At 44.8% G+C, this 57,671-nt stretch carries 55 protein-coding genes and 1 pseudogene (2 of these 56 cut by a window edge); 9 read left to right on the plus strand and 47 right to left on the minus strand.

Going from position 1 to position 57,671, the window contains the following annotated elements; genetic code table 11:
* The 4 genes from BM210_RS13945 to BM210_RS13960 form a co-directional block, all read right to left on the minus strand.
* Positions 1–345: the 5' end (the start) of a Gfo/Idh/MocA family protein gene (locus BM210_RS13945; protein ID WP_218184928.1), read on the minus strand. It extends 627 nt beyond the left edge of the window; only the first 345 of its 972 coding nucleotides appear in the window; the start codon lies at positions 343–345; the stop codon falls past the left edge of the window.
* Positions 346–360: 15 nt separating this feature from the next.
* Positions 361–1,152 (minus strand): sugar phosphate isomerase/epimerase family protein, encoded by a 792-nt coding sequence (locus BM210_RS13950; protein WP_091169082.1) that lies wholly within the window; start codon positions 1,150–1,152, stop codon positions 361–363.
* Positions 1,153–1,407: 255 nt separating this feature from the next.
* Positions 1,408–2,457, minus strand: a complete 1,050-nt coding sequence (locus tag BM210_RS13955) for an aldo/keto reductase (protein WP_091169083.1) — start codon at positions 2,455–2,457, stop codon at positions 1,408–1,410.
* 38 nt (positions 2,458–2,495) lie between these two features.
* Entirely contained in the window at positions 2,496–2,924 is a 429-nt protein-coding gene (locus tag BM210_RS13960; RefSeq protein ID WP_091169086.1) for an RbsD/FucU family protein, read from the minus strand.
* Between the two features lie 204 nt (positions 2,925–3,128).
* On the opposite strand from BM210_RS13960, the gene BM210_RS13965 reads away from it, so the two are divergent.
* A complete protein-coding gene (locus BM210_RS13965; RefSeq protein WP_091169088.1) occupies positions 3,129–4,328 on the plus strand; it encodes an ROK family protein in 1,200 nt (399 codons plus the stop codon).
* Between the two features lie 167 nt (positions 4,329–4,495).
* Here BM210_RS13965 and BM210_RS13970 read toward each other — a convergent pair whose 3' ends face one another.
* From BM210_RS13970 to BM210_RS14030, 13 genes are all read right to left on the minus strand, one after another.
* Positions 4,496–5,377 carry a carbohydrate ABC transporter permease gene (locus BM210_RS13970; protein ID WP_091169090.1) on the minus strand — a complete coding sequence of 294 codons (882 nt, stop codon included), beginning with the start codon at positions 5,375–5,377 and terminating at the stop codon, positions 4,496–4,498.
* A gap of 15 nt (positions 5,378–5,392) precedes the next feature.
* The gene (locus tag BM210_RS13975; protein ID WP_177237805.1) at positions 5,393–6,352 is read right to left on the minus strand and encodes an ABC transporter permease; all 960 of its coding nucleotides are present in this window, start codon (positions 6,350–6,352) and stop codon (positions 5,393–5,395) included.
* A gap of 97 nt (positions 6,353–6,449) precedes the next feature.
* Positions 6,450–7,991, minus strand: a complete 1,542-nt coding sequence (locus tag BM210_RS13980; RefSeq protein WP_091169091.1) for an extracellular solute-binding protein — start codon at positions 7,989–7,991, stop codon at positions 6,450–6,452.
* A gap of 195 nt (positions 7,992–8,186) precedes the next feature.
* The gene (locus BM210_RS13985) at positions 8,187–10,469 is read right to left on the minus strand and encodes an AraC family transcriptional regulator (protein ID WP_091169092.1); all 2,283 of its coding nucleotides are present in this window, start codon (positions 10,467–10,469) and stop codon (positions 8,187–8,189) included.
* Positions 10,470–10,817: 348 nt separating this feature from the next.
* Positions 10,818–12,065, minus strand: a complete 1,248-nt coding sequence (locus BM210_RS13990; RefSeq protein ID WP_177237806.1) for a DUF445 domain-containing protein — start codon at positions 12,063–12,065, stop codon at positions 10,818–10,820.
* A gap of 93 nt (positions 12,066–12,158) precedes the next feature.
* On the minus strand, positions 12,159–13,124 hold the full coding sequence (locus BM210_RS13995; protein ID WP_177237807.1) for a bile acid:sodium symporter family protein: 966 nt from the start codon (positions 13,122–13,124) through the stop codon (positions 12,159–12,161).
* Positions 13,125–13,257: 133 nt separating this feature from the next.
* Entirely contained in the window at positions 13,258–14,637 is a 1,380-nt protein-coding gene (locus BM210_RS14000; protein ID WP_091169097.1) for a UTP--glucose-1-phosphate uridylyltransferase, read from the minus strand.
* Between the two features lie 77 nt (positions 14,638–14,714).
* Positions 14,715–15,317, minus strand: coding sequence for a response regulator transcription factor (locus BM210_RS14005; RefSeq protein WP_091169099.1), 603 nt, complete (start codon positions 15,315–15,317; stop codon positions 14,715–14,717).
* Positions 15,314–16,465, minus strand: coding sequence for a sensor histidine kinase (locus tag BM210_RS14010; RefSeq protein ID WP_091169102.1), 1,152 nt, complete (start codon positions 16,463–16,465; stop codon positions 15,314–15,316). The genes BM210_RS14005 and BM210_RS14010 overlap by 4 nt, the downstream gene beginning before the upstream one ends.
* Positions 16,462–17,202: an ABC transporter permease gene (locus BM210_RS14015; RefSeq protein WP_091169103.1), complete on the minus strand. Its 741-nt coding sequence runs from the start codon at positions 17,200–17,202 to the stop codon at positions 16,462–16,464. The genes BM210_RS14010 and BM210_RS14015 overlap by 4 nt, the downstream gene beginning before the upstream one ends.
* Positions 17,203–17,254: 52 nt before the next feature.
* Positions 17,255–18,139: an ABC transporter ATP-binding protein gene (locus BM210_RS14020; RefSeq protein WP_091169106.1), complete on the minus strand. Its 885-nt coding sequence runs from the start codon at positions 18,137–18,139 to the stop codon at positions 17,255–17,257.
* Between the two features lie 187 nt (positions 18,140–18,326).
* Complete coding sequence (locus tag BM210_RS14025) at positions 18,327–19,151, minus strand: PPK2 family polyphosphate kinase (RefSeq protein WP_091169107.1); 825 nt, start codon at positions 19,149–19,151, stop codon at positions 18,327–18,329.
* Positions 19,152–19,205: 54 nt separating this feature from the next.
* Positions 19,206–20,051: an amidohydrolase family protein gene (locus tag BM210_RS14030; protein WP_091169110.1), complete on the minus strand. Its 846-nt coding sequence runs from the start codon at positions 20,049–20,051 to the stop codon at positions 19,206–19,208.
* A 296-nt stretch (positions 20,052–20,347) separates the two neighbouring features.
* On the opposite strand from BM210_RS14030, the gene BM210_RS35685 reads away from it, so the two are divergent.
* Together BM210_RS35685 and hrpB are read left to right on the plus strand one after the other, a co-directional pair.
* Entirely contained in the window at positions 20,348–20,575 is a 228-nt protein-coding gene (locus tag BM210_RS35685; protein ID WP_091169112.1) for a 3-dehydroquinate dehydratase, read from the plus strand.
* Between the two features lie 171 nt (positions 20,576–20,746).
* Complete coding sequence (gene hrpB / locus BM210_RS14040; protein WP_091169113.1) at positions 20,747–23,272, plus strand: ATP-dependent helicase HrpB; 2,526 nt, start codon at positions 20,747–20,749, stop codon at positions 23,270–23,272.
* Positions 23,273–23,386: 114 nt separating this feature from the next.
* On the opposite strand, the gene BM210_RS14045 is transcribed toward hrpB, so the two are convergent.
* The 3 genes from BM210_RS14045 to corA all read right to left on the minus strand — a co-directional run bounded on the left by BM210_RS14045 (position 23,387) and on the right by corA (position 25,922).
* Positions 23,387–23,902 (minus strand): acyl-CoA thioesterase, encoded by a 516-nt coding sequence (locus tag BM210_RS14045; protein WP_091169116.1) that lies wholly within the window; start codon positions 23,900–23,902, stop codon positions 23,387–23,389.
* A 134-nt stretch (positions 23,903–24,036) separates the two neighbouring features.
* On the minus strand, positions 24,037–24,855 hold the full coding sequence (locus BM210_RS14050; RefSeq protein ID WP_091169117.1) for a shikimate 5-dehydrogenase: 819 nt from the start codon (positions 24,853–24,855) through the stop codon (positions 24,037–24,039).
* 137 nt (positions 24,856–24,992) lie between these two features.
* Positions 24,993–25,922: a magnesium/cobalt transporter CorA gene (gene corA / locus BM210_RS14055; protein ID WP_091169121.1), complete on the minus strand. Its 930-nt coding sequence runs from the start codon at positions 25,920–25,922 to the stop codon at positions 24,993–24,995.
* A 161-nt stretch (positions 25,923–26,083) separates the two neighbouring features.
* Between corA and BM210_RS36250 the strand changes: the two genes are divergently transcribed.
* From BM210_RS36250 to BM210_RS14075, 4 genes are all read left to right on the plus strand, one after another.
* Entirely contained in the window at positions 26,084–26,290 is a 207-nt protein-coding gene (locus BM210_RS36250; protein WP_091169123.1) for a DUF6199 family natural product biosynthesis protein, read from the plus strand.
* Positions 26,291–26,340: 50 nt separating this feature from the next.
* The gene (locus BM210_RS14065; protein ID WP_091169126.1) at positions 26,341–26,784 is read left to right on the plus strand and encodes a hypothetical protein; all 444 of its coding nucleotides are present in this window, start codon (positions 26,341–26,343) and stop codon (positions 26,782–26,784) included.
* A gap of 85 nt (positions 26,785–26,869) precedes the next feature.
* Positions 26,870–27,802, plus strand: coding sequence for a sigma-70 family RNA polymerase sigma factor (locus BM210_RS14070; RefSeq protein WP_256223597.1), 933 nt, complete (start codon positions 26,870–26,872; stop codon positions 27,800–27,802).
* 81 nt (positions 27,803–27,883) lie between these two features.
* Positions 27,884–28,327, plus strand: a complete 444-nt coding sequence (locus tag BM210_RS14075; protein WP_091169131.1) for a VOC family protein — start codon at positions 27,884–27,886, stop codon at positions 28,325–28,327.
* Between the two features lie 99 nt (positions 28,328–28,426).
* Here BM210_RS14075 and bioC read toward each other — a convergent pair whose 3' ends face one another.
* From bioC to BM210_RS14150, 15 genes are all read right to left on the minus strand, one after another.
* The gene (gene bioC / locus BM210_RS14080) at positions 28,427–29,296 is read right to left on the minus strand and encodes a malonyl-ACP O-methyltransferase BioC (RefSeq protein WP_091169134.1); all 870 of its coding nucleotides are present in this window, start codon (positions 29,294–29,296) and stop codon (positions 28,427–28,429) included.
* Positions 29,259–30,074, minus strand: a complete 816-nt coding sequence (locus tag BM210_RS14085; RefSeq protein ID WP_091169136.1) for an alpha/beta fold hydrolase — start codon at positions 30,072–30,074, stop codon at positions 29,259–29,261. The genes bioC and BM210_RS14085 overlap by 38 nt, the downstream gene beginning before the upstream one ends.
* On the minus strand, positions 30,071–31,249 hold the full coding sequence (gene bioF / locus BM210_RS14090) for an 8-amino-7-oxononanoate synthase (protein ID WP_177237824.1): 1,179 nt from the start codon (positions 31,247–31,249) through the stop codon (positions 30,071–30,073). Before bioF ends, BM210_RS14085 begins: the two co-directional genes overlap by 4 nt.
* Before the next feature lie 13 nt (positions 31,250–31,262).
* Complete coding sequence (bioB, locus tag BM210_RS14095; RefSeq protein WP_143101047.1) at positions 31,263–32,261, minus strand: biotin synthase BioB; 999 nt, start codon at positions 32,259–32,261, stop codon at positions 31,263–31,265.
* Between the two features lie 5 nt (positions 32,262–32,266).
* A complete protein-coding gene (gene bioD, locus BM210_RS14100) occupies positions 32,267–33,013 on the minus strand; it encodes a dethiobiotin synthase (protein WP_091169142.1) in 747 nt (248 codons plus the stop codon).
* Positions 33,001–34,386: an adenosylmethionine--8-amino-7-oxononanoate transaminase gene (gene bioA, locus BM210_RS14105; RefSeq protein WP_091169145.1), complete on the minus strand. Its 1,386-nt coding sequence runs from the start codon at positions 34,384–34,386 to the stop codon at positions 33,001–33,003. The genes bioD and bioA overlap by 13 nt, the downstream gene beginning before the upstream one ends.
* Positions 34,387–34,697: 311 nt before the next feature.
* Positions 34,698–35,339 (minus strand): DUF2306 domain-containing protein, encoded by a 642-nt coding sequence (locus BM210_RS14110; RefSeq protein ID WP_091169146.1) that lies wholly within the window; start codon positions 35,337–35,339, stop codon positions 34,698–34,700.
* A gap of 330 nt (positions 35,340–35,669) precedes the next feature.
* Positions 35,670–36,110: a DUF2935 domain-containing protein gene (locus BM210_RS14115; RefSeq protein WP_091169152.1), complete on the minus strand. Its 441-nt coding sequence runs from the start codon at positions 36,108–36,110 to the stop codon at positions 35,670–35,672.
* 159 nt (positions 36,111–36,269) lie between these two features.
* Positions 36,270–37,187: an N-acetylmuramic acid 6-phosphate etherase gene (gene murQ / locus BM210_RS14120; protein WP_091169154.1), complete on the minus strand. Its 918-nt coding sequence runs from the start codon at positions 37,185–37,187 to the stop codon at positions 36,270–36,272.
* On the minus strand, positions 37,180–37,983 hold the full coding sequence (locus BM210_RS14125) for an N-acetylglucosamine kinase (protein ID WP_091169157.1): 804 nt from the start codon (positions 37,981–37,983) through the stop codon (positions 37,180–37,182). Before BM210_RS14125 ends, murQ begins: the two co-directional genes overlap by 8 nt.
* Positions 37,970–38,794 (minus strand): carbohydrate ABC transporter permease, encoded by an 825-nt coding sequence (locus tag BM210_RS14130; protein ID WP_091169159.1) that lies wholly within the window; start codon positions 38,792–38,794, stop codon positions 37,970–37,972. Before BM210_RS14130 ends, BM210_RS14125 begins: the two co-directional genes overlap by 14 nt.
* Before the next feature lie 55 nt (positions 38,795–38,849).
* On the minus strand, positions 38,850–39,803 hold the full coding sequence (locus BM210_RS14135) for a carbohydrate ABC transporter permease (protein WP_091169161.1): 954 nt from the start codon (positions 39,801–39,803) through the stop codon (positions 38,850–38,852).
* Positions 39,804–39,840: 37 nt separating this feature from the next.
* A complete protein-coding gene (locus BM210_RS14140; RefSeq protein WP_091169164.1) occupies positions 39,841–41,154 on the minus strand; it encodes an ABC transporter substrate-binding protein in 1,314 nt (437 codons plus the stop codon).
* Positions 41,155–41,258: 104 nt separating this feature from the next.
* The gene (locus tag BM210_RS14145; RefSeq protein WP_091169165.1) at positions 41,259–41,879 is read right to left on the minus strand and encodes a serine hydrolase domain-containing protein; all 621 of its coding nucleotides are present in this window, start codon (positions 41,877–41,879) and stop codon (positions 41,259–41,261) included.
* Positions 41,880–41,918: 39 nt separating this feature from the next.
* Positions 41,919–42,779: a MurR/RpiR family transcriptional regulator gene (locus tag BM210_RS14150; protein WP_091169168.1), complete on the minus strand. Its 861-nt coding sequence runs from the start codon at positions 42,777–42,779 to the stop codon at positions 41,919–41,921.
* Positions 42,780–43,030: 251 nt separating this feature from the next.
* On the opposite strand from BM210_RS14150, the gene BM210_RS14155 reads away from it, so the two are divergent.
* Complete coding sequence (locus BM210_RS14155) at positions 43,031–43,771, plus strand: hypothetical protein (RefSeq protein WP_091169171.1); 741 nt, start codon at positions 43,031–43,033, stop codon at positions 43,769–43,771.
* Positions 43,772–43,988: 217 nt separating this feature from the next.
* Here the strand turns inward: BM210_RS14155 and nagZ are convergent, their stop codons facing one another.
* The 6 genes and pseudogenes from nagZ to BM210_RS14185 all read right to left on the minus strand — a co-directional run bounded on the left by nagZ (position 43,989) and on the right by BM210_RS14185 (position 50,526).
* Entirely contained in the window at positions 43,989–45,302 is a 1,314-nt protein-coding gene (gene nagZ, locus BM210_RS14160) for a beta-N-acetylhexosaminidase (RefSeq protein ID WP_218184929.1), read from the minus strand.
* A gap of 184 nt (positions 45,303–45,486) precedes the next feature.
* Positions 45,487–45,911: pseudogene (locus BM210_RS14165) on the minus strand (MFS transporter); the annotation flags it as partial.
* 171 nt (positions 45,912–46,082) lie between these two features.
* On the minus strand, positions 46,083–46,907 hold the full coding sequence (gene speD, locus BM210_RS14170) for an adenosylmethionine decarboxylase (protein ID WP_091169173.1): 825 nt from the start codon (positions 46,905–46,907) through the stop codon (positions 46,083–46,085).
* A 117-nt stretch (positions 46,908–47,024) separates the two neighbouring features.
* A complete protein-coding gene (locus BM210_RS14175; RefSeq protein ID WP_091169175.1) occupies positions 47,025–48,653 on the minus strand; it encodes an FMN-binding glutamate synthase family protein in 1,629 nt (542 codons plus the stop codon).
* 141 nt (positions 48,654–48,794) lie between these two features.
* Complete coding sequence (locus BM210_RS14180; protein WP_091169177.1) at positions 48,795–49,940, minus strand: metallophosphoesterase; 1,146 nt, start codon at positions 49,938–49,940, stop codon at positions 48,795–48,797.
* 112 nt (positions 49,941–50,052) lie between these two features.
* Entirely contained in the window at positions 50,053–50,526 is a 474-nt protein-coding gene (locus BM210_RS14185) for a nucleoside deaminase (RefSeq protein ID WP_091169179.1), read from the minus strand.
* Positions 50,527–50,703: 177 nt separating this feature from the next.
* Between BM210_RS14185 and BM210_RS14190 the strand changes: the two genes are divergently transcribed.
* Positions 50,704–51,084, plus strand: coding sequence for a hypothetical protein (locus BM210_RS14190; protein WP_091169181.1), 381 nt, complete (start codon positions 50,704–50,706; stop codon positions 51,082–51,084).
* A gap of 126 nt (positions 51,085–51,210) precedes the next feature.
* Here the strand turns inward: BM210_RS14190 and BM210_RS14195 are convergent, their stop codons facing one another.
* The 6 genes from BM210_RS14195 to BM210_RS14220 all read right to left on the minus strand — a co-directional run.
* Positions 51,211–53,010 carry an L-fucose isomerase gene (locus tag BM210_RS14195; protein ID WP_091169184.1) on the minus strand — a complete coding sequence of 600 codons (1,800 nt, stop codon included), beginning with the start codon at positions 53,008–53,010 and terminating at the stop codon, positions 51,211–51,213.
* A gap of 14 nt (positions 53,011–53,024) precedes the next feature.
* The gene (locus BM210_RS14200) at positions 53,025–54,032 is read right to left on the minus strand and encodes a LacI family DNA-binding transcriptional regulator (protein WP_091169187.1); all 1,008 of its coding nucleotides are present in this window, start codon (positions 54,030–54,032) and stop codon (positions 53,025–53,027) included.
* Between the two features lie 240 nt (positions 54,033–54,272).
* Positions 54,273–54,944: an ABC transporter permease gene (locus BM210_RS14205; RefSeq protein WP_177237809.1), complete on the minus strand. Its 672-nt coding sequence runs from the start codon at positions 54,942–54,944 to the stop codon at positions 54,273–54,275.
* A gap of 17 nt (positions 54,945–54,961) precedes the next feature.
* Positions 54,962–55,885, minus strand: coding sequence for a glycine betaine ABC transporter substrate-binding protein (locus BM210_RS14210; protein WP_091169188.1), 924 nt, complete (start codon positions 55,883–55,885; stop codon positions 54,962–54,964).
* Positions 55,886–55,925: 40 nt separating this feature from the next.
* The gene (locus tag BM210_RS14215) at positions 55,926–56,606 is read right to left on the minus strand and encodes an ABC transporter permease (protein WP_091169191.1); all 681 of its coding nucleotides are present in this window, start codon (positions 56,604–56,606) and stop codon (positions 55,926–55,928) included.
* Positions 56,593–57,671, minus strand: partial view of an ABC transporter ATP-binding protein gene (locus BM210_RS14220; protein WP_091169193.1) — the 3' portion only. It continues 79 nt past the right edge of the window; only the last 1,079 of its 1,158 coding nucleotides appear in the window; its start codon lies off the right edge, out of view; its stop codon occupies positions 56,593–56,595. Before BM210_RS14220 ends, BM210_RS14215 begins: the two co-directional genes overlap by 14 nt.

Raw genomic sequence — 57,671 nt, forward strand, 5'->3', positions numbered from 1 at the left:
TGCCGTATATGCTAAAGCTCTGGCCTGATGAATCGTTATGCCGAGCGGTTTCTCAATATACAAATTCAACCCCTGTCTCAGACACCACATCCATACATCGTACATGATGTGCGGCTGCCCAACCGCATACACAGCATCCGGCTTGGCTTCTTCAATCATCGCTTTATAATCGGTATAACGATTCTCAATCCCATACATATCCGCAGTTTTCTGAAGTGATTCCGGGTAGACATCACAAATGCCAACAATTTCGACTTCTTCGCGGAATGAAGACAGAGAAGGATAATGGACACTGTTAGCCATTCTGCCTGCACCAATAAATACAACTCTTAGCTTCGAGTTCAACTATGCTTCCTCCCCTCAGGCAAATAGTGACTTCGCATAGGCGATATCCTCTTTGATTAAACGATCTACATCAGCTTCATTCGAATATTCGGCGCTTAGGCAGATCACTCCATTGTAATTGCGCTTTTGGAGATAGGCTGCTGCACGGGGCCAGGAAGCGAGTCCCTGACGACCCGATGTGAAATATCTTTTCCATTCTGCTGATTCGGCTTCCGGTCCGCTCAACAGCTTATAATAAGCATTCTTGAAATTGACCATACACAAATGCGACCACACGATATCGAGTCCAAACTCCGGCTGCTGTCCAGCTAGTGCATCATGTGCAGTATCCCAAATTGCCCCTACCTGCTTTGCATCATAAGCTTCCAACAGATGAAGCAGACCCATGGAATCAACAACATTATTGCCGTAATGCTGCTGGCAGCCTATTTTCACTCCATATTTTTCACAAAGCGGCAGCAGCCTATCGATTTGCTCGCGCGCCATACGCTCCGAAGCCATATAACCATGTTCATGTTTGATGACCGGCATGATGCGAATCATCGAAATCCCAGCCTCTGCGCAGCCAGCAAATACACTTTCACTCGGTTCGCTAGCTACACTGAATATTTTCAAGCCGTGATCAGCTAATTGTTGGACCAGTTGAGGCAATTGATCTGCGTTAGCGGGTTCCAATTGGTAACCGTCACGCAGAGGAAATTCAATGCCGTCGAATCCGAGATCGCTTACAAAGCTCCCCAGTTCCCAAACCGATTTATCTTTCCAAGGCTTCGTAAATACAGAAAATGAGACCGATTCTGTTGTCATATAGGGCACTCCCTTTACTTAATAGGTTAATTATGAGTTTATTAACGATTTTTGATAACGCTTTCAGATCATATGCGTTTATTTTAGCTTATAAAACTCAATTACGTCAATAATTAAATTATGTTTTAATCATCTTTGGAATTCGCTGTAATCATTTGTTGAATAACAGCATAATAAGCATGTTTTTTTCAGAAAATGCTCTTTTATTAGAGGTTTTATATTAGGGTTTATTTTATTATGTCTATTTTTTAACTTTCAATAAATTCTGCTATTCAGACGACTCTCATAGTAATCAGGATTACTGCCCAACCTCTGGAGTACCGGCTCCGTGATCTCATTTAAACGCTGAATCATTGCGGTTGACAGCTCATAAGACGCACCCTGAATATTCAATTCCAGCTGCTTGACATTGCGGGAGCCCACTATCGTTGTGCATATCGCCTCATTGGAGACGGCCCAGGCTAGTGCCAGCGTTAAGATATCGGTGTTATGCGTATTTGCCAGCAGACGAATTTCCCGAAGCGCCTGATTGATTTCTGCTTCTGCTCCTTCCTCGCCATGTCTTGTCCCTTCCCCTCTGCTATGGTGGAAATGACGTGATCTGGCTTGCATGGGCCTAAGCTCATCAAGGCTGGTTATTTTATCTGTCAATAAGCCCTGAAGCAGAGGCATATAACCTATAACGCCAATCTCATGCTGGATACAGTATGGCAGCACGCTTTCCTCAATGGCCCGAGACAGCAGATTATAGGCCATTTCATTAGCCACCACTTTTACACCTGCATCCTGCACCTCCTTCATCTGCTGTACACCATGATTACTGATGCCAATATGCCGGATTTTACCTTCCTTTTGCAAGCATTGAAGGGCTTCAAATACTTCCTGCAGCTGCGGCGGATTCGCGATCAGAGCAGCATCCTGAGTGAAATGCTTAACCGACAGCGGGCTGATCGGCCAATGGAGCATGTACAGGTCGATATAATCGGTTTGCAGCCGCTTCAGGCTAGCCTCACAATGAGCTCTGAGGACTGCCGGCTGCGTATTCGAGGTGCTAACCTTACTGCCGATAATTGCCTGAGAACGCCTGCCTTTAAGCGAAATCCCGAGTGCCAGCTCACTTGCTCCATCATTGTAAACCTCAGCCGTATCGAAATAGTTCACGCCCATATCCAGCGCCTTGTGTACGACCTCATCGACATCTTTTTGACTTTGCTCTCCCCAATAACTGCCGCCTCCGTATTGCCAGCAGCCCATACCGAGCACACTGATTTCGATCCCCGAAGCGCCTAAGGCTCGTTTTTTCACGATTCTCCTCCTCCGTTATCGTGCGGCAGGCTTGATGCCTAGTTCCTCACAACACCTTTTTTCAAAATCAGGTTGCCTTTGAAGGACTTATCACCTGTCGCAACAATAGCAAAAGCTTTCAATGCGCGCTCATAAAAGGAAAAACGTTCCTCATAACCAAAATCCGTGAATCGGCTTTCATAAGGACAGATCAGACTGCGGTACACTTCCCAAACCTCGGGTTTCGGGTCAATTGGCTGCAGTGACATCACGACCGCCGGATGCTCTACAGCATGATCCAAAGGAAATAACGGAATGATCGCCTGAAGTAAATCTGGAATCGAATGTCCGTCACTTCGTACTAAGCGCAATGCATGCGAAGCAGCAGGAAAGTTACCATCCGCCAAAATAATCTCATCGCCATGCCCCATTTCCATCAGGATCTTCAAAAGCTCAGGTGATAATATGGATGGAATTCCTCTTAGCATCATTCAACCCCCCATTGCAATGGCTTGCCAAGCACCTCATTAAGAATCATTTCCAGATCATTCTAACATCGCTTTAAACTTATGTAAATATTTAAATTAACCCAATCTTTTTCATTGAGATTGATATCATTTATGCTATAATGAGAACCATCATGATTCTTGTTTTTGATGTTTTACTGACAGAATATAAGATAGGGTGCTGTTATGAGCAACAATGAAATTAGAGATCAAAAGGGCAGTAAACTGACTATTTTACAAACACTGCGCATACAAGGCAGCATGTCGAGAATTGAGCTTACCCGCATTACAGGTTTGAGCCGAGCAACCATTTCCATTTCGATAGCTGAATTGATAGAGAACGATCTGGTGTGCGAAACCGACAATCGTTTATCTACCAAAGGGAGACCCGCTACCGCGTTGGAGCTGGTACCGAATTCCAGAGTGATTATCGGAGCCGATCTGGATAACAAGACCTGGACGCTTGGTGCCTTCGATCTGCTCGGCAATGTCATCAAGTCCATGAAAATTCCCGTATATACATTCGAGCCAGAAGAAACCTTTAAAGCCTTGGCAATAGAAATTTCAAGCTTCGTCAAAGGTTTGGACAAGAGCCCGATACCTTTGCTCGGTTTAGGTGTACCCGGTTTGGTCGATGCCAATCACCGCATGATCCGGAGCGCTGCTGATCTGGAATGGAATCAAGTCGATGTCGCAGGCATCATGGAAAAAGAAATCGGCTGGCCAACGGTCGTCGTGAACCGACACAGAGCCAGGGGGTTAACGGAATGCCGCTACGGATCAGGGCTTTCCTACAACAATATGATCTATATCGGGGTTGGCATGGGTATCGCAGCAGGCTTATATATTAACCGCCAGCTGCTATCTGGCTCGCTCGGAGGCGCCGGTGAAATCGGTCATACTACCATTGAGCCCTCAGGGCCGCTCTGTCCTTGCGGCAATCACGGCTGTCTTCAGGTGCTGGCTGCAGGCCCTGCGATTGAGCAGGAATTTCGCAAGCTAGTCCGTTCTTCCGAGCATGAGCTCGTGTACCCTTACCAAAATATAGATCTTCAGTTCCTGAAAATGCATGATGTATGCGCGGCAGCGGAGGATGATGATAAGCTCGCCGTTCAGGTTATAAGCAATGCCGCTTCCTATCTGGGAATTGCCATGGCCAATCTGCTTAATACGTTTAATCCGGAAGCTATTATCTTAGGCGGCACGATTCCTAATGCCAGCACATTATTTGTAGAAACGGCCACTAAAGTCATGCGCCAACGGGCGATGCGTCCACTGTCCGCTGACACGATAGTCAAAACCTCCGTATTCAAGGATATCGGTGGTGCACTTGGTGCAGCTAACTTCGCTTTTGATAAAAACATATCGATTTCGATTTTTAATTAATCACAAGAGACTGTCCCAAAGCCCCCACTTTGTATGTATGTAGACAAAAAATAACCTTCAGTTCCACTTAACTAGTGGTTTTGAAGGTTATTTTTTCACATATTTTGGGATATAATCATTACTCTTTTGGGGCAGCTCCACTTGTTATGAAAAAACTACGGCTTCAATCATCCTTTTAAAGCCCCAACCATAACACCTTTCACAAAATATTTCTGAAGGAAAGGATAAAGCGCTAAAATAGGGATCGTTGACACCATAATTGTAGCGTATTTAATCGTTTCTGCGACATTTTGACTTTCATTGAGTGCTACATTCTGACCCATCATCATTTCCATGTTATTGTCAATGAGAATGTTACGCAGAATCAATTGCAGCGGAAACAATTCCTTATTGCGCAAAAATATATTTGCTTGGAACCAACTGTTCCAATGTTGAACCCCATAGAACAGAATCATAACGGCAACGACAGGCACCGCTAGAGGTAAATATACCCTGAATAAAATGGTCATGTGACCTGCTCCATCCATAACTGCCGATTCTTCCATATCTCGGGGTATGCCCATAAAATATGTTCTCATCAAGATGAGGTTGAAGGTATTGATTGCACTGGGCAAAATTAATGCCCATATGGTGTCGTGCAGCCCCAGTCCCCGAACAGTTAAGTAAAAAGGGATAAGGCCCCCATTAAAAAACATGGTAAAAACAATAAAAAACATAATCCCATTTTTCCACATGATATTTTCTCTGGACAAGAAATAAGCTCCGAGCGAGGTCAATATCAAATTGATCGTTACGCCCACAACAAGTATAAACAGAGTGTTTTTATAGCCTATCATAATATTCGGGTTTTTGAAGACGGCCTCATAAGCGGAAACTGTAAAGCCTTGCGGCCAGAACATCAAGCCCTTATGAGCAATAAACAGGTTTCCGTTGCTGAACGAAGCCGCGATAATATAGATAAAGGGATATAGCGTGACTATGATCAATAGCAGCATGATGATGACATTGACGATATCAAAGATTTTCTCTGCAAACGTGGATTTATTCATGATTAATCCCTTCCCTTACCATAAGCTGCTGCCGCTGGTTCTTCTGCTGAGATAATTAGCAAAAATTAACAGAACAAAATTGATTACCGAATTGAAGAGCCCAACTGCTGTACTCAAGCTGTAATTGAACTCAATAATCCCCTTGCGATATACATAGGAGGAAATCACATCTGCGGTTTCATACGTTGCAGGATTATACAATAAAATAATTTTTTCAAATCCGACGTCCATCATATGCCCCAATTTTAGAATAAGTAAAATAAGGATTACAGGCCGAATGCCCGGTAAGGTGATATGCCAAATTTGCCTCCATTTATTGGCTCCATCGATTTTGGCAGCTTCATATTGCTGCTGATCAATGCCGGTGATAGCTGCAAGATAAATGATCGTGCCCCAACCTACACTTTGCCAAATCTCGCTCGTTATATAAATCGTTCGGAAAGAATCAGCTTTCTGTAAAAAAGCGATCCGTTCTCCTCCGAGTGCTGCGATTACGTCGTTGATTAATCCATCTGACAAAGTAAAGTCGCGAATAATGCCCGCAACCACAACCATAGTAATAAAATGTGGCATGTAGGTGATCGATTGCGTAATTCTTTTAAACACTTGATTTTTCAACTCATTAAATAAAAGGGCCAATATGATCGGAGCAGGAAAACCGATAATCAAGCTATAGAAGCTGATCAGTATCGTGTTTTTCAAGACTCTCGTGAAATAGATGCTATTAAAAAACTCTCTGAATTTAGCAAAACCAACCCACGGGCTGTCGATAATTCCTTTGGCTGGTACATATTCCTTAAATGCAATGATTGCTCCGTACATAGGCGCATATGAAAACACAATGTAGTAGATAACCACAGGAAGCACTAGAAAATATACCGCTTTATTACGGATAAAGTCTTTTCGTGCTCTGACCAAGAATGCTGTTTTTTTGTTGACAGCACTCGCTGGCGCCTGAATGGAAGATGAATTCATAGAGTAAATCTCCTTGTATCCGTTTTTTAAAGCTAATTTACACCGCAAGAGGCCTGCAAGGACAGGGAGATTTAAGATCAAATCTCCCTTTAGCAGCTTATCTCTTTTTGTAGCGGTCGTATGCAGCTTGCTTCAACTTAATCGCTTTCTCAATGCCCATCTTTTTCAATGTATTCACGTTATCATCAAAGGTATCGATCGATATCGTTCCTAAAATATATTTGATTTCCGTTTCCAACACGTAAGCGTTGATATCGGCCATAATTTGTGCTATTTCATTTGATTCCTCTGTGGTATGAGTGATTGGCGGAATAGCATATTTTTCATGGTCTGTATCTCTCCATTTGCCAATGGCTTCAATCCACTTTGGACCCCTTGACGATTCGGCATCTCTTTGAATTTGCGGGAAATTCGTATTTTTACCATAGACTTGTCTCGCCTGATCCACAGTCAATTTATCTGGATTCTTTAAAATTAGATCCGTATATTTCACTTTTCCATTTTCCATCGTATAACTGACGCCTTCAGTACCGTAGGTTACGAGTGTTGATCCTTCTTTAGAGTAAAAATAATCTAACCATTTGGCAGCAGCCTCCACATTCTTGCTCTTAGCCGAAATCGCACCGGAATTTCCACCCGGATAGGCATTCTCAAGATGGCCGAACTTGGACTTTACCCCTTTTTGAAGGGCAGGGTACGCAATGCCCATGTAATTAGCTTGGGGCAGGCTTTCCCGAGTTGAGTTATGGTACTGGTCGTTGCGGCTTCCTAATTGAATAGCGGCTCCACTGCTCCCTGTCGTCATCTTCCGATCCACGGTATTCGAGTCTATTGAAGCAAAATCCTTATCGAGTAGGCCATCTACGTACCATTTGCGCATTAATATCATAAAATCCTTGTACTTTGGCTGCATATTACCGAACACCACTTGCTCATTCTCCAGATAAAAGCCGTTCATAACCCCGAAAGCACCGGAAAATGCTCCTGTTGAGAAAAAGCGAGATGCCAAAAAGGTTAAGGGAGCTGCTGCATTTTTCTTTTCTTTAAACGCCTTCAGAACCGTGTACCATTCATCAATCGTTGCAGGCACAGGCAATTGCAATTCATCCAGCCAGTCTTTTCTGATGATCGGACCTACATATGTTTTATCAAACTCGGATCGAATAAACGGAAATGCATAATAAGCTCCATCATCCGTCCGTATATCTTTAGCGATTTGCGGATTTTCCTGCAGCACCTTCTTGAAATTAGGAGCATATTTATCGATGACATCATTAAGCTTCAATATGTACCCCTGATCAATAGCCCTCTTGGGTCCTCCCGGAAAATTAAGCCAATTGTTCATCCATACGTCCGGTAAATCATTCGAGGCCAGAATCAGATTAAACTCCTGGGTATTCATTCCGGCCCCACCCATATTTTTGGTCTTGATTCCTGTTTTTTTCTCAAGCTCTTCAAAAAAATGATGAGGGGGAGTTAATTCTTGAGCCGCCTTGTCCTCTCCCATTCTTGTTAAGGTGACATCAACCAGTTTCGCATTATTAGAAGCAGCAGGGGCAGAATTAGGAGCATTTTGAGCCGTACATCCTACAGTAGCAAGAAGAGCAAGAATGACAATAAATCGGTTGCGGTTTTTCATGTGACCTCCTGTATTGATGTTAGTTTGGGATCCCACCTTCACTATAGTAAGGACAACTGCATATATCAATCAGCATTAAAAAAAGAGTTGTCAAAAACCAAAAAAAGGCAGTCGACGATTTGAAATGGATTGTTCGATTGTTAAAAAACCCCATGGTTTACCATGAGGCTTATGAAATAGCTATACTAACAGACCTTATTGCCCATTAAATTGATACTTTCCTGGTGTAATGCCCTGGTATTTTTTAAACACCTTGATAAAGGTACTGCTGCTTGTGAAGCCCGTATTTCGCGCGGTATCTTCAATACTATCCCCTTTAAGGAGCAGCCGCTTGGCATGTTCAATTCTTGTTTGACAAATAAATTCATGTAATCCCTGGCCTTTCTGTTCCTTGAAGAGCCTCGACAAGTATTGTGGGGTCATTGAGAAGTGCTCGCCGAGCAAAGACACACTAAGATTCGGGTCATGATAATTCTCTTGAACAAATTCAGTCACATGCTCATTTTTTACAAGATTCGAAATACTTTTGTTTTTACTTTCAATGTGTTCACAGACATAATTAAATATTTCAAGCATTTGATATTCAATTTCAAATTTCGTATTGCATTTAAGCAGTCGACGAAAAGGTCGCAATTCTTCCCAAACCGAACCGTCACGCTGATCCTGGATCAGCTTCATCATCGTGCTCACCAGATCAATCATGATACATTTCAGCATTTCTATAGAAGTATTTCCTTGGTTAAAGCTGCTCTGGATCACACCCGTTACAAGCTCACGTGCCTCTATAAAGTCACAGCTTTTAAGCAGATTGATCAATATGAGCTCTTGGTTGACTGTGTAATAATAGTCTTTATTGGTGTGCTTCAGATCACCGTACCAGACCACCTTTTCATCCCCCAACAGCATTAAATATTCGAGCGCCTCCAAGGCTTGCATAAAGGCTTGGTGAATACCTCCCAGTCCACTTTGCAATTCACTTATCGTTGACGCAAATTGAAACTTGTACCTTTGTTCAATAAATTCCCTAGCTTCTTTCAGTTCTGCCTCTAAGTTATCCTTCCAATCATCGAAGCCTGCGGGATGTATATTCAATACAGCTGCAAGCGTTCCGTCCATATCTGTGAAATGGAGTGTATGCCGAGAACCAATCAGCTCGGTAACCACATTGGAAATAATAAACTGCAGCAATTGAAACTCATTGGAAGCCCCCTTGTCACTTTCTAGATGGAAGAGCATAACCAGAAAATAATCGGAAGACCAATATATTTGATAGGCTTTGGAAGCCTCTTCAAGAGATTGCTCCTTCTCAATATGGCCTTTCATCAATCGGGATAAAAAATAGTTCCGCAGCAGCTTAATATGCTGAACCTGTTTATGATTACTGTCGTCTCTTTCCTGAATTGTTTTTATAAAATGCCGACGTATCAATTCAAATTCGTCTTGCTCTTTCTCTGCAGGAGCAAAAACTTTCCCTGTTACAAATCTGACTAGCTCCTGTATCGGATTATAGTTTTTTCTGGCGAATACCAGGATCAGCACACCGCCAATGATAAAACATATGAACAAACCAAGCAGATTCAAATTTCGTAAGTGCTCTGCTCTTTCCCAGAAAACTTCCGCCGGAATCATACTCACATATTTCCAATCAACCACACTGGACGAAGCGTGCGAAATCATAACCTTATGTCCTTGTACATTCTCGAAAAAGGGCTCGTCCTTTTTATGTTCCATTTCGCTATAATGTATAGATAAAGGAATCCCAGCCCCTTCGGTATGAAAAACCATCTGATCATTTTTATCGAGAATAAGCACTTGACCATACTGAATCCAATCCATATTTTTTAGAATTTTTTCTATTTTGTTGTTGTTCAATGTTATGACAAGTGTACCTAACGGCTGGTTACTGTTATCAATAGGCAAGGACTGCACAAGCGCGGCGGTTTCGTTCAGAGAGCCGTTATCACGCGTAGGAAGGACCCGGTATTCTTTAATATAATTACTTCTAGCAAATTTCTGCCAATCCTTAAAAGAAAAGATTGCGCTTTCATAATACATTTGATAAAAATGACTTTCTTCCACGAAGGTATCTGGTGTCAGCACCATATTCATATTTTTGGAGTATACATATATATCTTTAATAAAATCATTGTATAGCAAGTAGTTATGAATTTCTTGTTTGGTTTTATAAATTTGAAATGGATTATAACTCCCCTTTTGTTGATCCATCTCCAGGTATTTTCTGATATCGGTATTAATGGATATTTGATTGCCAAGCTGTTCTGTCTGCAGTAACCCGCTATCCACGATAAATTTAACCTGATTAAGTAAAGCTTTATTAGCCCGTTTAATCTCATACTCCACGATGCTCCCGGTTTGAATATAAATGACAGCGCTGATCAGTATCGGAATGAATAAAATCACGCCATACGAGATCATCCATTTGATCGCGACACTATTTTTGAAATGCATTCGCATCATGACCCAATTACCCCCACAGCCTAAATTGAACTAATTTCATTGTTCATGCTTCCTTTAAGGCTAATTTCAATCATTGGTTGGTAATGCAAGTGTTTAGCATACGCAAGCTGACTTGATAAGCGTATACCGACCTTGTGGATTCTGTTGGATTTATTATAGAGGAACTAACAAATGCGCACAACAAGATCTTAAATAATCGCTGTGTTCCCTTGTATTCATCTTGCTCCCATAAAAAAAAAAACGGAGCGGCGAGCATTCGCACATCTCCGTTTTTTGCATAGTGTTCTAAACATAATAAGGTAATAATTAAAGTCAAGGTATTGAATGTCAAATGGAGTATAGTGACCATCAGGCAATCAGCTTGATACCTGCCAAAATAATACCGATCAAAAATCCACAAATCGCGCCATTTACCCGAATCCACTGTAAATCGCCGCCGATTTTATCCTCCATCAGGGTAATCAACGTTTTATCGTCAAAACGATCAATGTTTTCACGAATTAATGTGCCAATTTTGTGGTGATTCGCTTCTATCCAACGGGCAATTTGCTCACGCAAGCCGCTCTCCAGCCGTTCCAGCAGCTCCTCGTTGGCACAAACCTGATCAACCAGCTTGCTCACCACCGGGATCACATAGGCCTCTACATAATCGTCACGGTGCACAAATTCGAGTGCTTGAGCCTGCAAACGCTGCAGCAGCTCGAGCAGCTTCTCCTCTATCTTCCATTCGTCCAGCAGCTGTGCTTTCCAGCGATCCATTTCGATGGCTACCTGATATTGGTTGCTCGGATTATCCAGCCAGCCGTGTATGGCGCGCATGACCGCTTGGCGATTAGGATTGTTGGGTGATCTCAGCCCCTCTAGCCCATTCAGCATAAACTGCTGGATCAAGCCGCCCAGCTTCTCATCATTGAAAAATCCGGCAAAAGCGTTAAGCGCAAACTGCATCATCCCGCCTGCATTCAGATTTTGCAGCGCCTGAGAAGCCATCGCGCCCATCCGGTCGCGTATTTCCGGCTTCATAATTAGCTGCTCTGCCGTATTCAGCGCAAAATCGAATACCTTTTCATCGTAGCCTCTTGTGTACACTTGCTGCAGTCCCTTTTTGAGCAAATCCTGCAAATCAAGAGCATCAATCATATGGCGGACTTCCCGTTCGCCTAATGCTGCGAGCTTCTCAAGCGGCACCTGACGAATCGCATATTCACTGAGCGTCACCAAGCCGGTCTTGGCCGAATTTGTACTCAGCTGCCCTGCCACCCCCTGTAAAGCTTTGGATACTAGCGGCACCTGAGCCAGCTTGTCCGTTATGCTTTGCTTGCTCAGCAAATCCTCCTGAATGGTGTTGACTAAAGCTCTGGACACCTTTTCGCGATTTTTGGGCAATAAGGCCGTATGTGGAATCGGAATGCCGAGCGGATGCCTGAACAGCGCTGTCACTGCAAACCAGTCTGCAAGCCCCCCTACTAGCCCCGCTTCAAATCCGCTTTGTAAAAATCGAACCCATGTCGGCCCTTCGACAAATAAGGTTCCAATAAATCCAGCCGCCATAACAACAAGCGACACGGTTGCTGTGTATCTCGAATTGCTTCCCATCCCTAATGTCACCATCCTTCATGTCAGCACCTGTCTATTTATACAACATTATATCATTCTCCAGATCCCGTTGAAAATCGCCACCCAAGTAAACTATTTGGCTGGATTGGAAACAGAGGATGTCATGCCATACTTTTTACCCAATTGCTGCCCGAACAAAGCAGCCAGGATTTGCTGAAACAACATGCCGGCAATAACCGGAAGGGCAACTGGAGGAGGGAAGAAGCTGATCGCGAGCACCGCGCCTGCGCTTAAGTTACGCATCCCTGAATTTATCGTAAGCGCAATGGTCACTTCCCGGTCCCATTTCATCCAATGAGCGACAAGCCAGCCGGCAATATATCCGAAAGCTGCAAGCACCAAAGCTACGATAATAATCTCCAGCAGCTTCATATTAAACTGCTTCAAATAGGGAGCTACCACCGAGCTATTAATGGAAACGACCACAAACAGCCCAATTTTCGAAAAAGGAGCAAGCTTTGGACCCAGCATCGGTTTGATCTTGCCCTTTGTTAATTGATTGAGCAGCATCCCGATGATAGAAGGAACAACAACCATCCAGAGCAGTCCACCCATAATATCCAACGGCTCCATGTGAACCTTGGCTCCTACGATCAAGGAGAGGCTCAGCGGTACAATCACGGGAGACAGCAGCGTATCCAATAGAATGAGTGCTAGCGTAAGCGCAATATTCCCACCGTAGATGGTGACCCAGACCAGACTAACTACCCCTGTCGGAATGACGAATAACAACACGAAGCCCGTCTGTGTTAATTCATCACCCGGAAAAAAGTAGGCTCCGGCTGCCCAGCCTAATATAGGCATGACCAAATGCAAGATAATCAGATTAGCTACAATCGGCAGCGGAAGCATCATCACCCGCCCTAAATCCTTGAAATTGGAGCCGATGCTGCCAGCAAACGTCATTGCGGCAAAGATCCACGGCACCAAAAAGCTGAACGAGTGCAGCCATGCAGCACCCAAGAGACCCACGAGCACGCCTGTCGGCGTAAGAAACGGCATACATTTTTCTAAGATTTTGTTTAATCGGTTTAGCATACTCAGCCCTCTTCTGACTATAAAGTTAGACAACATTTAATGAATTATCGTTACATTGTAGCATAATCTCGGCAGCTGCAAACGATCTTTTTTGCTATTTATCCAAAAAGAAAAACGCAAAAAAGAGCAGTTTTCAACTGCCCTGCCCGTCAGATACTAACATTGAAGCCAAGATGGCTTCGGCTGTAACTCCTTCTCCTTCATAGGAAACGAGCGGCGAAATCTCGACAGGCCCCTGAACCTCATCAAGCACAACACCGGCTTTTACCAACCAACTGCGATGCAGCTCATAGATTAGCTCTCTGGCTGTTTGCGGGCTGTCTTCCCCATCCTTGTTTTTAACAGGAGCAAAATCCATTTCGCGTTTGCCTTTGAGAACCGTAATCGCCTCAGCAAGCGGAAAAAAATCAAAAATAAATCGTTCGAACTTGTACCCATTTGGCTGTGCGGCTTCAATGATTTGTCCATTCGAGTCTAGATGCCTGATTTTTTTGTGAGCGATATGATATGGAATGCTGCAGCTAACCAACTGTTCAATCCAGTCACGACGAAATAAATGAATGGAGATATTCCCAAGCCCATAGGTCAGCTTCCCGTCACTATTGTATTCAAACATCAATTGCTTCGGCAAATCGGAATATTCTACGACCATGGGCCGATTCCCCTTCATGCCTATTATGCCGACCTTTTCCTCCGGATACGCCTTATCAATAACCTTGGTCGCAACAGGATGATTATAATGAGCAGCAACACCAAGAAAAGCAGGATCTGCCACCTTAATCAGCGCATTATCCACATTGTAATAAAACAACCAATCCACGCCACGGTGTTTCATGTCGGTCAACATTCCAGACCTGTTTAATGCCGAGAAGCATTCACCATTCCCGCTTGGAGCCAAACTAATCTCATCCATCTCCGACAAAAAGATACGCCCATTCTCATCTACGGCAGGCATAACTCCCTGCTCGAAAAACTTGCAATCCTCAGAGCCATAACCAAAATAATCAGCTTCCGCCATGTAATCGACCGTTTGCTGATGATTGTCCGGACTTGTCATGATATACCATGGGATACGTCTGCCTGCACGCCGAGACAGATTGAGCAACCGCTCTGCTTGAAGCTGAAACAACGATTTGTGGGAAGGCAGTCCAATATCATAGGTCCCCTTTGGCCCTTCATGTCCCAATCGGCTTCCCTGACCACCAGCTACCACAATCGCCCCAACCTTGCCTTGCCGAAGCAGATCCCATCCCTTGTTGGTAAAATACAGCTGCTCGTCCTCTCGTAACAGCTCCCAATCAAAAGCTCCGATCGGAGTCAAGTCTTGATAGGTTTGAAGAGTCTTAGCCGTACACAGTTCACTTAATGTATCCCACTGCTTCCAGTCGATACTTTGAATTTGATTCAACAGCTTTTCCTGTGAGTCCACAGACAGCTGATCATAAAACTGAAGCAGGTGTGTCTGGTTGTGGCGGCTAAGCTGTTCCAACACCCGGTTATATAATTCTTCCATTTCCTGCCTCCTAAATTGAAAAAACGATAACACAAATATTTCCTATAATGATATTTTACCATATAAAATAGCAATTGTTATGGCAGCCAACCATTTTTCTTTGCAATACCGATTGCATCTATCCGGTTTTTGGCCTCGAGCTTTTGCAAAATTTCTGATACGTAATTCCTTACGGTCCCTCCCGTCAAAAACAACTTATTGGCTATTTCATTCGCAGATAAGCCTTCTGCTACCAGCTTCAATACTTCCTGTTCACGCTCCGTCAACGGATTCTCCGCTTCCCATAAGGAAACAGAAAGGGCGGGACTAATAACCCTTCCACCCTTGTATATGCTCCTTAACGCGGCTGCAAGCTCGTGTACCGGTGAGTCCTTTAACAAATAGCCCTGCACGCCATATTTGATTGCACGTTGAAAATATCCCACGCGTGCGAATGTTGTCAAGATCACAACACGACAAGAATGACCCCGCTCCTTAAGACATTCGGCCACATCCAGACCGGTCATCTTGGGCATCTCAATGTCCAGGATACAAATATCCGGCGACATGTCCATAATCATCTGAAGGGCTTGTTCGCCATTTTCGGCCTGACCGATGACTTCGATATCGTTTTCCATATCCAGCAATGCACTTAAAGCGCCGCGCAGCATGTTCTGATCCTCGGCAATAATCACTCTCATGTGTGGCTCTCCTTTGTCTTCACATGTTTTACAACCTTCGGAACGACAAGAATTACACTTGTCCCTTCACCCGGAGCGGAATGAAAGTGAAGCTTGCCCTCAACCAGCTCAAGACGTTCCCTGATTCCTCTTAATCCTGCGCATATTGGCGAATGTCCTGAAGCCGGATAAGCGGTTCCGATGCCATCATCTCGAATCGTCAGGGTAAAGGGGTCCGTCGCTGCCGCGCATACAATAAAGCAATGTCTGGCTTTGCTATGCTTGACGACGTTCGTCACCAATTCTCTCAGACACATACCAAGAATGTTCTGGATCAAGGGAGGTACCTCGGCAGCCTCCGCTTTACCTTGAATATGCAGATCGATTCCAGCGGCAGACAAAATCTGTTCAGCATGCACCAGTTCCTCGTTGATCGTCACTGTATTTATGTCCGATACAAGCTCCCTTACCTGCTTAAGAGCAGCGCGGGCAGTCGTTTGTATATCTTTCGTTTCCTGAATGGCACGTTCGGGATTTTTACTAATCATTTTCTCTGCCAGCTCGCTTTTGAGCGCAATCAGCGACAGCGTGTGGCCTAGGGTATCATGCAGATCCCGGGAAATCCGCTGCCTTTCCTCATTTTTGACCAAACGCGCAATTTCATCATTAGCATTATCCAGCTTGCTGCGCAGCTCCTTTGACCGAAAAACTCCCTTCATGACGATAGGCAGTACGGTCATCACTAACATAGAAGGGATAAGATTGATCAGATCGGATTCATTCAATTCAAGTCCGCTGAAAAAAAGCACAAGCGCAAATAAAACAAGCTGAGCTGACATTCCGGCTATAAACAGTTTAGGGGTAGACAGCATCCCGACAATGGCAGCCGTATAAAATCCCATAAAAATAAAGCTTTGATCAAAATGCAAGCTGAAAAATCCAATAATTACAAACATAACCATCACATACAGCAAGCGCCGCGACGAATCCATGTAGCTTAGCAGGAAACACATAACAAACAAGGCAAGCACAGAAAAGCCGATCCACATGTCGGAAACCGATTTGTGGACCAGCGTAGTGATAGGTATAATCAGATAAATCAACCAGATAAATGAAAATATCAAGCTTCCACGTAATTTCCTGTCCAATACGGAACCAGACTTGGTCATACTGCTTCCTGCCTTCTTATCATATACGACGATAATACCATAAAAATGATCACGTATGCTGCAAGAATCCCAATACCTTCCCAATCCATTGAAATCCCGGCAACGATGTTCCAAGCGGCCTGACCGTATCGGTAAGAGGGGAGCCACAACGCCATTTGCTGCATGAACTGCGGCATCGCTTGTATAGGCATCCATAAACCTCCAAGCCCAGACAATCCCATAAATAGAAGCTGGGCCAGCACTTGTACAACTTCAATGCTGCGGATCGTACCCAACAGCGTGCCAAGAGCCATAAAAGGAATAACCCCAATCCATATCCACAGTCCGCACGCAATCCATTGCCCCACCGATAAATGCACGTCGCGGAACACCGCCCCAATAATGAACATAAGTACAATTGTGCCCAGATTGATGATGGATTGGGCTGCAATTTTGGAGAAAACATAAGCACCTGAAGGGAGAGGAGTGAGTTTAATTAATTGTACCCAGCCTTGCATCCGCTCTTGTGCAAACCGCAGGCTGAGTGTATTGATGCTCCCACCTATGACGCCAAACACCGTCATAGAGATTAAATAATAGGCCTTCCAATCGATTCCGCCTACCTCCATATTGGGATCTATCGTATTCGTAAAAATAAAATAAAAGACAGCAGGCATCAACAAAGCAAACATAATAAATTTGCGATTTCTCAAGGTGCGCAGCAGCTCTGCTTTACATTGTGCCAGCATCGGTCTCATAAGAACATCTCCTGTCATTTCTGATTCATTGCAATTTTGCCGAATTATAAGGTTATCCCCGAACCAATGCCTGAAAGGCTTCCTCCAGACCAACGCTCTGGATTTCAATATCGGTTGCATCCAACTCCTGCCGCACAATCGCTGCGATGAGCTGATCCGTATCACTGCTGTACAGCTTGACTCTGCGCCCCTTCCACTCTGTATCCATAATACCTGGAAGACTGCGCAGCCGCTCCTCGGTCAGACCGAGTCCCGCTGTAAAGGACAATATCTTGCTGTTCGTCGTTGCTTTGATTTCCTCTGGTGTTCCGTCGGCGACAAGCTTACCTTTGTTAATGACGACCACTCGGTTCGCAATGGCATCCGCCTCCTCCAAATAATGTGTAGTCAAAATAATCGTTCTTCCTTGTCCCGCCATCGCTTTGACAGTTTCCCAAAAGAGCTGTCGCGAGCTGACATCCATACCAACTGTAGGTTCATCGAGAAACAGCACGGACGGATCGCCCGCCAAAGCAAGCGCAAAGCCTAATCTGCGTTTTTGTCCACCGGATAGTGCCGTTCCGAGCTTCCCCTTTTCCTCCACGAGTCCCGATATTTTGAGCAGCCGTTCCAAGGGTAAGGGCTTGGAGTAATAATGTCGGAACAAATCGATTGTTTCCCCAACCTTCAATCCATCAATGCTATGAACTTCCTGAAGCATGGCTCCAATTCTGTCTTTAACAGCTCGATCCTGCGGGTTTCCGCCCAGCAGACGAATTGTTCCACTTGTCGGTTTTCTCAGTCCAAGTGTCATTGCAACAGTCGTTGTTTTCCCAGCGCCATTAGGGCCCAGCAAAGCGACCACACTGCCTTCAGGAATCGTTAATGTGACATCGTCTACCGCCCGTTTGCCTTTGAACTCTTTGGTAACATGCTGCAGTTCTATGACTGGTTTCATTCCACACACCTCATTTAATGGATTTCATGCTCTTCAGTATAGTTTGCATTCATAATCTGAAACATCGATGAATGTCATAGCTTTCGCCTGACAATTGTCACGTCCGCTTGGGTGCCAATCGCAAAAAAACACCCCTGTCCACTAAATGCGGATAGGGATGCTTGTACAGTTGGTAATGATTTCTTAATTAAGGCTGTTCTCCGAGCGGCAGCAGCTCGATTAAATCCTTCATGTCAATGTCAGGCTGCGGATATGTAAGCGGCAGCTTTTTCAATGTATCCACAATTAGCGACAACACGACGTAATCTCTGTACCAACGGTTATTTCCGGGCACCAGATGCCACGGCGCATCCTTGGAGTTACAATTAGTGAACACACTTTCATAGGCCTTTTGATAAGCGTCCCAATAATTGCGCTCCAACAGATCGCTCGGATCGAATTTCCACCTTTTTGATGGATCGTGAAGCCGTTCCTCAATTTTTTTAATTTGAAAATCTTTGGAAATATGCAAAAATATTTTCAAAACAATCGTATCATGGTCAGCCAACAGCTTCTCAAATTGCTTAATATGCTTGAAGCGCCGTTCAGCCTCTTCATCCTCTATCTGATTGTGCACACGAGTAATCAAAACATCTTCATAATAGGAACGGTTAAATGCCGTAATATATCCCCTGACAGGCGTTTCCTTATGAGCTCTCCACAGAAAATCATGTGAGGATTCTTCCGTCGTCGGTTGTTTAAATGAGGTTACCTTGAAGCCCTGTGGATTCACTCCGGACAATACCTTTTTGATTACGCCATCTTTGCCGCTGCAATCCATCCCCTGAAAAATAATGAGCAGTGAATACTTTTTACCGGCAAACAGCTTGTCCTGCAGCTCTGTCAATTCCTCTTTCAGCTGCTCGTAGTGCTCCGCCAGCTCTTCCTTCCCGGAAAAAGAACCCGTATCATCGGGATCATACTGGCTTAGCTTAATCTTTTTGTCACGCGGCAGCTTAACATTTTTGGACATCCTCAACCACTCCTCTTGAAATCTGATGATAAATCAAGCAGCGAACTTGATTATCTAGCAAATCAAATGCTCCAGCTTGTAAAAACGCAGTGCGTTATGGCCGAATATTGCGGTTTTCTCTGATTCGTTTACCCCGTCTAGTAAGGCTTCCTCCAATAGCTCCACTACTCGTTCATAGCTGGCTGCCAGCAAGCAGACGGGCCAATCACTGCCAAACATAACACGCTCTGTGCCAAAAGCTTTTACAATATGATGAATATAAGGTTTCAGCTGCTCTGTCGTCCATGCCTGATGATCAGCTTCAGTCACCATCCCGGACAACTTGCAGGTTATCGAAGGATAAGAGGCAATTTCCTGCAGCTGCGAAGCCCATGGCTCCCATTGTCCTTGTGCAATATCTGGCTTGGCGATATGGTCAATGACCCCACGAAGATTAGGTACCTCCCGCAGCAGCTTCAACACAGATGGCAGCTGGTGTGAACGCATCAGCAGATCAACCGGGAAATTCTCTGACTCCAAAAACTTCAGAGCTTGTATACTGGCGGGCCGCAGAACCTCATCAGCATCCTCCATAATTTGAATCATGATACGAATCCCAACCAATTTGGATTGTTTCCTTAAGGATTCATATTGCTCGCGGAAATCAGTATGCTCCAAATCCAGCCAACCTACAACACCTGCGATTGAATCGTTGTGCTGTGCAAGCTCGAGCATAAATTCCGTATCCTTCCGAGTCGGAGCCGCCTGTACAACGATCGTCTTGTCAATCTGGCTGCGTTCCAAATGCTCTGACAAATCTACTGGAAAAAAATCTCGAACCAATACTCCTCCATCCGACCCTGTCCAATCATAATCTCCACGCGCCAATTGCCAATAATGCTGATGTGCATCTACTCTCAACCTGCATGACCTCCCTTATTCGCAGCTCTTTTTATAGAGCTGTGACAGTCTCATTGAACTCATATTACAATAGAACCAAATGGTTTTACAATAACTTCAGGTATTCCATACATTTTACAAAAATAATTGATAAATCGGTGTTTCAAACGTTATATTATGGGTAAATAATCATATCGAAACATATTGAAAAACCAAGTTAAAGAGATTATCACAAATTTGTATAACGATTTTAAGGTTATTTTAATGATGTTCATATATACTATTTATTATATCCATTTATTAGGCGGGTGAGCGTAGTGAAATTGTTCATAACAGTACAGAATAAAACGGTTCCTGTTTACTCCGATGAAAAGAACAAAAAGAAACTAAATCTTCTTGTTTCTGCTCTGGAATCAAAAGTAGTAAAGGGAAAAAGAGCAATCAAAAAATGTCTCGACTCCTTAATTAGCATCGAAATTGTCGGATGCGAAGCGATTCTTCATTCTTATAATGAAACTGACTCCCTGGCTTTATCGCTCTATTAAACTAAGGTAAAGCCTTCTCTGTTACCCATCCTATACATATTTATAATTAAGAAGCCGCTGCTGCGGCTTCTTTGTTGTTCATTAGAAACACCATAATGATTCCCTGTACAGGTGAATTCTCTCGCATTCTGTTATAATTCATGCATACCTAAGAACATCTGGAGTGATAGAATGACCATTTTGCCTATTGATACAATTCTTCCTCAACTGAGAGACACCTTACTAGCTCATACGGGAGTCGTGCTGGTAGCTGCACCCGGAGCAGGTAAAACAACACGAATTCCGCTGGCACTGCTGGACGAGCCCCTGTTCGCAAACCAACGGATTCTGATGCTGGAACCGCGACGTCTCGCTGCCCGTGCCGCTGCCCGCTATATGGCTGCTTCCCTTGGTCAACAGGTCGGTGAAACCGTTGGATATCGTGTTCGAATGGATACCCGCGTAGGACCATCTACACGAATCGAAGTCAATACGGAAGGTGTTCTTACCCGAATGATTCAGCAGGACCCCAGTCTGGAGGGCGTAGGCGTCGTCATCTTTGACGAATTTCACGAACGCAGCCTTCATGCAGATCTCGGGCTAGCTCTATGTCTGCAAGCACAAGCATTACTTCGCGACGATTTACGCATAATCGTGATGTCGGCGACTCTGGATGCCCAAGCTGTTGCTGGGCTGATGAATGATGCGCCCGTCATTATCAGCGAAGGGCGAAGCTTCGAAGTAACCACCCATTATCTGGATCGAAGACCTGAGGGGAGAATCGAGCAGACGGTTGTACGTGCTATAGTTCAAGCGCTGAATCAACATGAGCAGGGCAATATGCTTGTATTTTTGCCAGGAACAGGTGAAATCAGACGGATTGAAGCAAGATTACGTGAACTTCAGCTCGGTCCACTCGTTCAAATCACTCCGCTCCATGGCTCCATGCCGCAGGAAAGCCAGGATCGAGCTATCTCACGAAGTCAAGTGAATGAACGGAAAATTGTGCTCACCACATCAATTGCTGAATCAAGTCTTACTGTCGATGGAATTGGGATTGTCATTGACAGCGGCCTGAGTCGTGTCCCCCGATTCTCCCCTCGAACCGGGATGACCCGTCTGGAAACCATTCCAGTGTCGCTGGCATCAGCCGACCAACGCAGAGGGAGGGCCGGTCGCCTTGGCCCTGGTACATGCTACCGCCTGTGGATGGAGGCTGACCATAGGCTTCTCCAACCGCTCAGCAAGCCGGAAATAGCTGAGGCGGATCTCGCCCCTCTGGCTTTGGAGCTGGCGGCATGGGGCATAACCGAGCCTAATGAACTGGAGTGGCTTGATTCTCCGCCACGTGCTGCATTTCTGCAGGCTCGTTCGCTGCTTATCCAATTAGGCGCAATGCATACAGATGGATCGATTACATCGGAAGGTCGCCGTATGGCAGGTCTGGGTCTTCATCCACGGCTTGCACATATGCTGCTTAGTGCAATTCCTCTTGGACTCGGAGAGCTTGCTTGTGAGCTGGCTGCGCTGCTCAATGAACGGGATTTCTTTAAGGGTGATGCTGCAGCTCCGAATGCAGACCTGCGACTGCGCGTAGAAGCTCTGCAAAGAGCTATGAAGTCGAAGGAACTTACTTCGGGTCCCCTATACCATGAAGGCTTTACTGTTGATGCTGCAGCCTGCAAACGTATATGGTCAGAAGCCAACCAATGGAAAAGGGAGCTTCATATTGGGATTTCCTCCCATCCGGGGGATGTACATCACTGCGGGCTGCTGCTTGCCTTTGCATTCCCTGATCGAATAGGGCAGCGCAGAGCACAGGGGGGCTTTCTCTTAAGCAGCGGACGCGGCGCTCAGTTCCAACATATGCAGCCGTTATCAAGCTCGCCTTATTTGGTAGCAGTGGAGCTGGATGATCAAGGTACAGACAGCCGAATTTATTTGGCTGCTCCGGTTGAATTAGAAGAGCTGGAACAGCATTTCCCCGACAGCATCGAAAGGGAGACTGTTACCGCTTGGGATCCGACTGTACAGGCAGTCCGTTCCCGGCATTATGTTCGTATGGGGGCTATTCTAATCAAGGATGTCCCGAATCACTCACCTAATCATGACGACGTGCTTCAGGCACTGGTTCGTGGAATTGTCGTAGAAGGATTAGCCCTGCTGCCTTGGACAAAGGCATCTCTTCAATTACGCGAGCGTCTCCGATTTATGAATCATCATGATAACGATTGGCCTGACGTGACGGACGATGCACTTATGGCTACCATTCAGGATTGGCTGGCTCCGCATCTGCATGGGCTCAAAAGCCGCAGCGATCTTCAGCGGCTCAATATTATCTCCATATTGGAGTCCATGCTGTCCTGGGAGCAGCGCCGCACATTGGACGAATGGGCACCCACACATATCACGTCTCCCAGCGGTTCACGGATCTCTGTCGATTACAGCAATCCGGTTAGCCCTACCCTATCCGTTCGGCTTCAGGAAATGTTTGGTATGGAGCAAACTCCACGAATTGGTGGCGGCCGCGTCCCTATTTTGCTCCACCTGCTATCGCCTGCCCAGCGGCCCGTGCAGGTAACGAGCGATTTGGCCAGCTTTTGGCGTCATACGTATTTTGAGATAAAAAAAGATCTTAAGGGACGCTATCCGAAACATTACTGGCCTGATGATCCGCTTATTGCCATGCCAACCAGCCGAGTACGGCCAAGGCATTAAAGTACAACAAACTAGAGACACAAATAAGACCAACTGGCGATGCCTGCTGGTCTTATTTCATGAACATTTTGGAATGATCATCTATGCCGATTCGCGTTCAACGTTTATGTACAATTACTCCCAAGGAAACTTTGTGATCAAATAATGGGCAAACTTTTTACTTTCTTCCCTGCGGGTTTTTCTCATCTCCGCCCGTTTGAAGGCCGTCTCGTGCAGCTGCTTTTCTTCCTCCGTCTCCGGAATCACGGTCGGAACCTTGGCTGTCTTCTTGTTCTCATCAAACGCCACAAAGGTTAGAAACGAAGTTGCTGCGATATTACGCTCTCCAGTTTTCAAATCCTCGGTTACAACTTTCACGAAAACCTCCATGGAGCTTGTTCCCGTCCAGGTCACAAAAGATTCTAGTGAAACGGCATCACTGGGGTTAATTGGTAATAAGAAGTCAACCGAATCCGTTGAAGCTGTTACCACCGAACGCCTTGAATGCTTTGAGGCTGCAATGGAGGCAATATCATCAATATACGCCATCAATTTCCCGCCAAATAACGTATTATTGTTGTTAACGTCCACTGGAAATACCCGTGCTGTTTTGTAGGAACGGGATTCCTTAACAAATCGCTGCTGCTCCATAAATATGCCCCTTTTCTCATTTGAACTAGCTCTAACTTATCTTATCCATTTAATCCTTACTATAACGATCCTCTTGTTCATAGATTGCTTGGAACTCATGCTGTTCTTTATCGCCATTTGATAAGGAGCGAACGTCACCCACGGGCGTACTCTGCAGCTCGTTTGAATTGCTCGTCGCTTGGGCGCACACCTGTATATAGGATGAATTGCTCCAATGCCTGAATAGCGAAAACTTCCGCTCCAGTAATCACTTTCTTGCCTTTCATCCTTGCATGACGGATCAGTGGTGTCTCAGCAGGAAGCGCAACTACATCAAATACGGTCTCCGCTTTATCGATTAATTCTGATTCAAATGAGAGATCCTCCGACTCTAAACCACCTGCCATACCAACAGGCGTGACATTCACCAAAAGATCAGGACGTATCCTTCCCAAATCGGCCGTCCACTCATATCCATAAGTATGTGCTAACGTACTGCCAGCAGCTTCATTCCTTGCAACGACAAAACCTGAACCAAAACCCGCATCACGCAGCGCACATAAAACAGCTTTAGCCATACCGCCGCTTCCACGGAGAGCAAATACACTATCACGCCGCACATTGTGCTGGTTCAGCAATTGTGAAATAGCAATATAATCCGTATTGTAAGCTTTTAGTCGTCCCTGATCATTCACGATGGTGTTAACCGACTGGATCGCAGTCGCAGAGTCATCCATCTCGTCCATAAATGGGATACATGCTTCTTTGTAAGGCATAGAGAGGGCACATCCACGTATTCCCATAGATCGAATGCCACCTATAGTCGCTTGCAAATCGTTCGTAGTAAATGCTTTGTAAATGTAATTAAGATCTAACTCATTGTACAAAAAATTGTGAAAACGAGTCCCAAAGTTCCCAGGCCTGCCGGCTAGAGACATGCAAAGTTGTGTATCTTTATTGATTGTTGCCTTCATAATTACCTCCATTTTGACAATAACCATTCTGTTTACCTAATCATTATATCACCTAATTTTCTATATGTATCAAGCAGATAATTTGATACAATGACCATAGGATTAAAAAAATTAGACAAATAAACAATCAGCAAGCGCTACATCCACTTTTTGCGTTTGAAAAAAAATAACATGCCTACAATGATCGCCGCCATAAGAATCCATACATAGAGATAGCCATAACTCCAATCTAATTCCGGGATATCTTTAAAATTCATTCCATAAACCCCAGCGATAAATGTTAATGGAAGGAATATCGTGCTGATTACCGTAAGTGTCTTCATCGTTTCATTCATACGATCGGATTTCATACTAATCTGCATTTCCAATAAGCCCGTCAGAGATTCACGGTACAAATCGATAGAATCTACAACCCGTGAGATGTGATCGAAAATATCGGCGAAATAAACGTCCGCATCAGGGTGGGAATATGGAAAGTTTTGATGACTGATCGTTCCAATGACTGTTCTTTCTTCAACGAAAACCCGACGAAGGTTGTGGGTTATACGTTTTAATTGGAAAATTTCCCGGGATATGGGTGCGTAGGGATCTTCATGGATAGCCTCTTCCCATGCTTCCACTTTATCTTCAATGCGATCTACAACTTGAGCGTATTCATCTACGCACCTGTCCATTATGTGGTAGAGAATCTGAGCAGGGATTGTCATCCTCCCCTCAACCTCTTTAAATTCCTCATATAAACTATCAAGCAGCGGAATATCATGCTTATATACGGTTACAACATAGTTCTTACCGATGACCAAAGCAATTTCCATAGCTTCATATTGCTCGCTGATCGCACAGAAGGAAATAAAAATATTGTTTTTATATCTATCCATTTTGGGACGTCCATGCAATTGGATACAATCTTCTACCAAAAGATGATGGCTATCAAGTAAATCGGATAAAACATGTTTGGTTTCTGATGATTCCGGGTTGTGAAGGCGAATCCATACGATCTCATGTTCCGCTGGTTTTCTTACTTCTTCTGTAGTTGTTCGATGAGTCAAAGTATTATAGATCAGCATATGTATCCTCCGTCAACCTTGTTTTCTTGTTTAAGAACACTCTGAATTTATTATATCACTCACTAGCGATAAGCGAGAGAGCTCGAATGAAACGGCGCAGCCTTTAAGGATTCACTATATATTTTACAATAAATCGGTTATTCACGAGACGGGAGATACCAATGGTTATTGTTAGTATTCTGCTTTTTGTTTTTGGTTTATTAATGCTGATACGGCCTTCATTGATTTGGACAATTACAGAAAGCTGGAAATCAAACGACGCAACAGAACCGTCAGACTTGTACCTTTGGTCAACCCGATTTGGTGGAGTCATGTGCACCCTTGTAGGGATAGCAGCTATTTGCGTTTATTTTTTTGTATCAGCTTGATTAACATTTTATTGCAAACCATTGCTGTATGAAGGACAGGGGGTACTGTATTGAAAAAAATGTGCATAATCGCATCCGTCATAATAGCTCTATCAGGATGCTCACTAAATACGAACAATATGGACTTTAAGATTCGTTCTGTAAATACCGAATTAACGAAGCAGAGCGGCTTGGAGCATTGGAAGTTAGCCTTACTACCAAAAACTAATTCTCTGGGACAACAGGGCTACGATATTGAATTTCAAAATACAGGAGAAGCGTCGGTTAAAAGTGTGGTCGTATATTATAGAATAGATACAAAAGAAAAGCTTTCGGGTAAAACGGTAAAAGCGGATTCAAAAACCGTGATTTCTAAGCTGGATCCGAACGAAAAAATAACATTATCCGATTTAACTTTGCCAATGGATACTCCGATATCGGTAGCAGTAGAATGGCTCGAAGTCAATCATATAAGCATGGGATCGGGGATTTTTAAGATAACAGAATCTAAGTAACTACAAAAGGTGCTGCTCATTGATGTGAGAGCGTCTTTGTTATATACACGTAATCAGTAAGCTTATGAGTGAAAGGGGATATGCAGTGATTGAAGATACATCTTCATCCGATGATCAACTAGTATTCAAAGCCCAGAACGGGAATCTCGAGGCGTTTCGCACGATAGTACTTCGCTATTCAAATGCCCTGCTTTCTGTTGCATACAGTGTATTAGGTGACTTTCATGAAGCCCAAGATGCTGCGCAAGAAGCATTCTTGAAATGTTACAATCATCTGCATACGTTGCAGGATCCCTCTCGTCTTGGAAGCTGGCTTTACGCCATTGCCTATCGAACAAGTCTTGACTTTGTCAAAAAGAAAAAAACATCCCTCCCTTTTAACGATGCAATGGCTCAAAAATCGGACAACGTCCATTCCTGGCTTGATCAGCATATCATTCAGGAATCCATTTGGAGCGCATTGCAAACATTGGAGAAACAAAGTAAAGCAGCTGTTGTACTTCATTATTTAAGTGATTGGTCAATGAAAGATATCGGTCAATTCCTGAATTTGTCCCCAGATGCTGTGGAGAGCCGCATTCGTCGTGCCAGAGAAAAGCTTAAACTCTACCTTGCTGACGATTTTGAAGCCTATTTCCGCACTTATCGACTCGATCGGGATTTCGAGCAAATCGTTTGCGAACATGTACTGAGAAGTGTGGGGCATTTTTATATTCCAGTCACAAATAAAAAGCAAACAACAGCGTGGTTCTTTCGTCATTTTCAGCTGGGAATGACGATTCATGGCAATCTGCAGTTGGAATCTGGGCACGAATTGTACCTGCTCGAATGCCATAATCATTTTCCAAAAGAGCTGCCTATATTAACTTTTACGGTATCCGATGTGGATGAGCTATGGTCCCTTTTACAAAGCAAAGAGGTTATTACCAATCCAATAGAAACTGACGAATGGCTGGGCAAGCGCTTTGTTTTTTATGACCCTGACGGAAACAGATATCATGCCGTTGAACATAAATAAAATATTTCTGCTTGCGACGGATTGAGTCCAATCGAATCGTCTATATATCGAAAACACTTTAAACGAGAGGTGGAACGAGATATGGTGAAAAAAGAATCTAGCGAATTACAGCATCAGCAGGTGGCGCAGAAACCGCTGCTAAAAAGTGTTCTCTGCAACTACTTACCTGTATCTGATCTGGAACGCGCTGTAACATGGTATGAGGAAATATTGGGATTAACGGTAAGAAAACGTGAGCCTGCTGGAGCTATTCTAATCCTCGGAAATGGACAATGGTTATTCCTTCTGGAATCCACAGAGAAAAGAACCGCAAACTTTATTACCGACCAATGGGAGGGTGCACATTACGAAATGTTCTCCTTAACCTTCGAAACTGAGAACATTACAGAGCTTCATAAGAAGCTTCGTGAGAATGGGGTATACGTCGAATCACTGGTTGACCATGACAGCTGCGGCTTACAGTTTAAATTTAAGGATCCAGACGGAAACAAATTTAACGTATGGCAAGATATCACATCTGCATAACGGCTACAAGCTGCAAGCTCTTCCCGTTTAGGGTGGAAGAGCTTGTTTATTTTGTCTATCTTGGTTTAGCCGTGAGCCCTTTTATTGGGAACAACAGTGTTATTGACTCGCACATGCTTGAAACAATAAAAGATCATAAGTAGCAGCTACGCCTCCCTCTATGCTGAATCTAGCCTCATACTCCTTATACATGTTGGCGAACAAACGCCGCGAGCTGAGGCCACATATAGTGGCGGCTTCTGAAGTGCTAGCTCCCATCGCTTTCACCGAAAGAAGAAAATCTCTTGCAGTAGAATGCTTTTCATTATGAATCGAGCACTCATATTGAATATCTGAAAAACCTGCTTCCTCAAGCAAATTTTCCCATTGACCAGTCGATTGAAACGACAGCCCGTGCCGCTGCGGCTCTATACCGCTAATTCTATAAGCTTCATCAAATGCCTTATGCAGCTCGTAAAACGTATCTGGGCCGAATGTCGTAAACACCAGCAAGCCTCCAGCTCGAAGCATCCGTCGAAGATGGCATAACGTTTGCCCCGGATTGCTTAGCCATTGAAAGCAAGCGTTGGAGACGATAAGATCGAACGAACCGTTGCGAGCATCAGATGCCCACATTTCAACATCAGCATGGTGAAAGCGTAATCGATTCGGTTGTCTATTGCTGTAACCGACGTGATTTTTTATGCTTGACAAGACTCTTTGTTCCGCCACCTCAATCATCGCGGGTGCAATGTCAAGCGCAGTCATAGACAACCAGGACCATTCGTTACACAAAATTTCAGTCAAGCCACCCGTACCACAGCCGATCTCAAGTATGTCGAGCTGTTCGGTGTCGCCTTCGTTCTTCGACCTTTGAATAGATTGGATAACTCGGTCTGCCATCATACGCTGCACACGGTCATGGATGTCATAAGACCCTGCTGCACTGCGATTAAATCGACTGCGGATTGTATGTTTCCTGTTGCTCATGCCACCATTTCCTCAGTTCTTCACTTATTTGATCTTCCCTTCCCATAAATGGAACATGACCGCACCTGGATATAGTCATCAACTCCGCTTGAGGCAATAAGGTCAGCATCTCTAATGCAGCTCCATATGGGCAGATTTTATCCTCAGTACCATGCACAATAAGAACCGGGCACTCGATTAACGGCAGTTGAGATAAGCATTCCTCGCTTTGCAAAATTTGAAGACCTGCGATTAGTGCAGGGGTCGTCCAACTACCGATGGTGGGAAGATTTTTTTCAAGATCGGACTCCCGCTCTGTCTCCGTAAATAAGAGCTGTCGAAAACTTGTTTCAACAGCATGCCGATCCTTTGAGAGTCCCTTCATCATCTGCCTAACGTATGCGTTCGTCCATCCACGGTCATTCTCTTCTTTGGAACGTGTAAACTGGGCTGTTGCCGCAAACAACACAAGGCCATCAGCTAAGCCTTTAGCCGCCAGTCTAAGAGCAAGCAAGCCGCCAAGCGACCAACCGCCAATCAACAGCGGGCCGCGGTTCGCACTTGTCCTACAATCAGATTCATCTGAAGACAGTAAATTTCTTGCTGCTGTTTCAGTCAAGAGCAGCATGCTCTCTGGTGAATTAGCAGTGCTATAATTTACGGAAACATGATGGAAATCAGGCAATAACGCGCAAAGCCGATCGAAAACGGTATCCGCCATACTCCATCCGCTCAGCCACATGATAGTGCCACTTTTCCCCTGCCGATTTTTCAATCGATTATGATTCAATACGCTCATGAATGCAGTACTCCCAATTGAAGTCCAATGGTGCGGATTTGCTCGGCGGCATCAGTCAGTTCAATATCCGTATGAGCAGCTGATAATGAAAAGCGAATTCGTGCTGTACCATCCGGCACAGTTGGTGGGCGGATGGCGGCGGCGGCGATACCTGCCGATTCAAGAGCGCTGCTGAAGCGCAAGGCCGTAGCGTTATCACCGACGAGCACAGGTACTATTGGAGAGTCACCTATAGCAATTGTAAAACCTGCAGTGCAAAGTGCGGATCGAAATAACCTGCTTGCTTCGTAAAGCCGTTCTCGGCGCCAATGTTCACCTTGTATCAAAACTAACGCCTTTGATATACCAGCTACGACAGATGGAGGCAGTGCCGTTGAATAAATGAAGGGTCTTGCCTTATTCACCAGCCAGCGAATTAGCGTGTGGGTGCCGCAGATATAAGCGCCGTAGACACCGAACGACTTGCTAAACGTTCCCATATGAATATCCACATCATTCTGCATCCCGAGCTCATGGCATAATCCCTCGCCGCGCAGCCCATAAATCCCTCCGCTGTGTGCCTCGTCCACCATCAGCATAGCTCCGTATTCCCGTTTGATTGAAGCGAGCTCAAGCAGAGGCGCTTGGTCACCATCCATCGAGAAGACGGCGTCTGTAACGATCAACTTTCGCCGTTTATCTTGATATCGTTGTAATAATGATCGCAAATGCTCCATATCGTTATGACGGTACCGAGCATGCTCCGCGCGGCTCAATATAATACCGTCAACAATGCTGGCATGGTTCAATTGATCACTGAAAACAACATCACCCCGGTTTACTAGCGCACTAATAACACCTGAATTAGCCATATATCCATTCGCAAAAACAAGCGCTGCCTCCCGATTCTGCCAATCAGCCAGTGATGCTTCAAGATGGCTATAAGGAGGCCGGTTGCCTGTCACAAGGCGTGAAGCTCCGGAGCCAGCTCCTTCGGTGAGCAGTGCCTTGCGCATCGTATCAATAATACCTGGATGTTGGGCAAGTCCCAGGTAGTCATTGGAGGACATATTGAGCAGTAATCTTCCTCTACTCTCTGTATAGCCAGGTGCTTCGCAGACCGGGCTACTTTCACGCAGAGAACGTTCCAACGTAGCGTCAGCCCATATTTCTAATTCCCTTTCGATCCAGTTTATAATTATCACCACCTTAAACCGCGTTTAATTCAATCTCAAAGCCTAAATCTTCAATAATTTGATGATCAGCCGTAACGTCTTGGCCTGTTGTCGTTAAATAATCTCCTACAAATAGTGAATTTGCAGCGTACAGAGACAGAGGCTGTAGAGTGCGGAGGTTGACCTCACGACCACCCGCAACGCGGATTTCTTTGGAAGGACAAATGAAACGAAACAAAGCCAGTACCTTCAACGCTTTCATCGACGGTGTGCGGCCTGCTTTTTCCAAAGGGGTTCCCGGAATTGCATGCAGGAAATTAATCGGAATCGAATCCGCATCAAGCTCTCGAAGTGCATAAGCCATTTCAACAATTTCTTGATTGGTCTCGTTCATGCCGATAATGACACCGGAGCATGGAGACATGCCATGGGTCTTCACCTTTTCCATGGTTTCAACACGTTGATCGTAGGTATGAGTCGTGGTAATAGATGGATAATTGGCCTTGCTAGTATTCAAATTGTGGTTGTAACGATGTACGCCCGCTTCTGCAAGACGTTCGGCTTGATCGTCCTTGAGAATTCCCAAACAAGCACAAATTTTTAGTGGCATCGTTTCACGAATTTCTCTAACCGCGTCCACCACTTGATCCAGCTCTTTGTCTGTTGGGCCTTTCCCTGCTGCTACGATGCAATAGGTTCCAGCTTTGCGCAGCATGGCTTCACGTGCACCGGCAAGCAATGTGGCTTTATCAAGAATGGTATACTTTTTAACTGGAGCCGTCGAAACGATAGATTGTGAGCAATAGCCGCAGTCTTCGGGGCAAAGTCCACTTTTGGCATTAATGATCATGTTCAGTTTCACTTTATTGCCGTAAAAATGTTTTCTCACAGTGAACGCAGCGTGCATTAACAGCAGTACCTCTTCATTGTCGGCTTCGAGCACAGCGAGCCCTTCCCCTAACGTTAAGCATGTACCATTTATCGCTTTCTGGGCAAGCGTTTGCCACTTCGTTTCGATTGCTATTGTGGTCATCTCCATCATCCTTCCATAAGTTGAACTGCTAACGCCTGTCTGATTGGCGCGAATTGTATTGTTTTTCGTATGGTATGTATCAGCGTTTCTGAATTCGCTTCGGCATGCAACCGGGGGAATCGACCGAGGACCTTAAGACCGCTATATTGTTCGATGAGTTCCGCATTCGCAGCAACGCTTGGATCATCATGCAGCTCACATAATTCGCCGTCATTCATGATGATGCCTACAATCGGAACTCCTAGATTCCTCAGGAAAGTCACCGTCAGAAGGGTGTGGTTAATCGTACCCAGGCCGGAACGGGCTACAATCAGTGCAGGGATACGAAGCTCCGCAATCAAGTCTGCTACTAGCGCGGTATCGGTTAAAGGAACAGCGACGCCTCCTGCACCTTCGATGAGCAGCGCTTCGTACCGTTGAATAAGCGGTATACCTGCAGCGATCAACTTATCCAGCGTAAGCGTGACACCTGCCTGCTTGGCGGCAAGCAGTGGTGTAAGCGGAGCTTCAAATGTAAATGGTGCCACCGCCTCGGGTCTTTCATGAATTCCTGTGCTTTTCAGCAGCCGTTCAGCATCGGTAATTCCGCTGCCAAGTAATACGCCGGTTTGAACCGGCTTCCAGACACCAACATTGAGCCCTTCGGCGCGTAGCATAGCGGTAATCGCTGCCGTTATAATCGTCTTGCCAATCCCAGTGTCCGTTCCAGTTATAAATAATCCACGTATAGATGCAGCGTTCACTTTGGACATGTAACTGAGCCACCTTCGGTGATGCTAATTATCGATTCTGACAAAATATGCGTCATTTCATCCAATTCTGCTTCTGTGCTGACTAGTGGAGGGATAAAGACGATTACATTGCCGAGCGGTCTCGTCAGCATTCCAAGTTCTCTGGCCCGCAAACTCGTACGAACACCGATTCGTTCCTCCCAATCATACGGCTCGCGTGAAGTTTTATTACGAACGAGCTCGATTCCAATCATCAGTCCCTTTTGCCGAATATCACCAACATGCGGACGAGCTTTAAGCGCTGCGAGCTTTTGTTCTACAAATGATGCCTTAGCTTTTACGCCTTCAACTATGTTTCGCTCTGCAAACAGCTTCAGGCTGGCCAAAGCAACGGCACAGCCCAGCGGATTTCCTGTGAAGGAATGACCGTGGAAAAATGTTTTTTGTTCCTCATAATCAGCATAAAACGCGTCGTAGATCTCATCAGTCGCAAGCGTCGCTGCCACAGGCAAATAACCGCCCGTAAGACCTTTTCCAATGACCATCAAATCAGGTGAAACGTCTTCAAGATCACAGGCGAACATTGCGCCAGTCCGACCAAAACCGGTAGCCACCTCGTCAGCGATAAGCAAGACGTTATGCTTGCGGCATAACGCAGCCATTTCTCGTAAGCAGCCCGACGGCATAACAATAATGCCGCCAGCCCCTTGCACAATCGGCTCCACAATGAGAGCTGCAAGCTGATCTGCTTGCGTTTCGAGCAAATTACGGAGTGCGGCTAACGTAGCTTCCATGGCCTCCGCCTCACCACCTTCATGGCGATAAGCGTACGGATATGGAATAACATGAGATGGAAACAGCATCGGGCGAAACACGTCATGGTAGAGCGGAATGGCACCAACACTCACCGCGCCAATTGTATCTCCGTGATACGCCTGATTCATGGTTATAAACTTCGTTTTCCCCCTTATCCCCCGGTTATGCCAATATTGAAATGCCATTTTGATCGCAATTTCAACACCGGTTGCTCCAGAATCCGAATAAAACACTTTTGTTAATCCTTGTGGGGCGATCTCCACCAGCTTTTCTGCAAGCTCGATTGCAGGTACATTAGCCATTCCAAGCAGGGTAGAGTGCGCAACACGCCCTAACTGGTCCGTGATAGCCTGATTCAGCTCAGGAACGTTATGTCCGTGTACATTAAGCCAAACCGAGGAGAAGCCGTCATAATAAGCTCGTCCATGAACGTCAAACAGCATGATCCCTTCGCTGCGCTCAATAATGAGCGGGCCAGAGTTATTGTAGTCTTTCATCTGAGTAAAAGGATGCCATAAATGAGCCTTATCGATAGCAGCAAGCTGTTCGAAATATGTTGTCACTAAAAAAACCACCATCCGTTTATCACTTCTATTGTCAACCAAAATATATTAAAATAGGTTAACAATAGAGTGCTGCCTATTTTAGCAGACGAGGATGTACTTGTAAAGGAAATTCAATTTTCTTGATTGAAGACCACCACCCTCATTTCGGATGAAATATCTTTTCCATACAGCAATATCAGTTATAAACATTTGATCACAGAATGTAATTATTACTAATATAAAAACTAAAAAATGCCATCTCCCCAAGAACAGCTTAGAAAGAATGGCATTTATTTCTCTTCACGATGAGCTCATGTATGAAACCCTGTAAATGATTTCAATAGCTATATTGAAGCCGCAGGCGGCTTCTTTTTAGCAGCTTTGGCACGAATCATGGCTTCGATGACAAGCAGATTTGGAACCCAGCAAAGCCACGCTATAACCCGATATGCTTGCTCGAAATCGCCAAAAAGCATTGTAACCGGACCGAGCCAAATTCGGAGTGTAACCGCTGCAAAAGTGAGTGCGTAGCTGCGAAGCATCCATGCTTTATGTGCCTGTATGTTTTTGACCCTAATCTTGCGTAGGGCCATCCAAGTGGTTGCCACCCAAAGTACATCCAACACGAAAAATCCAAGACCTGCGATCCAACCTCCTGTCGCAAAAAGAGTTAAGTATAGGTTCACAATTCCACTGACTGTTATCGAAACAACATATACATAACCCAGCAATCTGTGCTGACGTACCCTTGCCTTTGATTGTTTCATAAAAATTTGAAATGGTCCTATGATAAGGGCTAACGTGGCCGTCACTATATGGGCATACAGTACATACAACCATGGAGTGAGGTGAAAATCCGGCTTTTGCAGTTTGAAACCAACAAGTCCAGTGTGATGAGCAGCAAATACTCCATACTGAACAATGGCATATCCCGCAATTGCAAATGACAAAACAAAAACGAGTGCGCGAATGACTTTTTCCCCCATAGCTAGTACCTCTCTTCTCTTAATTAAGCATCGGGAGAGCATATAGCGAAGCCACTCCCAATTTGGGTCGTTGAACATAGAATGATTTGAAATTGAAGTGTTCTATGCTATTAATTTTAAAGATTACTGTATAGGTAACCAATTATGCGGCTTCAACGAGCCTCCTAATTAGATACCAATAAAGGTTATTATGCATCCAGTTATGTATGTAAATTCCTATAATATATTTTCTATAAACCCTGGCATTTCCCTGCTCTAATGTAACAACGAACATCGTAAAAATCAAAAAAAAGAGCCTCAGTAACGCAAAGCAGGCTCCACATTCGTATTCTATTGTGTTGGCACCTCAACCTCGTAGAGCACCGCTTGGGCGATGCCAATAAAATATTCCGATTCGCGGCGGATGTGATTTAATACAGTTATTGCAGTAGGGTTGCTTTTCAAAGCTGTGCTATCAGTACCCAATTGATTTAATAATTGAATAAACTGCTCACTCTGTCTCCTTGCAAATAAAACCAACTCCATAATTTGTTTGTAAACTTCATCGCTTACTTTATTCTCCATGCGCCCAACCCATTCAATATAACGAACAAACATCGCTTGTGTTCGTGCAAGCGCTTGTTCCCATGCTTGCAATGCTTCCACATACGGCTGCTCCAAATTGGGTACTAAGGCTCGAATCACATCCGTATGTTCGGTTTCCTGCAACTTCCAAAATTCTCCTTCGTCGAGAATTCGCAGTGGCATTCTATCCCCGTAATCAAAACGCATCCATAAATACCTCCGTTTACTCATCATTTCATAGATGTATTCTATTGTGAATAAGGAGGATATATGTCTTGATCCAAGCTGAAACCTATTTTCCCATACAAAAGGAGGGATACCGAATATGAATCCGGTATCCCTCCTATGTATAGGGTAGGTGTGATGTTATGCCAGGTTTTCTTGTTCCAAAATACGAACCGCGTCTCCAAAATGACCGTTGCACTGCTCCAATACGGCCAAAGCCCTATTCGCATCGACTGCAAACTTGATCATCAAAATAGCTACTCGTGCTTCTCCATCTGCCTGCTGAGTATACGCAGCAGCCTTCTCGTGATCAACACCGGTCGCTTCACCGACAATCCGTATGACACGATCGCGCAGCTTTTCGTTCGTCGCCTGAACATTGACCATCAAGTTCCCGTATACTTTGCCGAGCTTGATCATCACTGTTGTCGTGATCATATTGAGCACTAACTTCGTTGCGGTGCCAGCCTTAAGTCGTGTCGATCCGGTAACGACCTCAGGGCCAACCGGCACTTCTATCGCATACTCAGCCGCTGCACTCAACTGTGCATTGTTATTGCAGGATATGCTGGCCGTACATGCACCCATCGCCCGAGCGCGATGAATCGCCCCGATAACAAAAGGGGTGTTACCACTCGCAGCTATACCTACCAATGCATCGTCTACTGTCAGGCAGGCTTCGATTTCCCTCGCACCTGCTTCGGCATCATCCTCCGCATTTTCGATAGCGGTCATAATTGCAGCTGGCCCGCCAGCGATGATCCCTGTGACCAGCTCACGGTTAACGCCAAATGTAGGTGGACATTCCGAAGCATCAAGGATGCCGAGTCTCCCGCTTGTTCCTGCTCCTATATAAAACAACCTGCCGCCTTTGTTCATCACTTCGACAATAGCTTCAATAGCCTTCCCGATTTGCGGGAGTGCTTGCTGTACGGAAAGTGCAACAGTCTGATCTTCAGCATTCATGATTTGAATAATATCCAGCACATTCATTTTATCCAACTGGCCGGTCTTCTCATTTCTTTGTTCCGTAATGGATTGACTCTCGATGTTATTCAACTTGTAATTTCCTCCTTGTCTCCCACACACGAATTTTTATTTTCATTGAATCCGTTATTGCAATTCCCGCTTGTTTAAGTGCAAGCACATAACAGCCTGTTACAGGCGATACCTCAAGCTTACTTACCTTTAGCCTGCTTGTCTGTATCAGATCCTGCGATTCGAACAAGATTTGAAACCATCTATCCGAGAACAACCCTCCGCTAAGCAACAACGGCAGGTCCGACAGATGCTGACCAGAATGTAATTGCTGCAGCTTTTTTTGGGCGGTTATTGCGATTTGTGCTAAATCCCCGACTGCCTTTTCAGCTATCTTTAGAGCGACTTCGTCACCTAACAAGTATCCCCAACCCCCGACACGAACATGGACAGAGGCTTCAGGTACAAAGCCGTATGCTATGGAACCCGTTCCCGAGATCAACACAATCCCCGCTTCTCCCCATGTACCGGCAGATAACGCAGTAATCGCATCATTGTGCACTGTGATCACAACCGAAGCCGGCAGCTTTCCTTCGAACAATGAAAGAATTTGCACTTTATCTTCTGGTCGATCTGACCCTGCCAAGCCAAGAAAAACACCTTTTAGCTGTGTCACACTACTGTCGGACAATTCCAATACTTGTTGAATCAATGACAGCAATACTTCCTGTACCGCTTCCCTGGAGTTGGACTTGATACTGCTGGATGCCCCATAGCATACGGCCAGAACATTGCCTAAGCCATCACCAATCATACAGGCTGTTTTCGTACCGCCGCCGTCAATTCCAATAAACCTGATTTCTTTACTTGACGGCACCGGCAGTCATCCCTTCCATAAATTGTTTGGAAGCTACAGCGAATAAAATAATCATCGGGAGGGAGGACAACGTCAGCCCGGCGAACAGTACGCTCCAATCGGTCGAATATTCACTGAACAGGGTAAGCATACCGACGGGGATTGTCTTTTTAACCTCATCCTGAATAAAAATTAAAGGAAAGAAGAAATCATTCCACACCGTAATAAAGTTCATAATCATGACCGTACCGAGCGCGGGCCGCATCAATGGAGCAATAATTTTCACCAGAATCCCCAAATCGGAACAGCCATCGATCTTCCCCGATTCCTCCAGTTCCTTCGGCAAGGTTCTGAAAAAACCAACCAGAATCAGTACGGACATCGGAATGCCAATCGCCGTATATACGAAGATGAGGGAAAAGCTTGTGTTCATCAACCCGAGCGTTTTCATCAATATAAACAAGGGAACAATACCAAGCTTTACCGGAATCATCATCCCAAGCAAGAAAAAGAAAAATAACGCAGGGTTCCACTTGAAATTAAATCTTGCAATATAAAACGACACCAATGCCCCCGATATGAGAATCAGCGCTACAGAAGTAACACTTACAAATACACTGTTCCAAAAATAATCGAAATAAGGCAATTGATCCAGTAATTTTCGATATGCATTAAAGGTCCAAATCTTCGGGAAAGCCATCGGGTTTTTAAAAATTTCAATGTTCGTTTTGAACGAAGACAGCAGCATCAGAAAGATCGGATACAGACTGACAACCGTAAACAGTATGGCTATCGCATAGTGTCCAATACGTAATCCTTTGTGTTCTTTCATCAAATCTCCTCACCTTTCATGAATGTATGAGAGCACAGCATAGATTGCATTCCGCTTAAGCCATATCCCGTTTTCTCACATATGCCATGAAAAGGGCCGACAATACTGCAATGATAAAGAACAACGTGACTGCCAATGCAGAGCCAAGTCCAATTGCGACTCCATCTCCGCTTGAGCCTCCAAACGCAACCCGGTAAAAGAATACAGCCAGTAAATCGGTGGAATGATATGGTTCCCCTTGAGACCCCTGCATCGCATATACGAGTTCAAACGCTTCAAACGCCTGAACAAACGTAAAAATCGTAACAATAACGACCGACTGTGACATCATCGGAAAAATGATCGATTTAATTAGTCGGAAGCCTCTGGCTCCATCCAGTCGTGCCGCTTCGATAGCCTCCTGGGAAATCGACTGCAGGCCCGCCAATAAAATCAATATCGAGAACCCGATCCCGAACCAGCTGTTCACCAGGATTATGGAGGTAAGAGCAGTAGCTGGATCTCCCAGCCAAGGCTTTGCCCACTCGCCTAATCCCAACTGTTTTAACATGACATTAATGGCTCCAAAATTCGGATTAAGCATCAGCTTCCATAGAAATCCGACTACGATAACGGACAGCAATCTCGGCAGAAAATAAGCCATTTTGAACAATTCGGCTCCCTTAACCTTTGTAAAAATGATATAGGCAAGCACAAATGCGATCCCATTCTGAACAATCATCTCCATCGCGAAATAGTACCAATTATGCGCGAATGCATTCCAGAACAGCCCTTTAAAAGGCTCTGTCGTAAATAACTTTGTAAAATTTGCAATTCCTATAAAAGCGCCCTTCTTCAATCCAGTCCAGTCAAACAAGCTGTAACTGAACGCTGCGAGAATCGGATATACGATGAATAACGTATATACGGCGAGGGCTGGAATTGGGAATAAGTGAATGAACCCTTTACTCCAGTTGAACATCTTATGCTTGCGCTTTGGTTCATGAGCCTGTGCATGAATCCCATTCATTTCGCCTCGCCGCCTTTGTCAATCTGAATTTGTTTACTTATTTGGCTGCCGGTTTGAACCAGCTGTCTACGCTCTTTTGCAATTCTTCCGTAACCTTAGCCGGTGTTTCCTTACCCAAATACATACCTTGTAAAAGCGTCTCGAATACCGATTTGGAAGTCGGATTGCCGCCATTAAAATGGATGACAAACATATATGGTGTTGAAACCGTGTTCGCCAAGGTAGCAATTTTGGTTACAATCGGATCATTGGATTGAACACCTGGAATTGTGCTCGGTTTTTTCAATTCGTTCGCTACCAATGTACCGAATTCTTTGGAGGTCATAAATTCGATGAATTTTATCGCTTCTTTCTTGCCCTTGGATTCCTTATTCACACCGAATGATCCATCTACCCAAGTGGTAACCGTACCTTTTCCCGCGGCTGCATTCGGAACAGCGAACAGATCCATATCCAGATCCGGATTCATTTTTTGCATGACCGCTACTTCCCAGTCGCCCATAACCATCATCCCTGCCTGCTCGGTTACGAACAGATTCCGCATATCATCCATCGATAGCCCTACATAATTTTCAGGGAAGTATTTAGTGAGGTCCTGCATCATTTGCACTGAATCCGTAAATTCCTTGCTTTTCAGATTCGTTTGACCTGTGGTCACTTTGTTCACGTAGTCCGTTCCGCCATAAATCGCAGGCCCAAGCGCACCGTGTGTAAGTGAAAGAATCCAGCCTTCCTTGGAGCCAAAGGCAAATGGAGCCACTTTATTCTGCTTCAGCGTATCTGCCGCTTTGATCATATCAGCCCAAGTCTTAGGCTCTTCAATGTTGAATTTCTTGAACAGCTTCTTATTATAGAAGATTTGCGTAGAGCTAAACACCGTTGGCACGCCATATACCTTGCCGTCTTTACCAGTTGCCGCTGACAACGCTGCTTTGGAGAATACGTCCATCCCTTTAACAGAATCAAGCGGCTCTAAATACCCGCCATCTGCAAGTGCAATTCCAGGTGCATAAGGACGCAAATGGATAATGTCCGGGGCACTTCCCGTTTGAAGAGCTGTGTTCAGCAAAGTATTATATTCGGTGTTTTTGGTTGGCTTGAACTCAATTTCAATATTCGGGTTCTTGGATTGGAACTCTTTAATGATTTTGTCATAGGCTTCCTTGTCTTCCGTTCTCCAGCTGCCCATCGTCAGCTTAACCTTCTCCACCTTATTGTCTGCCTTTGGTGCCGGTGCTGGTGTTGGGGTCGGGGTTGCTGCCCCGGGTTGACTTGGTGTGCTGCTACATCCAGTAATCACGAATGTTAAAGCAGCAATCATAATGACGGAAAGTTTCATCGTACGTTTCATATTGTAGACTCCTCCTTGGTATGTGCGAAGCTATCTCATTGTTTGAGCTTTCGCTTTGATGGTCAACTTATATTCAATCCTCTATGAAGGAGGAATAAATATCTTCATGTAAACGCGGGCGCAGCTCCCGAATCGGGTTGCTTCTGCCGTAATGAACCGACTTCCCAGCCAAGTCCATTTCCATCGGCCTCTGTCGCTGCGATCCGTGCTCTTTCTGAGGCATCAGGTTTAAATGTCGTATCCTTCATATCAAGCGGCTTGAAAATCTCATGCTTTACAAAGTCCGATAATCGCTGTTGAGTCAGCTCTTCGACCACGCATCCAAGAAGGATAAATCCAAGATCACTGTATAAGACCTTAGTTCCCGCTGCATAAACCAGCTCTTGCTGTAAAATATCCTTAAGGACATCCCTCTGCTCATATCGGTCTACAAGCGGCAGATCCGCTGGAAGACCTGAGGTATGCTGCAGTAGCTGCCTTATCGTTACCAATTCATAGCAAAAACCAGGAATGTACCTTGTTATCGGATCATTCAAGGAAAGCTGCTTACGCTGCTCGAGAAGCAGGATAGCCGGTAAGGTTGCGGTCACTTTCGTCAGGGTGGCTGCGTCAAACATCGTCGAATACTTCATTTCACGAATGATTGTGCCATCCGAGTAGGATCCCCACTCCTTGTGCCAGCGCAGCTTACTGCCCAAACTAATATCCAATACTGCATCCGGGATGTGTCCAAGATCTACCCAGCTTTGTACTCGTTTTCAATGTTAAGCATTTCGCTTCGATCCTCTAACTGCTTTTCTTGTATTCTCCAAAGCTTGAAGTGTTGCTTCGTAAGAACGGCTTGCGATCCCTACGTACAAAATATCGATAACGTTCAGCTGGACAATTCTGGATGCCATTGCTCCGCTGCGGATACTTTGCTCCATCGAGCTTGTGAACAAGCATATATCTGCTAATTCGGAGACGGGATTATGACCAAATTTGGTCATTGCTATGATGGTTGCACCGCTTTCTTTGGCAATGTCCAAGGATTGAATGATCGACTCCGTCTGACCCGAATACGAAATTCCAAAGGCGACATCATGCTCATTCATATTTGCTGCCAAGGTTACCTGAGAGTCAAAATCGGATGCCATTTCACACCAGCGATTAATACGGGAAAGCTTTTGCTTAAAATCCTGTGCAATAACGGCTGAGGCTCCGACTCCAAAAATATATACCCGCTTCGCACGATCCAAGCTTTCAACTGCTTTCTCCACGTCCTCTACCGACAGCACAGCCAAAGTATCCTGTATCGATAAAATATTGTTATGTGACATTGACTGAATCAAGGACGAAATCGAACCGTCAATCTGGATCTCCTGATACGAGGTTCCCATACTGTTTGAAGACTTAGCCAGATCAGCTGCAATTCTCAGCTTCAGCTCCTGAAATCCTTTCATATGGAGGGAACGCGCCAAGCGCACGATCGTCGCTTCGCTGACTTCAGCCAGTTCGGCCAGCTTTTGCACCGAAGCACTCATCACCATCTCGGGGTGTTCCAGAATGTATAGGGCAACCTTACGTTCAGTAGGTTTGAGTGTATCCAACGACTCGCGGATGCTTATTAGACCCTGATTAAACATGACTATCACTATCCTTTGCCCTTAATTCGTTGAATCGAAAGATTGATGTAAACTTAGCTTACAATTTTACACTAAAATAATATTTCATTTTGTAAAAACTTTTTATGAAATTTTATTACTGATATCGTTTATATATGCTATCTGGTTGAAAAAAAACTGTTGATTTTCGAAAATCGATACCCTTTTTCATTTCAAAGCAATAATGGTAAAATACTATCAGGATCTATGGAACTTATAGGAGGAAAAAAAACATGCCACAATGGACACATCCCGAGCAATATACGGCTTTTGATAATGAAGATCAGGCATTGGCATTTTGCAAGGATTGGGGGCTGCTCCCGCAAAAGGCAGCGAAATCAAAAACCTTCAGATATAAAGGTCAAAACCTCGATCTTCCTTGTGAAATCGTAGGATACGCAGACCTTGTATTCGCTGTTATCCAGGTTGACGGTCAACTTCATAATATCCATCCTTCTTATCTTCGCGAGATGCAGAACGCCCATTTTGGCAAAATCAAGCTGGAAGAAGATTCAGAAGCCAATGAAACAGATTCGACAGCCAATGCCGTTCTGACTGAGCCTGCAAGTCCAATCGCGCCAGACGCAGCGGCAGAAACCATTGCACCGCCTAAAGCAAAAAAAGCAGCAGAAAAGAAAACGGCCGATAAGCCGCCAGCAGCCCCTATTGCTCTGCCTGATGGAAAAGTAAGCGTTGAAGCGACTGTAGCTGAATTTGCCTCTGTGCCTAATCCTTTTAGCGACACCGATGATGAAGTCGTCATCTTTGAACAAATAAGCTTTCAGCATGATGGACAAGCTACCGCTTTGGATACGGCTTGGTCCAGCCACAGCATGGCTCTGAAAAAGCTGGAATTGCAAATAGGCGATCAACTCAGCTTTGAAGCCAAGTTGGTAGCCAAGAAGTTAAATAAACATCCGGTTAAATACAAAATCAATAACGCTGCGAAAATCACCAAAAAAGATCCAGAATAGATCATCAAAATGCCTATTGTAGAATATCCAGACTGTAATTTCTTCACAAGAACGCTTGTCCACTTGTAAATAATTTCCATAAAAAACCTTGCTATGGTTATCAGAAATCGGCACCTATTCTTGTCATTTAACTGTGACAAAAGTAGGTGCCGATTTAACAAATAGACCATGATTATATGCATAACATGTATCAAGCCATTAACTTGCCTTAACGGCATTACTTCAGATATTTACCTAATAGCGCAGATATACTCGCATTGAGTCCCTTAATATCAGGCTCAGTCGATTTCAAGCTGCTCATATGATATTTCTCTTTCAATTTCAATATCCGATACACACTTGCATTTAATACAGACTCGGGGATTACCCCATTGGAAGAGGCGTTCAACAAAGCTTGTATAACCTTAACCTGCTGATCGAACGAATGTCCGACAAGTACGACATCCCCACCTGCCAGCACAGCAGATACCGCAGCCTGTCCAATATCATAATTTTGCGTAATAGCCCCCATCGTCAAATCATCTGTAAAAACAACCCCATTAAACCCCATCTCCTTACGCAGCAAATCAGAAATGATGGCTTTAGAGAAGGAAGCAGGATGATCTGCGTCCAGCTTTGGCATGAGCAGATGAGCCACCATGACCGCATCTGCTCCATTGTTAATAGCATTTGCGAAGGGAATTAGCTCTAGTTGGCGCAGATGGGTCAAATCATGATTAACCACCGGAAGTCCCAGATGTGAATCAACCGTTGTGTCTCCATGACCGGGAAAATGTTTAACCACAGCTACCACTTGATCTGACTGAATTCCTTGCATAGTGGCAATTCCGAGTCGACTGACCAGATCGGCTTGGTTACCGAAAGAACGATCACCTATTACCGTGTTGTTTGGATTACTGAACACATCAAGCACCGGTGCAAAATCCGTATTAAATCCATAGCCCTTCAACTCATTCCCTATCGTTTTTCCTATTTCCCTCGAAAATTCACTATTATTCTTTTTGCCGATCACAGCATTAGCAGGCAGCTTCTTCAATTCATCTGGCAGCCGGGTTACCCTGCCTCCCTCTTCGTCTACACTAAGCATTAATGGAATGCCTTTCACCGATTCATTCGTTGCTTTTAGTGAATTCAACAAGGTTAACGTCTGTGTTGAATCTTGTAAATTCACCTTAAAAAATATAAACCCGCCTACGTGGTAATCTGTTATAAGCTGCTTCGTCTGTTCACTATTGGCAAGTCCATCCATCCCGACTACAACCAACTGCCCGACCTTTTCATGAACTGACATGTCCTTCATTTGTACAAGAACTTTGTCTTCTTGTTTGGTTGGTTGGCTAGCAGAAGGTGCTGGAGGAGGGACAGCTACAGAAGGCGTATCCGTTTGAGTTGGCTTTGGAGATGAGTCGGGTGCAGGGGGAACGACAGTGGAGGGACTCGCGTCTACCGGGCTTTTATTGCTCATGCAGCCGCACAGTACGAGGAAACAGAGAATAATAAACACATTGCACAATATTTTTCTTTCCGTCACAGTTAGTCACCTCATGATGTCAATTAAAAGCAAATATTACGTAAGTAAGTTCGCGAATGTACAAGGTAGGGTTCCACTTCTTACGTTCGTTTTATTACTATTCTTTCTCAAAACTTGAAATATTAAAAATAATCCGGATAACGAATTTTATATGAGCTCTTTGCGCGCTTTCAGATACTTATACAATATATATCCCCCTCCAATCCAACACGTGCCCATATAGACTCACTGACATCAATCCAGAGGCTATCATAGGTGCCACCGTAGAGCTCAGTATGGCAAGACCTATCTCCAGCATACCATTTCCTATGTAAATCAAGAAATAAGAGGAGGAACAGATAGGATAGCTTCGGGAGAAAATAATGAGGATTCCCGACACCAGCATCGATCCGAAAGCTACTAAAGTCACGGCTTTGATTCCCAGCTTGCGGGTCAGATAAGCAGTAAAGGAGCAGGCGATCAAATAACCCAGTGCATTAAGAGACAATAGTGAACCGAGCCGCATTTCATCCATGTTAAAGTCGTATTGGATTCTCGGAATTGCCGGACCTTTAATATTTTCTGATATTCCAAAAATAATGAAACCAAAAAAATCGTTGCCAGCTGCATGACATACGTATTATTAAGCCCGCTTATACGTTTGAACAAAGAGAGATTTCACCTGCCGGTTCCTTATCGAATAAAAGCTAAGTTCCTTAGTTAAAGCCAATAGCCCAATTAGGTTATGGGTCACCTAATTGGGCCGGTCAAAAACTGAATAAGTAGTTGCGATACTGATGACTAATTGATTCGCATTAATCCGCGATTTGTATTTTTACCGTAAAAGATTTCGTCCATTTCAATTTTCAGCCGCTCTGTAATTTTCTTCTCTTCACCTGGAGCCAGCTTTTCTTTGGTATAGCCAAATAAGTAGTTGTTGATATCAAACTGCTTAAGCTTGCATTTGGTGTGAAAAATGTTTTCCTGATATACGTTCACATCTATCATATCGTACATATCGATAATTTCTTCCGGAATGTAATTTTGAATAGAGCTGATATCATGATCAATAAACAGTTTATTGCCGCGGATATCTCTTGTGAAGCCCCGAACCCGATAATCAATCGTCATAATGTCGGTATCGAAAGAATGAATCAAATAATTCAGCGCCTTCAATGGTGAGATTTCACCACAGGTTGACACATCAATATCTGCACGGAAAGTACTGATCCCTTCATCAGGATGATATTCGGGATAAGTATGAACGGTAATATGGCTTTTGTTCAAATGCATAACGACAGCCTCTGGGAGAGGTCCTGGAGATTCATCAAATGATTCCTTCTTCGCTTCAACTGGCTCCTCCGAGATAAGGATGGTTACGCTGGCTCCTTGCGGATCATAGTCTTGACGGGCAATGTTCAGTACATGCGCACCGATAATATTGGTCACGGTTTGCAGAATTCCAGTCAATCTCTCTGCATTGTACTGTTCATCAATATAGGCTATATAAGCTTCACGCTCTTCTTTGGTTTTCGTATAACAAACGTCATACATGTTAAAGCTTAAAGATTTCGTTAAATTATTAAAACCATGTAAGGTTATTCGCTGCTCTGGCGTTAATGTCATGATGAACACATCCTCAATTCTTATAGTCTGTATTAGATTGAATCTATTTATATTACCCATAAAACCGGTGTGCGTATAGAGGTTTTACGAATTCTTCACGAATTTGATGCTTCCGCATCAAGAAACACGGTGTTGTCCCTGCGCGGCGGCTCCTCCTTGCGATATCGGTTCGGCGCATTCAGGAAGCGGGAACAGCTCGCTCAGCTTCATAGTAGCTCCATGCTCATTTATAAAATGAATATGCTCTCTTGTGAATTTCCGGGGACTGTCAATGCCTGCTGCAGCTGCAAGCGAGTACAAACCAAAGCGCATGCTGATAATATAATTCATCACCCTCCACTGCTTCTCGCTCGGCACCAATGCATCCTGATACTTAGGGTCCGTTGTGGCTACACCTGCAGGACAGCGGCCTGTGTGACATTGTAGAGCCATAATACAGCCATTAGCCATCATAAACCCTCGGGCCGAGCTGATCGCATCAGCGCCAATAGCCAGTGCTATCGCTACCTTATCCGGGGAAATCAGCTTTCCTGAAGCAAACACAGCGAATTGATCACGGATCCCAAATTTATGAGCTGTATCGATAAAAGTAATTAGTGCAGGTATCAGCGGCATCCCCATGGAATCCGCCATCGATTTGTAAGTAGCGCCCGAGCCGCCCTCTCCGCCGTCTACAGTCACGAAATCCGGAAAGATGCGCAGCCGAATCATCGCTTCCATGAACTTTTCCAGTTCGGCCTGCTGACCAATTACGATCTTGACACCAACTGGCTTACCACCCAGTTCCTGAAGCTCCTTAATGAAAGCAAGTGCTGAATCGGCATCACCAATAAATGGAAAACGATTCGGTGAATTGATCGCTTTACCTATGGGCACCTTCCGGATTGAGGCTATTTTGGCATTGACTTTGCTGCCTTCGAGATGTCCTCCACGGATTTTGGCGCCTTGAGCAAATTTCAGCTCAAATGCTTTAACATTAGCTATGTCGGCAATCAAGGCAAAATCTTGTCGCGAAAATTGCCCTGTGGCATCACGATAACCAAACATCCCTGGTCCGATCTGGGCAACAATGTCAGCCCCCGTATCCACATGCTCAGGTATAACGCCGCCTTCACCCGTATTCATCCAGGAGCCTCCCGCAAGTGCTGCTCCTTTACCTGTCGACAAAATATAGTTTTCTCCAATCGCGCCATAAGAAGTAGCCGAAGCGCCGAACATCCCTCTTAGCTGCCATGGATGGCGCCGATTCCGGCCAATAGTTATCATGTCCTCATCATCATACATCCAGCGCGGTGTTTCATCATCAATCATTTTTTCCTTGCGGCTAAAAATGCCTTCTGTTTCAATTTTATACTTTTTGGATGGTGCCGCCTCGTCCTTGGATACTTTTAACTGTTCCCCAAGAAGCGGAAACATAGCATTAGCTATATAATAGCCCGGCTTGTCAAAATCACGTTTAGAGCCGAAGCCAAGCAGGTCCGTTCGATATTTGGACGCAAATACAAGACCGAGAAAATCATACCGCGAAAAAGGCTTTCCCTTAGAGTCATCGTCAAACCAATACTGTCGAAACTCCGGTCCCAGCTTTTCAAAAATGTAGCGAAGCCAGCCCAATACCGGATGAGAGCGAATGATCGAATGCTGGGGTCTCCTTGAAATGATAAACAGCTGAATGAGCACAGCGGCAACAAGCAGCAGAATGATAACAGCTACGATAGCAATAATAGTAAGCAGAGTGCTCAGCATAAGCAATCCTCCTCGTTTAATCCTGTCATACACCTTAATCAAAATCAGGTATATTTGTAGCCAGTGTATCATAGTATAACGTTCTCATAAACAACAAAAAAACCTTTGCCCGCAAGATCTACGACCCAGCGAACAAAGCGGTTATCCTTCAAAATGAATAATAAGCTCAATAACTTCCGACCTGCTGCCTATGCGAACAGGCGGACCCCAGGTTCCGAAGCCAGAGGACACAATAGCATGCAGATTGCCTTTCTTCAAATAACCCCAATCCAGTTCAAATATACGTCTAGTGATTAAATGATTAGGCATCATTTGTCCGCGATGGGTATGCCCTGACAGCATAATATCAACGCCAGCTGCCTCCGCTTTATCGAGTCGATGCGGCTGATGATCCATCAGAATCAGAGGCAGTGTTTTATCTACACTGGATAGCAATTCATCCAGCTCCTCCCTGCCGTTCGGTCCACCATGTTCAGCAGCTTTATCTTTACGTCCAATCACATAAAAGCTATCGGCAATCTTCACAGACCGATCCATCAGAACATCGATACCTATTTCGCTCATCTGCTCGGTGAATTCTTTAATGTGACCACCTATGTATTCATGGTTGCCGAGAACAGCATAGATCCCGAGCCGAGAACGCAGCTGCTTCATCACAGCCCCCATGTTGTGACGAATAAAAGGCTTGATATCATCGTCGATAATGTCACCTGGCAGCAGTATCATATCTGGATTCAAGGCGTTGATTTGATCAACCAACTTCTGGAGCTTTTTATTCCCCACAACCGATCCCAAATGAATATCAGATGCAACGGCAATCCTTAGCTTTTTAAGCTGACCTGCTGCTTTGGGAATCGACAGTTCGTAGGTACGAACGATCGGATTGCTAGCGTTCCATAAACCGCGGACCATGAGCAGCAGCACAATAATGCACAACAAACTCCCAAGAATAAGCACAGTCAGAGATGTCGGAACATTGAGCAACCACATCACGCCGGCAGCCAAGTCGATAAACGGAAGCCATATAAACGTGAAATACATCACAGCGAACCAGTAAGATCCAATCTTCTTCAACGTGCTTGATAGCGTATAAGGAAGATAACGCGCGCCCAACCGCCCAATCATATAAGAAAAAACAATCAACCAATAGCAAGTCCACCAAACCGTAAAATGCTGCATTTGAAATACATGACTCAAAAACAGCTGCGCATGCCAGCCAATATAATAATTGATTAGCGCAAATATAGATAGAAAAATAGTAATCACGACAGCAAAACGCGGGTTCATCCTCTGACACTCCTGATCGTTTCCATTAGGAAATCTAAATTCGCAAGTCTGGTTTTCTAATAGCACAGCATCTTCCAGTTAAAGCTCTATACATCAGCTTTATTTAATTATTCTAGTATTCCTTCTTAATATCAGACACTGCCCACTGCTCAAAAGGCCGCTTGTATTGGTCTGGCTTCATTTGCTTCATCACGATAGAGCGCTGCTCCATCGGTAAAGCGAGCTGTTCATAAATAAACTGATCATCAAAATCAATAGCAGCGGCATCCTGTTTCGTACAGGCATAATAGACGGCATCAGGCCGTGCCCAGTATATCGCGCCAATACACATCGGGCAAGGTTCACAACTGGTATAAATCTCACAGCCGGTTAACTGAAAGCTGCCAATATGCTTACATGCATCGCGTATGGCCTGAACCTCTGCATGAGCTGTTGGATCATTATTTAAAGTAACCAGATTGCTGCCTCTTCCGATAATTTCACCATTACGCACGACGATAGCGCCAAAGGGTCCCCCTTGACCGGTTAACACGTTCTGGAATGCAAGCTCTATCGCCTCCTGCATCCGCTGCTCCTGTTCCTTCATCAACTATGAAAACCTCCTCATTGAGTAAACCATCTTACATGCTGCGACCAATCATATTAATAATAGATCAAATCCGCATCATTTACAAAAAATTGTTGATTCCGTCCGCCCTGATTCATTGTCAGTTAGGAAGGTTAACAAAAACATATAAATCGTTTCACTCAGGAGGAAATTGACATGCCCAAATCTACCTATTACGTGACCGTCGCAACGGGGCTTATCGAACAGCAGCAAGCGATGCAGGATAAAGCCAACCTGACCCATGAATTTGCCGTGGAAGCTACCGATGAGGAAATTGCCGTACTGCGTGATTTATTGGACAAGCAAGCGACATCTGAGGAATTAACGTTCAAACGTGCGACCATCCCTTACAAAACTGCTGACCACGATCCCTCTACAGAACGATTTAATGGAGATATTCTCAACATTTATCGATACCTGTATGAAATAGGAACAGCTGAAACCAAAAGTCATATTGAAAAGATGGGCATATTGCCGCGGCTGCTAAGTCCTGACTACCATCATGCCGGATACGAGGAACAAAAGTCGAAGCAATAGCCTTAAGGATTGCTTCATAAGCAATAAGTAAGAAAGAGCCTCCATCCCCGTCAACACTTGGGGATCGAGGCTTCTTGAATGAGTGCGTGTCTTTATTGCATTTCTCCAGAAAGGTCCGCTTGCTGTTTACTTCTTGCCATACAACGGTCCAAAGTTATCGCAAGCACGGAAATCGGCACCCGTACGGTCGCTCGTGCCGAAGGCATTCCATGCGCTCGGCTGAAATAAATGTTCCTCAGCCACATTGTGCATGCTGACGGGAATACGCAGCATCGAGGCCAAAGTGATCAAATCGCTTCCGATATGTCCGTAGCTGACCGCTCCATGATTGGAGCCCCAGTTATACATGACTGAGTATACATCTTTGAAAGCACCCGTTCCGGTCAGGTTCGGCACGAACCAAGTCGTCGGCCAAGTCGGGTTGCTGCGTTGATCCAGCTTGTCGTGAACATCATCCGGGAGCTCGACCGTGTAACCTTCAGCCAGCTGCAGCACAGGTCCAAGTCCCGCAATCAAATTGATTCTGGCCATCGTTACCGGCATCCCACCCCGTGTCGTGAAGTCAGTTGAAAATCCCCCTCCACGGAAGAAGTCAACAGCCGGGCACCACTGGGTAGCCTCCAAAGACAACTGTACCTCATCCTCGGTAATATCCCAATAAGGCTTCATTGCCGGTTGACCCTCCACGCTTTGTGTGCCTGTTCCATCAAGTGCCGCAGGTCCCGAATTAATCAGATGAATAATGCCATCCTTGGTTCTTCCTTCAAGCTCCTTGCCGGTTACACGCTTCACCGCATCTGGACTCCAATACGTGCGAACATCGGCAAAAATTTGCGCTGCATTCGTGAGCAAATGACCGAACAGCATGGTAATCCCGTTCAGCGTATCATTTTCCGTTGCAAGTACATAAGGCTCCCGAATTCCATTCCAATCGAATGAGCTGGACAAAATCGCCTCCATGAAATCACCATTCGGGAAATAATCCGTCCAGGCCCGCTGACCTTGAAAGCCTGCGGCAATCGCATTGCGTCCCAGTGCTTCTTCACCATAGCCCATGTCGTCAAGCACTGGATTGCCAATCATCAGATCTCTTGCGATCAACGTCATCTTGACGACAGTTTCCCAGTCCTTATCCTTCTGCTCGCGGGTCCGTGTCAGCTCCGGCGGATTGACATCTCCACCCTCCTTACAGTTCTCCTTCGTCCATTTAAAAGCACTCTTATACTCTTCCTTATCGTAAATGCCCAGTTCCATTCGGCGCACAAACTCGGTCATATCCACATACTCATTGCGCATGCCCAGATAGTTTTGGAAAAAGCGCTCGTCTGCTATGCAGCCGGCGATCCCCATTGACACCGAACCCATCGACAAGTACGATTTGCCGCGCATCGTTGCTACAGCCAAGCCCGCTTTGGCAAATTGCAGCAGCTTCTGCTGAACATCTGGAGTCATTGTCGTATCGCCTATATCCTGCACGTCTTTGCCATAAATACTGAAGGTGGGAAGCCCTTTCTGGTTATGCGCAGCCAACGCGGCAGCCAAATAAACCGCTCCAGGGCGCTCCGTTCCATTAAACCCCCAGATAGCTTTGGGAATCGTCGGGTCTGTATCGATCGTCTCTGTCGGGTAGCACCAGGAAGGGGTGACCGTGATACTTACGCCAACACCAGCTCGTGCGAATTTCTCGGCCGTCCGTGCGGCTTCCGCTACGCCACCGATACACGTATCCGCTACAACACATTCCACTGGCAAACCATTCGAATGGCGCAAATTAGACGATAAGAATTCTGCAGCAGCATGTGCCATGTTCATCGTGACTTCCTCCAGCGACTCGCGGATACCGCCGCGCCGACCATCCACCACAGGACGAATACCAATTTTCGGCATACTGCCGTTAAAACGATTGGCTGCTTCTACATGTTTCATCAATAGGGCTCCTCTCAAGATTCCAATACTTTGATTACAGGTTGTAAAATATCACGAATTGCCTCTGTGCTATCCGCATTTTTTTCCAATCGGTGCAAGATTGTTTTTCCTGCTTTAACACCCAATTCATATGGCTTTTGATCCACATACACAATACCGGAGCGCTTGAGCAGTCTCGCTGCTTCCACCTCCCCATACGAAGCAATCGCAATATCACCGGGAATGTCACGACCTTTTTCAGTTAGCTCCAACAGTGCTCCAAACGTCATTTTGTTATTGAAGGACAATAATGCTGTAGGCGGTCTTTTCATTTGCAAAAAATACCGCACAGCCTCTCTACCGCCCAACTCCGTGAACTTACCGTCATAATCATATACGGATTCATGCTCCATGCCCGCTTCACGAAAAGCTTTCAGGCAGCCAATAAATCGATCTTGGCCCGTGCTGACTCCCATACAGCCATTAATAACGCCGATAACGGAGTGCCCTTGCTCTATCAATTGCTTTGTCAGCTCGTAGGCTCCATTCACATCATCCTCAGCAACGAGGTCAACAGCAGGTCCGGGTATATCCAAGCTTCTATCGACCAATATGAACTGAATCCCCGCTGCTGCCATACGTGCAACCAATTCCTCATTACCTCCTGCGGAGGCAAGGACTACAGCGTCAACTCTTTTCTCGGTCATCAGTTGAAGCAGCTGCGCTTCCTTCTCCGGCAGCTCATCCGAGCTGCAAAAGATCAGATGGTAGCCGTACTCCTGCACCACATCCTCCAAACCTCGGCATATCGTCATAAAAAATGGGTTCGATATGTCCGGCAGCACCACGCCAATCGTAAAGCTTTTATCCTGCTTCAGGCTTCTCGCAATAGCGTTAGGCTGATAATGCAGCTTGCTGACTGCCAGCATCACTCGATCCTTGACCTCATCGCTGACATAGCCGCTGCTATTCAGTACCCGCGATATGGTGGCTGTAGATACCCCTGCCTCTGCGGCTACTTGCTTGATCGTGGCCTTCGCCATAAATGCCCTCCTAGAAGAATTTCTAAAGTAAACCACCTGTAAACGTTTACGTAATCGATTACATATAACTATAATTAATTTCTAAAAGCTGGTCAAGTGCTGATTATTATATTTCAATTTATCAATCCATGAAGATGCACTCAAAAAAAAGAGGCCTCAGAGACCTCAATTTAATACAACTATTACAGCATTTTATAGAAAGACGGATACAGGGACAGGGTTCAAGCCTGTGAACCGTGATTAGTGCTGAGCTTTTATTTGGCGACGGCCGTCCTTCAGCTTTTCCTGAAGTCTGCCCAGGAATATATCTGCCAATATAGCCAGGATAGCCGCAGGAATAGCTCCTGCATAAATTTTCAAATGGTTACGAAGATTAAGCCCGGAATAGATTTCCCTTCCAAGACCATCCCCGCCGAATAAAGGAGCAAGAGTCGCCACACCGATCGCTATAACAGCAGCCACACGGAGACCGGCCATCAGAAACGGTAGTGAAAGCGGGAGCTGAACCTTCATTAGCAGCTGCCAAGGACTCATACCCAATCCCTTGCCAGCTTCGCTAATACCCGCATCCACTTCTTTCAAACCTACGTACGTATTCCGAATGATCGGAAGCAGCGAATAAAAGAACAAACCAACGACAATCGTTTTAAAGCCCAATCCAAGAAACATCATCAATAAAGCTAACAAGGCTAGACTCGGCATGACTTGAATAACATTGGCTGACGCTAATATGATAGTTGCCAGCTTTTCATTGCGTGCACAGATAACGCCCAATGGAATACCGACAATCATAGCAAGACCCAAGCCGCAGATCACCATCATGATATGACCCCAGGTCAAGCTTAGAAGAAGAGTCGCATTCTCCTGCATGTACTGAAGAAGCTCTATGATCCCATTCCCATTTTGATTCATGTTCTCACATCCTCAACTTATTTCAGCAATCCAATTTTTTTCAAGAATTCAACAGCGACCTCTTGGGGCTTCCGTTTATTGACATCAACCTCATAGTTTAAGGCAGTCATCGTTTGGGCATCAATTCTTCCTGCTAAGGAAGTTATGACATCATTCAATTCGGGAAGCTGCTTTAAGATATCGTTTCTAACGACTGGTGACGCATCATATGGAGGGAAAAATTGTTTGTCATCCTTTAATGCCTGCAGATTAAACTGCTTGATTCCAGGATCGGTCGTGTAGGCAAGTACAACATCCACTTTTTTATCGGCAACCGCTTGGTAAACTAAAGATATTTCCATAGGGAATTTTTCTCCGAAGTCAAAGCCGTAAAACTTGGTAAACGCTCGGTAACCATCATTATCTCTTTCAAGCCATGTCGTATCCACGCCGAGTTTCATCGTTTTAGAAAGTTCTTTCAAATCGGATACATCGGTGAGCTTGTATTGATCAGCAAGTTCCTTCCTTACGGTGAAGGCATACGTATTTTCAAAGCCATAAGGCTCAAACCATTTGAAATCAAACGTTTTGTCGAATCCTTCCTGAGCTTGCTTTAATACCTCTTGGCGGTCCTTCGTATCTTTGACATCAAAATGTCCGTTAAAAATTTCCCCTGTATACAGAGTAGCCATTTGAATATCGTTGTTTTTCATAGCTTTAATGACAATGGGGCTTGCAGCAAGATCAGGTACAATTTTCACTTTCACCTTCGTACTTTGTTCAATTAGCGCTTTATACATTTCTGCTAAAATTTTGGGCTCGGTATAAGTTTGAGTGCCGATATTGATTGATGTTGGCACCGCACCTGCTTTACCGCTCCCACCTTTATCACTGCATGCTGACAATATCATCGATCCCAACAACGCGACACTTACTGCAAATAATAACTTTTTTTTCTTCATAATTCCTCCAACATATCATTAATTTTAATTAGTAACTCATTCAAACCGTAGATGTGTTAATTGACGATTTGGCTTTACGGAAAACCCGTTTTTCAATACTGCCCAGAATTCGATCGGCCAGCAAGGCCAGAATAATAGCGGAAACAGCACCCGAAATAATAAGCTCTTCCTTATTGACACCGATACCAGAGACGATGAGTTCTCCCAGTCCACCTGCTCCTATTAATGCTGCTAACGTGGTCCAGCTAATAATATAGACCGTTGTCATCCTTAGACCAGACATGATGTAAGGGAAAGCTAAAGGCAGCTGAATAAGCAGCAACCGCTGGATCGAACTGTATCCCATGCCCCGGGCCGATTCCACAATCGAATGATCGACAGAATGAAAACCTGCATACGTATTTCGAAGAATAGGCAGTAAGGAATATAGAAATAAGGCGAATATGGCTGGTTTCACACCGATCCCCAGTAGTGGAATCATAATAGCCAACAGAGCCAGACTTGGAATGGTCTGAAAAACATTCGTGATTGTAAAAATGAAGGTATGAAGCCATTTGATCTGATTCTTTGCCAGAAACATACCTAATGGAACGGCTACCACGGTGCCCAGAACGATAGAAACTGCAGAAATAGTCAAATGGTCACGCGTAGCAATTAAAATATCGGGGTATCTTTCCTGCAAAAATTGAAGGTATTTCGTGAAAAAATTAGATTGCAGCATGGGCATCGCCCCCAATGATTTCAGAAGAATACATATCCGCCATAAGACTAACAACGGACCCTCTCGTGATAAGTCCAACGAACTGATAGTCATCTCGTACAACTGCCAAATTGGATAATTGATGTTCGGTCATCATGTTTAAGGCAACAGAGAGCGAAGTCCCTGTCAGCACGACGTGCTCCACCGGCTTCATAACATCGGCTACGGTTTTGCTTTCTTCCCCATATTGATCAAGGACACGATAGATCGAGACGGAACCCTGTAGTTTGTTGTTTTTGTCTACAATCAATAAAGAATCTACACGTCGCTTCTCCATTATTTTCATTGCTGCTGCCAAACCTCTCGAAGGAAAAGCAGTAGCTGGATTATCTACTATGACCTCATCGACCGTCGGAGCTTCCAAAACATTTTGCGATTGCAATCTTTTTTGGCCAATAAAGCTTTTCACAAAATCGTTGGCGGGATGGCGCAAAATATGCTCCGGATGACCGGTTTGAACAATTTCACCATCCTTCATCAAAATTATCGTGTCAGCAATTTTGATCGCCTCGTCCATATCATGCGTGACGAATACGATCGTCTTTTTGATCTCCTGCTGCAAACGAACCAATTCATCCTGCAGCTGTTCACGACTGATCGGATCAAGTGCACTAAAGGGTTCATCCATGAGGATTACGGCTGGGTTTGCGGCTAAAGCTCGTATCACACCAATCCGCTGCTGTTGTCCACCACTCAATTCCGACGGATAGCGGTTCCGATAGATTTCAGGATTTAAACCAACAAGCTTAAGGAGCTCTTCGACCCTAGCCTCGATTTTTGGTTTATCCCACTTCAGAAGACGAGGGACAACACCTACGTTTTGAGCAATCGTCATATGCGGGAATAAACCAATATTTTGAATGACATAACCGATCTTTCTTCTAAGCTCCATGGGATTCAATGTGGAAATATCGTTCTGGCGAATCTTGATTTCACCTGAGGATGGGTTAATTAATCGATTAATTAATTTCATCGTGGTTGTTTTCCCACAGCCGCTCGGGCCAATCAGTACCGTAATCTCGCCTT

Source organism: Paenibacillus sp. 1_12 (assembly GCF_900114475.1).
Taxonomy (GTDB): Bacteria; Bacillota; Bacilli; order Paenibacillales; family NBRC-103111; genus Paenibacillus_S.

What these genes read in the sequence shown, in the direction of transcription:
- BM210_RS13950 (WP_091169082.1), bottom strand. Translation starts at nt 1,152, where the DNA reads ATGACAACAGAATCGGTCTCATTTTCTGTATTTACGAAGCCTTGGAAA.
- BM210_RS13960 (WP_091169086.1), bottom strand. Translation starts at nt 2,924, where the DNA reads ATGCTAAGAGGAATTCCATCCATATTATCACCTGAGCTTTTGAAGATC.
- BM210_RS13965 (WP_091169088.1), top strand. Translation starts at nt 3,129, where the DNA reads ATGAGCAACAATGAAATTAGAGATCAAAAGGGCAGTAAACTGACTATT.
- BM210_RS13970 (WP_091169090.1), bottom strand. Translation starts at nt 5,377, where the DNA reads ATGAATAAATCCACGTTTGCAGAGAAAATCTTTGATATCGTCAATGTC.
- BM210_RS13975 (WP_177237805.1), bottom strand. Translation starts at nt 6,352, where the DNA reads ATGAATTCATCTTCCATTCAGGCGCCAGCGAGTGCTGTCAACAAAAAA.
- BM210_RS13980 (WP_091169091.1), bottom strand. Translation starts at nt 7,991, where the DNA reads ATGAAAAACCGCAACCGATTTATTGTCATTCTTGCTCTTCTTGCTACT.
- BM210_RS13985 (WP_091169092.1), bottom strand. Translation starts at nt 10,469, where the DNA reads ATGATGCGAATGCATTTCAAAAATAGTGTCGCGATCAAATGGATGATC.
- BM210_RS13990 (WP_177237806.1), bottom strand. Translation starts at nt 12,065, where the DNA reads ATGGGAAGCAATTCGAGATACACAGCAACCGTGTCGCTTGTTGTTATG.
- BM210_RS13995 (WP_177237807.1), bottom strand. Translation starts at nt 13,124, where the DNA reads ATGCTAAACCGATTAAACAAAATCTTAGAAAAATGTATGCCGTTTCTT.
- BM210_RS14000 (WP_091169097.1), bottom strand. Translation starts at nt 14,637, where the DNA reads ATGGAAGAATTATATAACCGGGTGTTGGAACAGCTTAGCCGCCACAAC.
- BM210_RS14005 (WP_091169099.1), bottom strand. Translation starts at nt 15,317, where the DNA reads ATGAGAGTGATTATTGCCGAGGATCAGAACATGCTGCGCGGCGCTTTA.
- BM210_RS14010 (WP_091169102.1), bottom strand. Translation starts at nt 16,465, where the DNA reads ATGACCAAGTCTGGTTCCGTATTGGACAGGAAATTACGTGGAAGCTTG.
- BM210_RS14015 (WP_091169103.1), bottom strand. Translation starts at nt 17,202, where the DNA reads ATGAGACCGATGCTGGCACAATGTAAAGCAGAGCTGCTGCGCACCTTG.
- BM210_RS14020 (WP_091169106.1), bottom strand. Translation starts at nt 18,139, where the DNA reads ATGAAACCAGTCATAGAACTGCAGCATGTTACCAAAGAGTTCAAAGGC.
- BM210_RS14025 (WP_091169107.1), bottom strand. Translation starts at nt 19,151, where the DNA reads ATGTCCAAAAATGTTAAGCTGCCGCGTGACAAAAAGATTAAGCTAAGC.
- hrpB (WP_091169113.1), top strand. Translation starts at nt 20,747, where the DNA reads ATGACCATTTTGCCTATTGATACAATTCTTCCTCAACTGAGAGACACC.
- BM210_RS14045 (WP_091169116.1), bottom strand. Translation starts at nt 23,902, where the DNA reads ATGGAGCAGCAGCGATTTGTTAAGGAATCCCGTTCCTACAAAACAGCA.
- BM210_RS14050 (WP_091169117.1), bottom strand. Translation starts at nt 24,855, where the DNA reads ATGAAGGCAACAATCAATAAAGATACACAACTTTGCATGTCTCTAGCC.
- corA (WP_091169121.1), bottom strand. Translation starts at nt 25,922, where the DNA reads ATGCTGATCTATAATACTTTGACTCATCGAACAACTACAGAAGAAGTA.
- BM210_RS36250 (WP_091169123.1), top strand. Translation starts at nt 26,084, where the DNA reads ATGGTTATTGTTAGTATTCTGCTTTTTGTTTTTGGTTTATTAATGCTG.
- BM210_RS14075 (WP_091169131.1), top strand. Translation starts at nt 27,884, where the DNA reads ATGGTGAAAAAAGAATCTAGCGAATTACAGCATCAGCAGGTGGCGCAG.
- bioC (WP_091169134.1), bottom strand. Translation starts at nt 29,296, where the DNA reads ATGAGCAACAGGAAACATACAATCCGCAGTCGATTTAATCGCAGTGCA.
- BM210_RS14085 (WP_091169136.1), bottom strand. Translation starts at nt 30,074, where the DNA reads ATGAGCGTATTGAATCATAATCGATTGAAAAATCGGCAGGGGAAAAGT.
- bioB (WP_143101047.1), bottom strand. Translation starts at nt 32,261, where the DNA reads ATGACCACAATAGCAATCGAAACGAAGTGGCAAACGCTTGCCCAGAAA.
- bioD (WP_091169142.1), bottom strand. Translation starts at nt 33,013, where the DNA reads ATGTCCAAAGTGAACGCTGCATCTATACGTGGATTATTTATAACTGGA.
- bioA (WP_091169145.1), bottom strand. Translation starts at nt 34,386, where the DNA reads ATGGTGGTTTTTTTAGTGACAACATATTTCGAACAGCTTGCTGCTATC.
- BM210_RS14110 (WP_091169146.1), bottom strand. Translation starts at nt 35,339, where the DNA reads ATGGGGGAAAAAGTCATTCGCGCACTCGTTTTTGTTTTGTCATTTGCA.
- BM210_RS14115 (WP_091169152.1), bottom strand. Translation starts at nt 36,110, where the DNA reads ATGCGTTTTGATTACGGGGATAGAATGCCACTGCGAATTCTCGACGAA.
- BM210_RS14130 (WP_091169159.1), bottom strand. Translation starts at nt 38,794, where the DNA reads ATGAAAGAACACAAAGGATTACGTATTGGACACTATGCGATAGCCATA.
- BM210_RS14135 (WP_091169161.1), bottom strand. Translation starts at nt 39,803, where the DNA reads ATGAATGGGATTCATGCACAGGCTCATGAACCAAAGCGCAAGCATAAG.
- BM210_RS14140 (WP_091169164.1), bottom strand. Translation starts at nt 41,154, where the DNA reads ATGAAACGTACGATGAAACTTTCCGTCATTATGATTGCTGCTTTAACA.
- BM210_RS14150 (WP_091169168.1), bottom strand. Translation starts at nt 42,779, where the DNA reads ATGTTTAATCAGGGTCTAATAAGCATCCGCGAGTCGTTGGATACACTC.
- BM210_RS14155 (WP_091169171.1), top strand. Translation starts at nt 43,031, where the DNA reads ATGCCACAATGGACACATCCCGAGCAATATACGGCTTTTGATAATGAA.
- speD (WP_091169173.1), bottom strand. Translation starts at nt 46,907, where the DNA reads ATGACATTAACGCCAGAGCAGCGAATAACCTTACATGGTTTTAATAAT.
- BM210_RS14175 (WP_091169175.1), bottom strand. Translation starts at nt 48,653, where the DNA reads ATGCTGAGCACTCTGCTTACTATTATTGCTATCGTAGCTGTTATCATT.
- BM210_RS14180 (WP_091169177.1), bottom strand. Translation starts at nt 49,940, where the DNA reads ATGAACCCGCGTTTTGCTGTCGTGATTACTATTTTTCTATCTATATTT.
- BM210_RS14185 (WP_091169179.1), bottom strand. Translation starts at nt 50,526, where the DNA reads ATGAAGGAACAGGAGCAGCGGATGCAGGAGGCGATAGAGCTTGCATTC.
- BM210_RS14190 (WP_091169181.1), top strand. Translation starts at nt 50,704, where the DNA reads ATGCCCAAATCTACCTATTACGTGACCGTCGCAACGGGGCTTATCGAA.
- BM210_RS14195 (WP_091169184.1), bottom strand. Translation starts at nt 53,010, where the DNA reads ATGAAACATGTAGAAGCAGCCAATCGTTTTAACGGCAGTATGCCGAAA.
- BM210_RS14200 (WP_091169187.1), bottom strand. Translation starts at nt 54,032, where the DNA reads ATGGCGAAGGCCACGATCAAGCAAGTAGCCGCAGAGGCAGGGGTATCT.
- BM210_RS14205 (WP_177237809.1), bottom strand. Translation starts at nt 54,944, where the DNA reads ATGAATCAAAATGGGAATGGGATCATAGAGCTTCTTCAGTACATGCAG.
- BM210_RS14210 (WP_091169188.1), bottom strand. Translation starts at nt 55,885, where the DNA reads ATGAAGAAAAAAAAGTTATTATTTGCAGTAAGTGTCGCGTTGTTGGGA.
- BM210_RS14215 (WP_091169191.1), bottom strand. Translation starts at nt 56,606, where the DNA reads ATGCTGCAATCTAATTTTTTCACGAAATACCTTCAATTTTTGCAGGAA.